Genomic DNA, 46,225 nt, shown 5'->3' on the forward strand with positions numbered 1-46,225 from the left:
GATGAAAATAATAAAGAAGATCTTGATGAATTAAAACTGCTGGTCAGTTCTGCCGGAGTTAATTCAGTTGCAACCGTAACTGGTCCACGTAAATCACCCCATGCACGTTATTTTGTTGGTACTGGTAAAGCACAAGAAATCGCAGATACAGTGCGTACAATGGAAGCTGATATTGTCATCTTCAATCATGCTTTGACGCCAGCACAATTACGTAACATGGAAAAGATTTGCGAGTGTTTAGTGCTTGATAGAACTGCACTTATTCTTGATATCTTTGCGCAAAGAGCAAGAACTTATGAAGGTAAGTTACAAGTTGAACTTGCCCAATTGCATTATATGTCGAGTCGCCTTATTCGTGGCTGGTCACATCTTGATAAACAAAAAGGTGGGGTCGGGATGCGTGGTCCTGGTGAAACCCAGCTTGAGAGTGATAGACGTTTATTAGGTGCGCGTATTACCACTATTAAATCTCGTTTAGAGAAAGTGGCGAAACAACGAGAGCAAGGTCGTCGTTCTCGTTTACGTAATGAAGTGCCTACGGTATCACTGGTTGGTTATACCAATGCCGGTAAGTCTACATTATTTAATCAAATTACCGCTGCGAAGGTGTATGCTGCCGATCAACTGTTCGCGACCCTAGACCCTACATTACGAAAAATTACTGTAGATGATGTGGGTACCTGTATTTTAGCCGATACAGTAGGTTTTATTCGTCACTTACCACATGATCTTGTTGCTGCTTTCAAAGCGACATTACAAGAAACGCGTGAAGCAACCTTATTACTACATGTCATTGATTGCTCGGACGAGAACTATTTAGCTAACGTTGATGCTGTTGAAGATGTGTTAAATGAAATTGATGCGGGTGAAGTGCCTACGTTAATGGTGATGAATAAAATAGATGCCTTAGAAAAAGCAGAGCCTAGAATTGATTATGATGATTTAGGGCAACCAATCAGAGTTTGGTTATCTGCTCAAAAAGACATCGGTGTCGATCTTTTATTTAATGCATTAACTAGTCTATTATCTGGAAAAATCCGTTCTTTACAATTATCAATACCGCCTGCACAAGGTAAATTGCGTGCATTATTCTACCAATTAGAATGTATTGAAAATGAAGCGTATGCAGAAAATGGTAATAGTGTTATTAATATTCGTCTAAATAATACTGATTGGCAGCGTCTGATAAAACAAGAAGGCGATTATATAGAAGAGTTTGTAGTGGATGATAACTATCAAACTGTCGCAGAATTAGATAAAGAAGAATGGACCTAATATGTCATAAACTCTTTATTATTAGAGTGAACATTGTTACATTGCAGTAACAGTTTGAGTAGATGGTAAATTCTTTTAAATGATTCATTATTAAACAGATTTTATTAATTCAATTTATGAGTAAATCAGGAGCTAACATGGCTTGGAATGAACCGGGTAAAGATGATAAAAAAGATCAAGACCCGTGGAACAAAAACGATAAAAAGAATGAACAAGGTCCACCTGACCTAGATGTTGTATTTCAAAAGATATCTGGACTTTTAGGTGGCTTGTTTGGCAAAAAATCAACGCCTGGCCCAACGGGTGGTAGCGGTAACGCTAACGGTGGGAAATTTGTTGCAATTGCTATCTTAACTATCATTGTACTTGTTTGGTTTGCAAGTGGTTGGTACACAGTAAAAGAATCTGACCGTGGTGTTGTTTTACGTTTAGGTGCTTACCATTCACAAGTTGAACCTGGTTTACACTGGAATCCTAAATTTGTAGATCAAATTATTCCAATTAATGTTGAAGCTTTCCGTACGTTACCAACTTCTGGTTTTATGTTGACCGAAGATGAAAATATTGTACAAGTTGCGATGGAAATTCAATATCGTATCGTTTCACCTGAAAAATATTTATTCAGTGTGACGAATCCTGATAACAGTTTATTACAAGCTTTAGATAGCTCTTTACGTTTTGTTATTGGTCATTCAACAATGGATGATGCGTTAACAACAGGCCGTGAAGTGGTACGCCAAGAAACGTGGGAAATGCTTGATAAAATCATTGCACCTTACGACTTAGGTGTTCAAATTCTTGATGTTAACTTACAACAAACTCGTCCACCTGAGCAGGTTAAAGATGCATTTGATGATGCAATCGCTGCACAAGAAGATGAAGAACGTTTTGTTCGTGAAGCAGAAGCTTATGAGCGTGAGAAAGAACCGATTGCTCGTGGTCAAGTGAAACGTATTGAACAACAAGCACGTTCTTACGAGGAAGGTATCGTATTACAAGCACAAGGTGCAGTTGCTAAGTTTAATCAATTGCTACCTGAATATCAGGCTAACCCTGAAGTGACTCGTCAACGTTTATACATTGAATCAATGGAAAAAGTATTAAGCAATAGCTCTAAGGTATTGATTGATAATAAAGCAGGTGGCAACTTAACCTTCTTACCACTTGATAAGTTAATGAGTAATCCGGCGAATGGTGCTTCTCGTTTACCTATTCAAACTGAAATTGAAACTCGTTCTCGCGCCGACGAACAAGCGGATTTAGATGAGAAAGCTGCTACTAGCGTTCGAGATTCACGTAGCACCCGTACTACTGGGAGAGACTAATGAAAAAATTATTAATACTGCCAGCAATCTTGTTTTTGGCTTTTATCAGCAGCGCATTCGTTGTATCTGAAGGCCAAAACGGTATCGTTATGCAATTCAGTAAAGTGAAACGTGATAGTGATAATAACCCAGTCGTTTACGGACCTGGCTTACACTTTAAAGTCCCATTTATTGATTCTATCCGTATTATGGATACACGTATTCAAACGCTAGATGATCAACCTGATCGCTTTGTAACATCAGAAAAGAAAGATTTAATTATCGATTCTTATGTTAAATGGCAAATAGATGATTTAGCGGTTTACTACCTATCAACAGGCGGTAATAAAATACAAGCTGAAGCATTATTGAAACGTAAAATTAATAATGGTTTACGTAACGAAATCGGTTCTCATACGATTAAAGATATTGTCTCGGGTAAACGTGGTGAAGTGATGGAAACAGCACTTAAACGTATGGCTCGCTCATCTGAACTAGGGATTAAAGTGATTGATGTTCGCATCAAGAAAATTAATTTACCTGATGGTGTAAGTAACAGTATTTACAAGCGTATGCGTGCAGAGCGTCAAGCTGTAGCGAGAGAGCACCGTTCAGAAGGTCAAGAGAAGTCTGAAGTCATTCGCGCTAATATCGACCGTAAAGTATCGATCATGTTAGCTCAAGCAAATAAAGAGTCTGCTGAGATACGCGGTCGTGGTGATGCAGAGTCATCTAAAATTTACTCTGAATCATTCTCTAAAGATCCTGATTTTTATGCCTTCTTACGTAGTATGCAAGCTTACCAAAAGAGTTTTGCAGACAAACAAGACGTAATGGTATTAAGTCCTGACTCTGATTTCTTTAAATATATGGGCTCTAAAGAATAAACTGACATTAATCACTCTTGGTGAAAATGACAGTAACCCATTGTAAAAAGGCCGATTTATCGGCCTTTTTTTTATTTAAAATTATTTATCTGCGTATTAACTAACAAAGATATTGATTCAACTGTTTAAACTTTGCTAAAATCCTCGCTCAATTCGCTAGAGATATGTGATTCTGATGGGAAAAAATGTAGTAATTCTTGGCACTCAATGGGGTGATGAAGGTAAAGGGAAAGTAGTTGATCTACTTACAGACAAAGCACAATGGGTTGTTCGCTATCAAGGCGGACACAATGCGGGGCACACGCTAGTAATCGATGGAGAGAAAACAGTACTTCATTTGATTCCCTCTGGTATTCTGCGTGAAAACGTACACTGTGTTATTGCAAACGGTGTGGTTTTAGCTCCTGATGCTCTATTCAAAGAAATGAATGCGCTTATTGCTCGCGGTATTCCAGCTAAAGAGCGTCTTTCAATCAGTGAAGGTTGTCCTTTAATTCTTCCTTACCATATTGCATTAGATGTTGCGCGCGAAACAGCTCTGGGTAACAAAGCAATCGGTACAACGGGTCGTGGTATTGGTCCAGCTTACGAAGATAAAGTTGCTCGTCGTGGTTTACGTGTTGATGATTTATTCGATATGGAAACATTTGCTGTAAAACTAAAAGAAGTCATGGAATACCATAACTTCCAACTAGTTAACTACTACAAAGTAGACGCAGTAAGTTACGAAGATGTATTAGCTGAAATAACAGAAATGGCGCCGCTATTAATTAGCATGGTGATTGATGTTACTGATGAATTAGATAAAGCCCGTTTACGTGGTGAAAATATCTTATTTGAAGGTGCACAAGGCACATTGCTAGATATCGATCACGGTACATATCCATACGTGACGTCTTCAAATACAACTGCAGGTGGCGTTGCTACTGGTAGTGGTTTTGGTCCAACGCACCTTGATTACGTATTAGGTATCGTTAAAGCTTACACAACGCGTGTTGGTTCTGGTCCTTTCCCAACAGAATTGTACGATGGTATTGACCATTTAGATCCTGCTGGTCATCACATGGGTACAGTTGGCCATGAATTTGGTGCAACGACAGGACGTTTACGTCGTACAGGTTGGTTTGATGCTGTTGCAATTAAACGTGCAGTTCAATTAAACAGTATTACTGGTTTTTGTTTAACTAAGCTTGATGTATTAGACGGCTTAAAAGAAATAAAAATCTGTATTGGCTACACTATGCCTGATGGTAAAGTAGTTGATGTTCCGCCTATGGCTGCTGCAGGCTACGCTAAAGCTGTACCTGTTTATGAAACAATGCCTGGTTGGTCTGAAGTTTCGTATGGCGTAACAAGTTACGATGCATTACCTGAAAATGCTAAAGCGTACATAAAACGCTTAGAAGAAATTACAGGCATCCCTATGGACCTTATTTCTACTGGTCCTGATCGTAACGAAACAATTATTCAAGTTAATCCATTTAACTAATTGATTTAATCAATACAATGGTTGTTTCAAAAGCCCGTTATATTGCAAAATATAACGGGCTTTTTGTTTATGTTAGGCTTCATTTTATTACACTGGATAATCTTAATATTAGATAGCTGTACAAGCTCCATTTAGAATCGGTCAATCGACCAATACAACTCCAATAGGTGCTGTGTTAAAACAATCTTCCGATAACCAAACATTACGTTGATAACTTTTCTGAGTACACATCGTTAAGGTTAATGATTTATCTCCTGCGGATTTATTTTCTACCTGTTATTTTTTTGCGATGCAGTGATTGTGTTGTTTATTTTTAGTGATGATTGTTTATCGATAAATGCTCAATAAGTTTAATCTAAAAAATTAATAGACATTGGTTTGAGATTAAGGACTTGAAATTCTAAATAAAAATACGAGTATAAGTTAAGGCGGCTTTGAGGAAGGACTGAAATTAGGCTGTTATGCGAGAATCGTATTGAGAATTGTATTGAGAGTTCAGGTGGATTGAGATAGAAGGAAACAAAGGAAAGGGCGACTTTCTCTTTGTATCTTCTATTTTTATTGCTTAGCTTGTTCTGTTAGCTGCAATATGAGCAAGACTAATCATTGCTTCTTTGTAATCACTTTCAGGTAAGATTGAAATAGCATTAATGGCTTTATCTGCTTCTTCCATTGCACGTTTTTTAGTATATTCAAGAGCTTTAGTTTCATTCAAAGCTTGCATGATTAAATCAAAATTTTGCATGCCATTGGCTTTTTCAATCGCTTCTCTAATTAAGGCTTTCTGAGCCACTGTGCCATGCTGCATTGCATAAAGTAATGGTAAGGTAGGCTTACCCTCTGCTAAGTCATCACCGGTGTTTTTACCCATTTCTTTCGCATCAGATGCATAATCCATTACATCATCTGTTAATTGGAATGCCGTTCCTAAATATTTACCGTAATTAAGCAAAGCGGTTTCAACTTCTGCACTTTGTTTACCTAATACTGCAACCAGTTGTGTTGCCGCTTCAAATAATTTTGCTGTCTTAAAGTAAATAACATCCATATAGATCTTTTCAGTCGTATCTGGGTTATTACAATTCATTAGCTGTAAGACTTCACCTTCAGCGATGACATTCGTTGCACTCGCTAATACTTTCATTACTTTTAAGTTTTCAAGTTCAGTCATCATTTCAAAAGAGCGGCTATATAAAAAGTCGCCAACTAATACACTTGCCGCATTACCAAATAAAGCGTTGGCCGTTTTTTCACCACGACGAAGGTCTGATTCATCAACAACATCATCATGTAATAAGGTGGCAGTGTGAATGAACTCGATAATGGCTGCTAGTTTAGTGATCTCTGGGTTATAAACATTTACTGCTTGTGCAGCTAACACGGTTAGTAATGGGCGAATTCGTTTACCGCCACTGTTGATAATATAAAAGCCAAGCTGATTAATTAACGCAACATCAGAGCTTAATTGCTCAGTAATCAATTGATTAACTTGAGTCATGTTCGTTGAAGAAAGCTGCTGAATTTGTTTAATATCCATGCCTAAAAAGTCCCATTGGATGTCTTGAAAATAATGTGTGTATTATTGCCGTTTATTGAACATATCTCAACACCCTAACTGCATTAACAAACGCTTAATCATCATTTAATCAATAAGTGTTAAATTAAGTTTTATTTAGTTGATTTTTAGTATGTTATTTTGTTCATTTTTATTGTTTTTTTTGCTCTTTTTTACTTTTACTGTGAATTCTAAAATAAAACTACGGTTTAACAGTGTTAATAGTTTATGTTGAATAAAATTTAAAAAATGATTAACAATAAAATAAGAGAGGTGATTTTTGATTATGGCTAGCTTTTCTTAGGCTTGAATGGTTGTTAGTAAGCCATTTAATAGATAACCTCAGTTATGGATAAGAAAAACGATACAACACGGATATTTCTGCGTGTTTGTGGGGGAATTATCTCTCAATAACCCGTTATTGCTTCAATAATTTTCCTTAAACTCCACAAAACTAACGGCCTGTATAGCTGGGGGATATAACTTTTTGATGTTAAATGTAATTCCGCTTTCGTCAATCAGTAAACTAGCGAGGTTATTCATTACTTTAACTGTGCTGTATTAATAACTGTTAACCATTATTATAAATATTTTTTTACAACTAAATACAGATTTTTTTGTTTTGTTTTCGGTTATTAAATACACTAAAAAATGTTATTTATAAGCTTTGATATCACGATTTCTATGGCATTGATTTACAGTGCTTTTTATTGAAGCTTTAGGATTAAAAGATAAAGCAGTAAACTAATTGCAATTTTTTAACCAAAACTCGTTGCCAAAGTAAGAATGTCTCTGTAGAATCCGCGTCCATTGTGATTAATTAGTGCGCTCTCGATGTTATGTTTGAAATAAAACAACACGAGATGCCTGAACGGAGTAAGAAACATGTACGCTGTTATCCAGAGTGGTGGCAAGCAACACCGTGTTGCTGTTGAACAAACTCTTCGTTTGGAAAAACTTGATGTTGAAGCTGGTGCAACTGTAGAATTTGATAAAGTTCTATTAGTAGCAAGTGCTGAAGATGTTAAAGTTGGTGTTCCATACGTTGAAGGTAGTAAAGTTACTGCAGAAGTAGTAGCTCACGGTCGTGGCAAGAAAGTTAAAATTGTTAAGTTCCGTCGTCGTAAACATTCTCGTAAGCAAGCTGGTCACCGCCAGTGGTTTACAGAAATTAAAATTACTGCGATTAACGCTTAATTAGGAGTTATTAAAAATGGCACATAAAAAAGCTGGTGGTAGTACTAATAACGGTCGTGACTCAGAAAGTAAACGCTTAGGTGTTAAACGTTTTGGTGGCGAATCTGTTTTAGCTGGTAACATTTTAGTTCGTCAACGTGGTACTAAATTCCACGCTGGTCTAAATGTTGGCTTAGGTAAAGACCACACACTATTCGCTAAAGCGACTGGTACTGTTAAATTCGAAAAGAAAGGCATGCCTTTACGCTCATTCGTGAGCATTGTTGCTGAATAGTTTTTTCGAAGCAAATTTTAAAAAGCCTCGCAAATGCGAGGTTTTTTTTTGTCTATCTATTTCTATTGAAAATAAAAAATGTGATCTATGATCAATAGAAATGGGTATAATCATCGCTACTGAGTAGCGAATATGTTTTTTGGAGGTTGTAATGAAGTTTGTTGATGAAGCAAAAATTAAAGTTGACGCTGGTGACGGTGGCAACGGAGTCGTCGGCTTTCGTACTGAAAAATATATTCCTCGTGGTGGTCCGAATGGTGGCGACGGCGGTGATGGTGGTGATGTTTACCTTGAAGCAGATGAAAATTTAAATACTCTGATCGATTTCCGTTTTGTTCGTTTTTATAATGCAGATCGTGGTGAAAATGGTCAAGTTTCAGACTGTACGGGTTCTCGTGGTAAAGATAAAATTATCAAAGTACCTGTAGGAACACGTTGTCGTGATGATGACACCGGTGAAATTGTTGGTGATTTAACTAAGAATGGCCAAAAATTACTAGTGGCTAAAGGTGGCTTCCACGGTCTAGGCAATGCACGTTTTAAAACGTCTACTAACCGAGCTCCTCGTCAAAAGACTGAAGGTACACCAGGTGAAGTACGTAACTTATTATTAGAGTTATTATTATTAGCCGATGTAGGTATGTTAGGTCTACCTAATGCGGGTAAGTCAACTTTCATTCGAAGTGTTTCTGCTGCTAAACCAAAAGTAGCTGATTATCCATTTACTACCTTGATCCCGAATCTAGGTGTGGTGAGTATGGGGCACGGTAATAGCTTTGTTATTGCTGATATTCCTGGATTGATTGAAGGTGCTTCTGATGGTGCTGGTTTAGGGACTCGATTCTTACGTCATTTAGAGCGTTGTCGTGTGTTATTACACATGATTGACTTACTACCAGCAGATGCAAGTGATCCTGCTGAGAATGCACTGGTTATCTTAGAAGAGTTAAAGAAACATAGCCCTAAATTGGCTGCTAAACCTCGTTGGTTAATCTTTAATAAAACTGATTTATTATTAGAAGATGAAGCTGAAGAAGTCATGCAACGTGTTAAAGATGCACTTGAATGGGATGGTCCAGTTTATAAAGTGGCTGCTATTTCTAAAACAGGTACACATGACGTTTGTAAAGAATTAGTTGCGTATCTTGAAGAGTTACCAACAGAATTTACACCAGAAGAAGAGCGTCAACAAGTTGAATTCCAATGGGATGATTATCATAAGGCAGCGATTGATGCTGTTGAAGGTGCTGTTCATATCGATGATGAAGATTGGGACGATGAAGACGAAATGATGGAAGTTATTTACGTTAGAGAATAATCCTTTCTAATATCTATCATTTATCTTTATTGAGAAGCCATTTAGTGAAAACTAAATGGCTTTTTTGTTATTAATTTTTGAATATTATGTTATTAATACGATCTTTTTTATGGAAGTCATTTCAGCAAATAGTGATCTATTGTATTAGCTAACCTAATTGTTGTTAAATGATTTTTAAGAACGTTATTTATCGAACCATTAGTCACGAGTAAATCGGCATATTAGGAATTAACATGTCACTAGAAAACCTAGAACTAACCAGTACGTCAGCAGTAAAAACTTCATTTTTTCAATCTTTTACTGATTGGACGCAGGATCATAATGAGTTGATATTAAGCTATATTGCTAACTTTGTTGTGGCGATATTAATCGTTGTTGTCGGTTTATATATTGCGCGAATATTATCTGAGCTTCTATCTCGTTTATTAACTAAAAAGAAGATTGATAAAACCATTGTCGACTTCCTGTCAGCGATCGCTCGTTATACCTTGATTGCAATGACTCTTGTTGCAGGAGGAGGGCATTTGGGTATTCAAACTGCTTCATTTGTCGCTATTATTGCAGCAGCGGGTCTTGCGATTGGTTTAGCGTTAAAAGGTGCTTTATCAAACTTTGCTGCTGGCATTTTATTGGTTACATTACGCCCTTTTAAAATAGGCAATTTTATTGAAGCTGCTGGAACATCGGGCACGGTTGAATCAATTCAAATATTTCACTGCATACTCAGAACGGGTGATAATAAACATATTGTTGTCCCCAATGCTGCTATTTTAAAAGGCAATATAGTGAATGTGTCACGTAAGCCGATACGCCGTATTGACCTTATTATACGAGTCAGTTATCAGTCTAATTTGAAACATGTTAAACAAGTTTTAGAAGCCGCAGTGCTAGCGAATGATAAGGTGTTAACTGAGCCTGGAATACAAATAGCGGTATCTGAATTAGCTCATTCAAGTGTTAATGTTGTGGTTCGACCTTGGGTTAAATCAGGTGATTATTGGTCTGTGCGATTCGCGCTAACTGAAAGTATTAAAAATGCGTTAGACAGTGAAAAGATTAAAATACCTTATCCTCAAATGGATGTGCATCGTAAATAAAGGTTTATAACCAGTAAACCTGAATACAATAACCTTCCAATCTCTTATGCAATCAGAGGTAATAAGTTGGCATAAGGAAGGGGAGGTTTAACGTATTAAAAATCATCTATTTTATCTGTTTGTCACACTCATTAGTAGGGCATCAATATATGATAATATTTTCGAATACGCCTAATTGAACAGATTATTTTTTAGCGTTTAATAACGGTTACTTAATAATAAAATGTGTAATATCACTTACTAGAATGGATATATTTTATTGCTTATACTGAACTTTTTTCGTTAATGTTGTTTTATTGGCTCTACTTATCAATTGTTTAGTTGTTGCAACTGGTTTAGCTTTTAGTCTTTTATGAGTATCATCAGTTGCTATTCTCTTAATGTCTTCGTTTTACCCTAAGGATTTATATGTTCGAACAAGCTGAACTTTATGTAACAGACTGGCTGCTTACATTAAATATTGGAAACTGGGTGGCTAATTTTGCCCTGATGCTCTGTATCACTCTTCTCTTGCAATTAGTTTGGCGTTATTTTGCAAGAAGAGCTGAACAGATGATCGCTAAAACGTTGAATAGTTGGGACGATATTGTTTTTTATGCAGTTAACAAACCCATTAATTGGGTCATTGTATTGATGGGAACATCGATGTCATTGAGGGTAATTGCAGAAAGTGAAGATTTTGCTATCTCTGATTATTTACCAGCGGTTCAAAAAGTGGCTATTTTATTTTTGATTGGTTGGGTATTTTGGCGCTTAGTTTATAAAGCAGAACATACTTATATTGCTGACGATGCAAAAGATACAACGACAGTGACTGCATTATCTAAATTAGCAAAACTGTCCATTATTACCATTATTACCTTATCAATTATCCAAACATTAGGTGTCAGTATCTCTGGTGTACTTGCGTTCGGTGGTATGGGGGGATTGATTGTTGGTATGGCCGCTAAAGATTTATTATCGAATCTATTTGGTGCAACCATGGTTTATATGGATAAACCTTTTAAGGTGGGCGATTGGATCCGTAGCCCTGATAAATCAATCGAAGGAACTGTAGAGGAAATTGGCTGGCGTGTAACACGTATTCGTACTTTTGATAAACGCCCTATTTATGTACCAAACAGTTTGTTTACAACGATTGTGGTAGAGAATCCATCGCGTATGACGAATCGACGTATCAAAGAAGACTTTGGCTTGCGTTATAAAGATATTCAACAAGTTCAGCATATTATAAAAGCGGTTAGGGAGATGTTACAAAATCATCCTGACATTGATCAATCACAGACTTTAATTGTTAACTTTGATTTATTTAATAATTCATCTTTAGACTTCTTTATCTATACTTTTACTAAAACGACTAACTGGATCTTATTTCATGAAGTGAAGCAGGATGTTTTATTAAAAGTAGCTGATATAGTGATTGAACATGGTGCTGAGTTCGCATTCCCTACTCGCCAATTGCACATGGATAAAGATGACCACAGAAACTTATTAGAAAGCTCTGATAGCATTAAATAACAAATAATCAGTACAAACTTAGTTTTAACCTTAGCGTTAATCTTTTAAAAAAGGCTTATCATTGATAGGCCTTTTTATTGACTAAGTGAAGGTGTTATCGATAGTTAAGTTAATTCAGTCTACTTGCCATTTCTAACCCGTTACTTTTAAACACTTATTTTAACCAACTACTTTTAACGTTATTGTACTTATTAATTCCTTAGTAAATACTTAAAATGAGTCACACTTTAAGATAAATAAGACTGTGCTTCTTTTTCTACATTATCTAGCTCATCTAACAGTTCCAACAATTCAGGCTCTAACTGATCAGGAGTTACTGCATTTTTTATCTCTTTTTCAATTAAACCCGCGATATTTTTTAATTTAGGCACGCCGCTATAACTACAGCCCCCGTGAAACTTATGGATCTTTTGTGCAAATTGCTCTGGATCTGAATGACCGTTAATAGCATTGTTGGCGATGTCACGAATATCATCAAACTCTTCCAATAGCATACTCAGCATTTCTTTCGCTAAGTCGCTCTTGCCTGCTGATTGTTGTAATGCCAGATCCCAGTCAAAAGATTTCTTTACGATGGCGGGGATTTTTTTATGAGGAAGCTTCGCTATTTCTTCTTGAGGTCCTGTCTCCATAATTTGTGCATTAGGTGCCCATTTATCAATAATGGCTTGTAATGCTAATTCATCAATCGGTTTTGCTAAACAATCATCCATACCTTTTTGCAGGAACTGCTCTTTTTCACCAGGTAATACGTGTGCTGTTACCGCAATGATAGGGCTTTCTTCATTAAGGGAATCTTTTTTGATTTGAGCACAAGCACTGACGCCATCTAAAATAGGCATTTGTATATCCATAAAGATAATATCAAATGGCGTATTTTTTGCGTGTTCTACGGCTTCTTTGCCGTTTTTACAGGTGGTTACCCGGTGAACCCTATCGGTTAACATGGCAGAGATAAGTTTTAAGTTTGCTCTATTATCATCGACAGCCATAACATTAATATCTTTGCGTTGTATCGGCATTGATATTTGTAATCTTGTCGGTGTTGTCTCATTAGAGACTAAGGCATTGGCAAAGTTTTTATGGTTAACTGGCTTGTTTAAACAATGAGTAATACCCGTTTCCATTAATTGTTCATACACACTTGGATCGCTGCAGTTAAGCAATACAATGATATTATCTGTGTATTCTTTTGCTTCTTCTATATGGGCTAGCAGTGGAGTGATATTAGTATTATTACTATGTCCAATGACAATACTGTCATAACGTTTACTCAGTGCTTTTTGCCATTGAATATCAGTTTCAGTAATCGTGGCATTAGTTTTCCATTGAGTTAGCAATTGAGAGCAAGCACGTACAGCATATTCATTTGACTCGTAAGCCAAGACGCTACGGTTAGATAACCTTTCTAACGGAAGTGAAGCGAGTGGTACGCGAGTACATCTTTCAATGGCGATCGTAAACCAGAAAGTAGACCCTGCATTAGGGGTAGAGATTAAGTCAATACTACCTTTCATTTCATTGACTAGTTTTTGCGTGATAACGAGGCCTAAACCAGTACCGCCATACTGACGAGTGATACTGCTATCTGCTTGTCCAAAGGCTTTAAATAATTGCTCTTGTTGTACTTCTGAGATGCCAATACCTGTATCTGAGATAATGAATTTAAGATTGATGCTTTTATCGGTATCCTTTTCTTGTTCAGTACGTTGTATCTTAACTTCTATATTACCTTGCTCAGTAAATTTTATCGCATTACCTACTAAGTTAGTTAATATCTGCTGTAGGCGCATCGCATCACCAATTAATTCTTGTGGCACATCTTCATCAACCATTAAACTTAATTCAATATTTTTCTCGTGTGCACTGTGCGCTAATAAATGCATTGTTTCATCAATCGATTCACGGATTTCGAAAGGAATATGTTCAAGATCTAATTTACCGGCTTCTAGCTTAGAAAAGTCGAGAATATCATTAATGATGTTTAGTAGATTACCCGCGGAACGCTCAATCGTTTGTAAATAATCCATTTGGTTATTGGTCATTTGTGTTTTTAATAACTGTCTTGCAAAACCAATTACACCATTTAATGGCGTACGTAATTCATGACTCATATTTGCTAAGAATTCAGACTTAACAGAAGCTGCTTGTTGCGCTTCTTTACGCGTAATGTCTAACTCAATGTTTTGTACTTCCATTTGATCAAGCGTTTCACGTAATTCACTGGTCGCTAAATCAATACTTTCTTGCATCTCTTCATGGTGTTTCGACATCGCTAATGCCATTTCATTAATACCATGCTGCAGTAAACCTATTTCACCCGTGTATTCACCCTCAACACGAGAGTTCAATCGACCTAAACTGATCTTTTCAACGACCGATGCCATGTCTGAAATAGGTGCTGTAATACGTTTAGCATGTTTAAAGGCCAAATATAAACTGCCTATAATACCTAACAACACCACTAATAAGGAAAAGGCGGCATCACGATAAAGTAGTAGCTCAATCTGATCTCTATTTATTTCAAGCGCAACATAACCGACCACTTTTCGGGGTTGGTCGAAGGTTAGTTGATACTCTAAAAAGTTTGTTTCATCAATAATTGGGCTATGGATGATAATACTGTCATCTAAAGTTGTGATTTGTGGCAAGTCGGGTATTGGTTGGTCTTTATCTAAACGCAACTTTTGATAGTCACGATGATAATTACTAATAACAAATAATTGATTATCAGCTGTAAAAATAGCGATACTTTTGATCATTGGGCTATTTTTTCGATGTGTTGTACCAATCAATCGGCGCAGAATTGTTCTGGTTTCATCCTGCATACCGTATTCACTGGCAATAGATAGCGCATCTGCAATATTTAATGCGCGATCAATTAAAAATTCATCGGCTTGTTGAAAACGATGAAATGAAAAGTAACCTGCTAAAATCCCACCGATAAGGACAGTCGGTAGAACAGTGTAGGCAATAACTTGTGCGCGTAGGCCGTATTTAGTCATAAGGTAAAATCTAATTTCAATGGAGTAATGAATGCTTGTATTTTTTGTGTGACAATAGCGTTCCGATAAACGTAATTGCTATCATGGCATAGCTTACTTCACCTGTGAAATATTTATGGCCCAGTTCTTCAAAACATCGCGTACAAATAAGCAAAATAACAACATAATCAAGCATTGCCAGATTGATAAGCTCGATCATCAAGGCAGAGGGATGTTATTCCATCAAAATAAGCCGATGTTCGTCGAAGGTGGTTTAGTTGGTGAAATTGTTGACGTTTCTATCGATGAAGATAAAAAACGTTATAAAAAAGCCAGTATTCTAAAAATACAGCAAAAGAGTGATCTGCGTATTGAGCCACATTGCGAACATTATCAAGAATGTGGTGGTTGCCATTTACAGCATGTTGAACAAGCGACTCAGATTGATATAAAAAAAACGGGTCTGATGACGTTGTTTGAACGTTTCGCAAAACATAAACCAACACAATTACAAGCAACATTAAAATCTGATGCCTGGGCTTATCGCCGTTGTGCTCGTTTTGGTGTGATGTACGATAAAAAAACCAAGAAAGTACAAATGGGCTTTCGTCGTTCAGGCAGTAATGAACTCATTAATCAACAAAAATGCCCTGTATTAAAGCCTGCATTATCACAATTAATTTTGCCTCTTAAAGCGTTGTTAAATCAACTGCAAGGCAAAATGGCATTAGGCCACATTGAGTTGGTTGAAGCGGATAATACGGTTGCCGTGTTATTACGCCATTTAAAACCATTGTCAGATCAAGATATTGCATTAATCATTGCCTTTTCTGAAGAACATCAATTACATTTTTATGCGCAAAGCAGCCCGACTGATATTCAATGTTTAACAGAACAACATAAGTTGACCTATTCGTTAGCAGAACAAGATTGTGAGTTTGAGTTTAATATCGATGATTTCTTACAAGTAAATGCAGATATTAATAAAAAAATGGTTAAACAAGCGATTAATTGGCTTGAATTAAAAAATACGGATCATGTCTTAGATTTGTTTTGTGGGTTAGGCAATTTCACCTTGCCGATTGCTAAAAATGTTGCACAAGTTGTTGCGGTTGAAGGCATTCAAAAAATGGTCGACCGTGGTGCACAGAATGCCCTGCATTGTCATTTAACTAATGTTGCCTTTTATCAAGCAGACTTAAGCGACTTGAATGAATTAAAAGCAGAGTGGGCACAACAACGTTACGATAAAATATTACTAGATCCTGCTAGAGCGGGGGCTGCCGAGTGTATGGCGTTTGTCGCCAATAAAAAACCAAGCCATATTGTTTATGTTTCATGTGATCCGGTGACATTAGCAAGAGATAGTGCATTACTATTAGAGCAAGGTTACACATTAGCTAAATTAGGTTTGATTGACATGTTCCCACAAACTGCACATATGGAGTCAATGGCATTATTTACTAAAAAATAATCTACGTTTAAAACGCCATTGTCACAATAATAAATAGACAATGGCTTTATAAGTTAATAATTTTAAGTATTATTAGTTTTTTGATTAAATGATTTTTAGTTGGCGATTCAAATATAAATTAATGGGAAGCCTCTATAAAATAGAATCGCTTCATGTGAATTAAATCAAAAGGGATAGCGTCTATATTTATCCTTTTTAAAGGTGATGACTCGATATTTAAACATCATGCTATAAGCGTTAATTTTTACTTCCAACTTAAATATTCAGCTACTTTTTTTGGAGAGTTAGATGGTTTCAGTTCGTGATACACATTTTTACCAAAGTGCATTAAATGACCCAGAAATGTGGGTGACAACATTTGGTTTAAGTAAACAAGATCAAGATAACTTATTCGAAAACTATAATAAAGTGAGTGGTTTATGTGACTCAGAACAACAGATTATTGCATTGCAATTAGGCTGTGAAATGGTTGAGATCTTAGTGACTTTGAACATGGACATGGACACTTTAAATGCAGCTTTAATATTTCCTTTACTCGCCCAAGATGTCTTAAGTACTGAAAAAGTTGATGAGTTATGGCCAACGCGTATTGCTAAATTAGCAAAAGGCGCAATGGAAATGGAAGGTATTAGAGCCTTACAAAGTCGTGGTAACAAACAGAACGCCGAATCTCAAGTTGATAACTTACGACACATGCTATTAGCAATGGTTGAAGACGTACGTGCAGTGGTTATTAAGTTGGCTGAACGAATATGTTACCTACGCCAAGTTAAAATCGCTGATGAAGACACTAAAGTTAAATTGGCACATGAAATCTCAACTATCTATGCACCATTAGCAAACCGCCTAGGAATAGGGCAGTTAAAATGGGAATTAGAAGACCTTTCTTTTCGTTACCTGCAAGCTGAAACCTACAAAAATATTGCTAAACAGCTTGATGAAAAACGCATTGACCGTGAAAACTACATTCAAGATTTTGTTGAAACTGTTAAATCATCACTCGCTGAAATGAATATCGAAGGGACGGCTTATGGGCGTCCTAAGCATATTTATAGTATTTATCGCAAAATGCAGAAAAAAGATCTGCAGTTTGATGAGCTATATGATGTACGCGCGGTGCGTGTTGTTGTTGAAAAATTACAAGATTGTTATGCCGCATTAGGCGCAATACATACTAAGTGGCGTCATATTCCTCGTGAATTCGATGATTATATTGCCAACCCTAAACCTAATGGTTATCAATCTATTCATACGGTTGTCTTAGGCGATAGTGGGAAACCTGTTGAAGTTCAGATACGTACTCAACAGATGCATGAAGACTCGGAAATGGGCGTTGCGGCACATTGGAAATACAAAGAAGGGAGTGCTGGTGGTAAATCAGCCAGTAACTACGAAGAAAAAATAGCATGGTTGCGTAAACTCTTAGCATGGCAAGAGGATATGACCGATGGCGATGATTTAGTTGAAGAAATTCGTAGCCAAGTATTTAATGACCGCGTTTATGTCTTTACACCTAAAGGTGAAGTCATCGATTTACCTGCAGGCTCTACACCACTTGATTTTGCTTATTATATTCATAGCCTGATTGGGCATCGTTGTATTGGTGCAAAAGTAGCAAATCATATTGTTCCTTTTACCTATCAATTGAAAACCGGCGATCAAATTGAAATTCTTACTCAGAAAGAACCAAATCCAAGCCGTGATTGGTTAAACCCACAATTGGGTTATATCAATGCGCCAAGAGCGCGACATAAAGTCGCGACTTGGTTTAGAAAGCAAGATCGTGATAAAAATATTGTAGCTGGCCGAGAGTTATTAGAAGCTGAGCTTGTTAAAGTCGATTTGAAGTTAACTGACATCACACCTGCAATCACGCGTTTTAATGTCGGCACAACCGATGATATCTATGCGGGAATTGGTAATGGCGATCTGCGCCTTAACCAGCTTGTTCACTTTTTAGATGGTTTTTATCATCAGCAAACACTAGAGCAACAAGATGCAGCTGCACTATTAGAGTTACAAAACCGTAAAATACAAATAGCGCCTAAAAATACAGGCAAAGACATTATTATCGATGGCGTAGGTAATTTAATGCATAACATTGCAAGATGTTGTCAGCCGGTGCCTGGTGAAAGTATTGTTGGGTATATTACGCAAGGACGTGGTATTTCAATTCATAGAAAAAACTGTGAACAATTAGCCGATTTAGAAGACGCACATCCAGAACGTATTATTAATGCAAACTGGGGAGACTCTCAATCATCAGGTTATACATTAACGTTGCGCTTAATTGCAGATGATCGAAATGGCTTGTTGAAAGATATTACAACCGTATTATCCAATGAAAAAGTCAACCTCTTAGGTGTTAACAGTCAAACCAATACGAAGACGTTAACGGCGACTATTGACCTGTCTTTAGAAGTTCAAAATAACAAAGAGATCAATATGCTATTGGTTAAATTAAAGCAACTAAAAGATGTGTCTGATGCTCGCCGAATTTAGTTAATCTACTGTGAGCGAGTAATAAAGGTTACATAGAAAATTTTTAAAATAAATAAAGCAAAAAGCCTAATAATACATTGAGATGTGCTTATTAGGCTTTTTGCTTTTATGACCCTGTAAATAATTCTGTGTAACTGCGCTAGTTAATCAATCCTCTTTAAGGTTGTACTTATATCTATATTTATACTTAGATGAAATCGATAGGATCAACATCAATCGACCAACGTACTTTCCTGCCTTCTGGTAATTTTTCAAAGTGCGCTAATGCGATGTTTAATGTTTTTGTTATCAAAACCCTTTGTTCACTTTGTAGCAATAATTGAAAGCGGTATTTTCCTGCTCTTCTTTCCATTGACGCTGGGATTGGCCCTAATATTAATAATCTATCACTGACTTTATTATTATCTGCGATTTGATTTAAAATTTGTTTACATAGCGTCAGGAAGTTTTCTGCTTGTGTTGCATTTAATGCTTCAGCTCTAATCAGTGCTTGAAAAGAAAAAGGCGGTAGTTGTGCCATTCTTCTTTCCTGTAATGCCGTACGTGAAAAGTCACCATAGCCGTTATTCACTAGTTCTTGTAATAAATTATGTTCAGGGTGAAAAGTTTGTAAAACTACTTGGCCTTTTTTCTCTGCACGTCCTGCTCTTCCAGCTACTTGTGTAAATAGCTGACCTAATCGCTCACTTGCTCGGAAGTCATTACTAAAAAGAGCACCATCCACATCGACTAAAGCCACCAATGTGACGTCTGGGAAATGATGCCCTTTAGCGAGCATTTGTGTGCCGAGTAATATTTTATATTTACCGCTATTAATATCATCAAGGTAATTATTGAAACTATCTTTTTTACGCGTATTGTCTCGGTCAATTCGCACTGTTGGATGATTGGGAAATAGCTGATTTAATGTTTCTTCAAGTTGCTCTGTTCCGACACCTGTAGAGTGTAAATTAGTAGAACCGCAGTCATGGCATTGTTCGGGAACCGGGTGCGTAGCCATGCAATGATGACAATGCAAATAGTTAGCACTTTTATGGTAAGTATAAAATGCATCACAACGCTCACATTTTACTAACCATCCACACTCATGACACATTAAAACGGGTGCATAACCTCGACGGTTTAAAAACAAAATGACTTGATTATTTTTTGCCAGATGTTGTTGCATTAATTCAATTAATTGTGGAGACAAACCTGACTTAAGCGGTAACCCCGTTAGGTTAATGAGATCGTTTCTAGGTGGTTTAGCATTACCTGCTCTGTGCGTTAAAAATAAATGCTGATAACGACCGGATAGTGCGTTATTAAGAGATTCAAAAGCAGGAGTCGCAGATCCTAATAAGATAGGGATGTGTTGTTCTGAAGCACGCTTTATTGCAAAATCACGCGCATGATAACGAAAACTATCCTGCTGTTTAAAAGAGGCATCGTGCTCTTCGTCTAAAATAATTAAACCGAGGTTTTTAAAGTCACTAAAGATAGCACTGCGAGTACCAATAACAATAGCTGCACTACCTTGCTGTGCATGTAACCAGGTTTCTAATTGCTGCTGTTCATTTAATGCGGAGTGTTTTAAGTAAATAGGGACATTAAAACGCGCTTTAAAACGCTTGACTGTTTGTGGCGTTAATCCAATTTCAGGCACAATAATTAATGCTTGTTGCCCTTGCTCTAATACTGCTTTAAGAATGTTTAAATAAACTTCTGTTTTACCGCTACCAGTAATACCCTCTAATAAGTAGCATTTAAATTTGTTTAACTGCTGCGTTACTGTTGTCACTGCGATTGCTTGTTCGGTGCTTAAGTTAGGCTTTTCTTGTAACTCTCGTATGTCATATGGCCACGTTAAGTTCGTCTCTGGCATTTTTTCGTAATGCTCAACCAATCTTTTTTCTAATAGGCTATTTAAGGTTGCACGCGTGACACCTTGGCTTTTTAACTGTTCATAAGCGAGCGGGGAGTTTTGTAATAATGTTGCAGCATTTAATTGTTTTTTAGCGCGAGATAATTGCTCAAGGTTTACATCTTCTTCAATTAATTTCCAATACTCTTGTGTTTTAAAGGTCGCCGCTTTCCCTTTTCGTAACAACGTTGGGATAGCTTGCTGAAATACATCACCAAAAGGGTGTTGATAATATATGGCTGCCCAATTTAATAGCTTATATAAGCCTGAACTCAATAAAGGTTGCTGGTCTAATAGTTGTGATACGGACTTTAATTTATCAATCGCATAATCAGATTCTTCTGGTGTTGCCGTGATCACACCAATTTGTTTACGCGGACCGCCACCAAAAGGGACTAATACACGACAACCAACCAGTGAGTTTGAATCTTTTGGACAAAGATGTGCCGCAAGTAAGTAGTCAAATTGTCTATGTAAAGGAATAGCTAATGCTACTCTGCAAATTATTGGTTTAGTCATAGTTGATATGTTTTAAATGATAAAGTATAGAATGAAGTTGTATTGTAACCTGTTTAGTAGTGCTGTTCTGTTTAAGACTTCTATTTTGTTCTTTTACATTGATCCTATTGATTTATATAGTGGATAAATCATAAAATTGTTGGCAGGACCAAATGCAGCTATGCCTTGCTTGACGGCCATTTATAACCTGTTTTTTATCATCGTAATTAAGTGTTAAATTTTAATTATTTTAAGTTGTACTTTTATTATTCGTTACTATACAATCCGCAACCTGTAATACAATGATAAATACGTGTGGTACTTTGTTGAATGAAATAATTCATTCAAGCTGAGCAGCGACACGGCCTAAATAGAGGTTTTCCCAATGAGAAAAGAAATTCACCCAGAATACAAATTAGTTACTGCAACTTGTTCATGTGGTAACGTTATTAAAGTTGGTTCTACGCTTGGTAAAGAAGAGCTAACTTTAGATATCTGTTCAGCTTGTCACCCATTCTACACTGGTACTCAACGTGTTGTTGATACTGGCGGTCGTATTGACAAGTTCAAAAAACGTTTCGGTGCTTTATCTTCTAAATAAGATAACTACCACGTTTTTTAAAAAGCACCTTAGGGTGCTTTTTTTGTATCTGAAATCTGAGTATCTAACGTGTTTTACCTTAAAAAGGCTCACTAACAGCAATATGTTATCTTTGCTAACTTGCGCGTATAATATGAATTAACCCTGTGATTATGATCAAAACTTGACTATCATCACACTTTACTCGTTAAAAATAACTCAAATTACTTAGTTCACCATAATGGAATTTATAAATGTCAGACAAACGCCAACAAGCCCTTGATTATCATGCATTTCCTAAACCAGGAAAAATAAGCATCGAGTTAACTACTTCCGCTGAAACAGCAGACGACTTATCATTAGCTTATAGTCCAGGTGTTGCTGAGCCAGTGAGAGAAATTGCTGCGAACCCAAATGATGTCTATAAATATACAGCTAAAGGTAATTTAGTTGCGGTTATTACAAACGGTACTGCTATTTTAGGACTAGGTAATTTAGGTCCATTAGCGTCTAAACCGGTAATGGAAGGTAAAGCATTATTATTTAAACGATTTGCTAATCTTGATGCGATAGATATTGAAGTAAAACACCGTACGCCAGAAGAATTTATTAATACGGTTGCTAATATTGCAGACACATTCGGTGGTATTAACCTTGAAGATATCAAAGCACCAGAATGTTTCATCATAGAAAAAGAATTAAAGCAGTGCTGTAGTATTCCTGTTTTTCATGATGACCAACACGGTACTGCTATTGTAACCGCAGCGGCGATGCTCAATGCGTTAGACATCCAAGGTAAAAGTATTGAAGATGTTAAAATAGTGTGTATGGGAGCGGGTGCTGCGGCCATTGCTTGTATGGAGCTATTAATTAAATGTGGGGCATTACGCGAAAAAATCTACATGCTTGATCGTAAAGGCGTCATTCATACTCGTCGTGATGATATTAATGAATATAAGCAACGTTTTGCGAACAATACTGATCAACGTACTTTGCAAGATGTTATCTGTGGTGCCGATGTGTTTGTTGGTGTATCAGGTCCGAATGTTCTAGGGGCTGAAGATGTTAAATTAATGGCACCAAACCCGGTTATCTTTGCTTGTTCAAATCCAGACCCTGAAATCAAACCTGAGTTAGCTCATTCTGTTCGAGATGATCTTATTATGGCGACTGGACGTAGTGATTACCCTAACCAAGTTAATAACGTTTTATGTTTCCCATTTATTTTCCGTGGTGCCTTAGATGTGCGAGCAACAGATATTAATGATGAAATGAAAGTGGCGGCGGTTAATGCGATTCGTGACATTGCTAAGCAAGCAGTACCACAAGCCGTATTAGACGCAAGTGGAAGTCGTGCGCTTACTTTTGGTAAAGATTACATTATTCCAAAACCAATGGACCCTCGTTTATTAAAAAGTGTTGCTGGTGCAGTTGCACGTGCTGCGGTTGAAACGGGTGTAGCTCAAATTGAGCTTCCAGATAACTATATGTTATAAGATGTTATAATATTCACCTCATAAGTTAATAGTGTTGCTTCTATTTGTTGTTTTTTTTATCTGAATAGAACAGAATAGCGCCATTAATGGGCTATTATTGGCTCAGGCTTCACAATATACAATTTATTAGTAAATGATTTATATTGATTAGACTTCAATAGTGGAATCAAATGCTAATAAGTTGTAAATTACGACATTTATTTTTTCCATCACTTTCTTGTAAGGGTAATTATATGACAGGAAAACCTTCATCTTCTCAGTTTGAAGTGAATAATATTGCAGATCCGCTATTTATTCATGCTGAGCATATCGCAAAAGACTTTTCTTTATTTCCAGATAATTCATTACCGTCAAATACAGATGGTGTAGAAGGTCTTATTGAAAGTCAGCGAGTTAAATCGAATCTAGCGACGATTAAAAAGCTAGATGTTGATGCATACATTGCGCGCACAGTAACGCCAGCTGAAAGTAATAAACGTCCTGGCTCTAAAAGTATTATTGAAGGCTTTAACGGTAAAATCGTAACACAGCAATCAAACGGTGCTTTTTACTCTGCTGAAATGGAATTAGACTTTGGTGGCTACAGCCGTCGTATTGGTATAATTGCACAAGAACGTAGTTCAAATAATGGTGCTTGGATGCCTGAGCATCACTTAGCTGCAAGCAAAGCAATCCGTAAGTTTGCGGATATGTCGTTACCTATTGTGTATTTAATTGACACACCGGGAGCGGATGCGGGCGAAGAAGCTAATAGCCAAAATCAAGCACACAGTATCTCTCAAATGATCACTGAAAGTGCCAATGTTGATGTTCCTACTATCGGTATAGTAGTGGGTGTTGGTTATTCTGGTGGTGCAATTCCTCTGGCGACAGCTAATATTTTATTATCTGTTCGTGACGGTATCTTCAATACTATTCAGCCAAAAGGTTTGCAAAGTATTGCTCGTAAATACAACTTGTCTTGGCAAGAATGTGCTCAATCAGTAGGTGTCTCACCTGAAGAGCTACTTGAAATGGGGTGTATCGACGGTATCGTTGATTATTCACCTGTTGACCAAGATGAGCGCCAACATAACCTTCAAAAAGCGATTATTTCTGGTATTTTATCTATCGAATCAAAATCAGTTGAATTTGTTCGTAAATATCCAGATATCCTAGAACATTATAACCGTAGCTTATCGCGTTACCTTGAGCCTTCAAGTAAATTAACAGCGATTGAAAATGCAAATGAAGCGCGTTTATTAGCTAAAAACCCAACATCTCATAATAATGCATTCGGTACGACTTACCGTTACATGCGTTACTTAACATTACGTTCACGTATTAAAGCGATTCAAAAGAACGAATATGGCCGTCTATCTAAATTAACCATTCCACAAGGTGATTTAAAAGCACGTGTTGAAGCTGATCGTAAACAAGTATTCTTAAACTGGTTAGAAAATCCAGATAAGTTAATTTATGACGATACGTTAAATAAAAATTGGAAAACATTTTTACAAAAACGCGAAGATAAAGGCGTTGAACGTAATGCATTAACAAAACTTATTTTAGGTGAGCCAAAAGCAAACTACGATAATGCTCGTAGCACGCTAATGATTAATCTAACTTGGTCTTTATATAATCGCTGGAAAACAAGTGCTGAAAATAACTTTCATTCTCTTATTAAACATTTAGAAAATGAGAAAGCAGTACCGTTGACAGAAGAGTGGCCTGTTCTAGCTGAACTGAATATTATTGACGTGGTTTCACATGTAGAAACACGTGAATGCTTTATTGTTCATTGTCGTCATATGCTTGTATTTAATGCGTTATACGATAATACGATGGGTAACTTAGCGTCTATTGCAAAAGAAGCGATGGCGACGAAAGAGCTTTCTCGTGAGTCAGTATCTTCGTTAGTACGCAGCTCACTAAAAGCAGCGCTAAGTAAAGTAAGTGATGACGATTACGAACAATTAAAAGTAACGTTTAATGCATGGCTACAATACTTTACTGAGCAAGCTGAGCGTGGCGAAATCCTAGCTAAAGTTGAAGAGTGGAAGAGTATCGGTGCACCACAAATGAACTCTAGTTTATTTGTAATATTGACTTACTTGTTCGAAAAATTATTGCCTGAATATTACAACAGTCGCGATAACGAAAGTTCTTACAACGGTGCTATTAACCCTGTTCGAATTGGTCGTCGTAAAGATTTCTGGAACCGTTTAACCATGGGTTACCAGGATCTATTGATTCAAGCGGTATTACGTTCAGAAAAAAGCAAAAAGAATAATTCTCATCAAGCAATCATTGCAAAATTCTTTGGAAACTTTCAAGAGTCTAAAGCAGACTTAATGACGGCTAACCTACTAGAGTTCCCTGGTTTCCGTTTATCTGTTGAAGATGCATTAGATAAAAACATCAAACCATGTGGTTTAATTACAGGTACAGGTGAATTTAAATTAGAAAATGGTGAAGTCCAACGCGTTGGTGTTGCTGTTTCTAACTTATCTTTCCAAGCCGGTGCGTTTGATATGGCCAGTGCAGAAAAATTCTGTGCGCTATTAGTTAAATGTGCAAAACAACATTTACCAGTTGTTGCTTTCATCAGTTCTGGTGGTATGCAAACGAAAGAAGGTGCTGCTGCACTATTCTCTATGTCTGTTGTTAATGACCGAATTACACGCTTTATTCGTGACAATGATTTACCGGTTGTTATGTTTGGTTATGGTGACTGTACTGGTGGTGCACAAGCGAGTTTTGTAACGCATCCTATGGCACAAACCTATTACCTATCAGGTACTAATATGCCGTTTGCTGGTCAAATGGTGGTACCTGCATATTTACCATCAACCTCTACGTTATCTAACTACTTATCACGTGTACCTGGTGCAATGGATGGTTTAGTTATCAACCCATTTTCTGATGATTTGAATGATAAGTTACGTGAAATTGATGAAAACATGCCAATGCCTGTTGTGACTGTTGAAGAAACAATTCAACGCGCACTATCTGGTTTTGTTCCTGTTTGTAATCTTGCTGATGATAACGTCTCTAAATCTGACCCTCGTCAATTAATGCACCCAGTGAAAAAAGTATTAATCCATGCTCGTGGTTGTACTGCGGTTAAACTGATCCGTATTGCGAAACAGAATGATATTAATGTGGTATTGGTTGCGTCAGACCCTGATATGACATCAGTTCCTGCTGATATGTTAGGGGAAGGCGATAAACTGGTTTGTTTAGGTGGTAATACATCTGATGAAAGTTACTTGAATGCGGGTTCTGTATTAAAAGTTGCTGAATATGAGCAAGTTGATGCATTACATCCTGGTATCGGTTTCTTATCTGAAAGCCCTCACTTTGCCGATTTATGTGTCAGCCACAAAGTTAACTTTGTTGGTCCAAGCATGAACAGCATGTTGACTATGGGTAACAAATCAAACGCAATTAAAACGGCACAAGATAACGGAGTTCCAGTTGTTCCTGGTTCTCACGGTATTTTAAGTGGTGCAGAGCAAGCGTTAGATATCGCAAACAACATGGGTTACCCTGTGTTGCTTAAAGCAGTAAATGGCGGTGGTGGTAAAGGTATCTTAGTGATTGAAAAAGCTGAAGATATGTTTGCTGGTTTTAACCAAGTTTCTGCTGAAGCGCGTAGTGCATTTGGTAATGGCGACTTGTACTTAGAGAAATACATTACGTCTCTACGTCATATCGAAGTGCAATTATTACGTGATAAATTTGGTAATACTAAAGTATTAGGTATTCGTGATTGTTCTGTTCAACGTAATAACCAAAAAGTAGTTGAAGAGTCTGCATCAACTATGTTACCAGAACGATTAGAAAAAGAAGCATTGAAACATACTGCTGCACTAGCTAACGCTGTTGATTATATGGGCGCGGGTACGGTTGAATTCATCTATGACTTAGATGCAGATGATATCTACTTCATGGAAATGAATACGCGTTTACAAGTAGAGCATCCAGTTACTGAAGCAACATCATGTATTGATATTGTTAAAGCACAATACGATATTGCATCGGGTGGCGACATTTCAGACTTGAAACCTCAGAAGAAAGGTTATGCTATTGAAGTACGTGTTACAGCTGAGAAAGCTGGCTTAGATTCTGACGGTATCATGCAGTTATTACCTTACCCTGGTAAAGTGGCTGAGTGTATTATTCCTGAGCAAGATGACGTTGAAGTTATTTCAATGATTGCAACAGGTAAAGAGGTTTCTCCGTACTACGATAGTTTAGTCGGTCAGTTTATCTGTCATGGTAAAGATCGTAACGATACTGTTAAGAAGTTATTGGCCTTCTTAGATAAAGTGAGCATTAAAGGAATTGCGACTAATATTCCACTATTGCAACGTATCTTAAAAGATGAAACATTCTTAAACGGTGTATACGATACAACCTACTTACCTAAATTCATGGCAACACTTGACCAACAAGTGATGATCGATGAAATGGAAGCGTCAGCTGCCTCTGGTCTTGAAGGTGTTGCAGAGTCTATTCAGGTTGATGGTAGTAACGAGTTAAAAGTTATTGCTCAAAGCGCTGGTATTTTCTACCGCGCTTCTTCACCTGCAGAACCTGACTTTGTGCTTGAAGGCGATATTGTTAATGTTGAACAAACATTAGGCTTAATGGAAGCAATGAAAATGTTCTCACCAATCACGTTAGGTAGCTTCAATCGTAAAGACGCAGTACTTTATGATGCGAAGACTAAATTCCGTGTTGAACGCATCATTAATACTAATGGTCAGCAAGTATCAAGCGGTGACTTGTTATACATCATAACGCCTTTATAACGTTATAATGTATACGAAAAAGCCAGTCTATTGACTGGCTTTTTTTTGTGCCTAATAAAGTATATGATGGTTGAATAGACATTTGTTTTTATATGGAAATTATCTTGTTAACGTCTTTAAAATTTATCTTCAAAAAAAGTATGCTTAGATACTGTGCTTTCTTCTTATTTTTCTATTCTATCAATGTCCTATCTGCTGAAGTATTGGTGTTACATTCTGGTTATCAAGGGGATGAGCAAACACGTCAAATTCAAAAAGGCATTGAAAAAAAGTTTAAAGATAACAATATTTCATTATATGTATCGTATTTAGACAGCAATCAAACCATGCCAGCACAAGCATTAATTCGACATGTCGATTTTCTGTCAAGAAAATTTGCAACTAAGCACTTCGATGCCATTATTACTAGTGGCGAGAATGCGCTTAAATTAGTGCAAGATTATGGTGAGCGGCTATTTATTAATACGCCTATTATCATGACAGGTATTAAGTTAAAAAATCATTCATCAGCTGATTTTTCTTATAAATTATCCGCGGTTGTAGAACCTGAAAATATTTTTGATACCGTGGGATTAGCGATCGATCTATTTCCTAAAGCAACGGATATTTATATTGTAACGGGCACATCCTCTGCGAGTAAATTAACCGAGGAAACCATCCAACAGCTTTCTAAAATAACGAAACAAAGTGTAACTATTTTAAGTGAAGAAACAGCTGTTTCCTTAAAGAAAATAATCAGTAAAGCACCTAATAGAGGCGTATTGATTTTTAGTGATTTTTCTCGAGATAAAGACGGTGTATTTATAAACCGCACTGAAATGCTTAAGTCACTAACATCGATCGCTAGAATTCCTTTGTTTGTATTACATCAACATGACTTAATTGAAGGCGTATTAGGCGGCGTTGTTACAAGTGGTATTGTTCAGGGGGAAGTTGCTGCAGATAAAGTGTTACAGCTTTTACAAGGGACTTCAATAGAAGATTTACCTGTAGAAATAAACTTAAATAATAACCCTCTTATTCAGTATGCAGAGTTATTAAGATGGGGTATTGAAGAGAATACTTTATCTAATAAATATCAAGTTATAAACCAACCAGATCCTGAAAATAAAATTAATTTTGGCTTTATGACGCTATTGATTATTTTACTGACTTTTACATTAGTCTTTGTATGGATATGGCGTAAATATCATCATTTAAGAGTGAACGCTTCTTTATTAAAAACAGAGCATGAAAGGGTTAAAAATATCTTTAATGTTTCTTATGACTTTATATTTATCTTAGACCTGGTTGGTGAAGTTAAAATGGCCAACCAAACGGCTTTAGACTTTATTGAAATGTCTGAAATAGATATCAATGGCGAGATATTATGGGAAACACCTTGGTGGCAACATGATGCGACGAGTAAAAGAAAACTAAAATCTGCGATGGGCCAAGCACGAGTGGGAAAAACGGCTCGATTTGAATGTCGATTAATTAATAAAAATAATGAAAGTTCTGCTTTTGATGTTTTCATCCAACCGGTTAAAAATGATCAAGCGATAGGTAATAGTCGTAATGAAATCACCTCAATTATTGTTGAAGCTCGTGATATCAGCAGTATTAAAGCAGTAGAAGAAGAAGTTCAAAAGGCTAACAAACGTTCAAACCTTTTATTAGATGAAAGTCCTTCAATGTTACTCATGTTAAACGTACAAGGTTTGATTCTATCTTGTAATAAGTTTGGCTGTAATTTATTAGGTTATGCTGACGGAGAGTTAATTGGCCGAAATCTTGTCACACTTTATTCTCAATTGGTTAATATTAATGAACTAAAAGATTACCTTGCTGAATGTGCCGATCGAGAAGGGATGCTGCTAACGCGAGAAATATCCTACTCAACAAAAAATGGCAGAAAAGTTTGGATTAATGAACGTGTAAGAAAAATAGAAGGTCATGATCAGTACTTCTTAGTGTGTGAAAATATCACTGAACGTTACGAGCTTTCGAAAGAGTTAAATTACCGTGCATCGCATGATTATCTTACTGGGTTAAAAAATCGTTTATTTTTTGAAAGCCAGTTAGATAAAAGTCTACAAGAAATTCAAACATCAAATAATCCCTGTAGCTTAATGTATTTGGATATGGATAAATTTAAAATTATCAATGATACCTGTGGGCATCACGCAGGAGATGAGGTTTTAAGACAAATCGCCACGATATTGACCGAAAGTGTACCCAGTAGTGCAATGGTCGCTCGATTAGGTGGAGATGAATTTGCCATTATTTTACCAATGTTAGAGCTTGAAGAAGCACATAAAGTTGCTGAAACCATCATCTCCGGTATTGCTAAGCATTATTTTTTATGGGAAGAACACCATTTTTCATTAGGTATTAGTATCGGCCTCACTGAGCTATCTACTTTCTCAAGAGATGGCGTACAAGCCCTTAATTGTGTGGATAGTGCTTGTTATACCGCTAAACAGTCAGGGCGTAATCGCATCCACGTTTATGAGGAAGATAAACAAGAAGAGTTACGTCGAGAAGAAGTCGTCTGGGTCACTAAAGTCCAAGATGCCTTACGTGATGAAACACGTTTTTGTTTATATGCCCAGTTAATTAAGCCTGTGGATGGCGATGATGATTACTTACATTATGAAATTCTAACAAGAATGATTGATGAAAATGGTGAGCTCGCACCGCCAGCTAAATTTATTCCAATTGCTGAAAGTTATAACCTAGCTGATAAGATCGATATGATCATTATTACTAAAACATTAAATTGGCTTAAAAATCATCCCGAGCATGTTTTAAAACTTAATATGTGTTCAATTAATTTATCTGGTCAGTCACTTGGCGACCCTAAATTTATTGAAGATCTCGTTCAATTATTAACACACTCTTCATTACCACTAGAAAAGCTGTGTTTTGAAATCACTGAAACAGTAGCAATAGGCAACTTTAGTAATGCATCTAAATTAATTAATTCATTGAAAAAATTAGGTTGTAAATTGGCATTAGATGACTTTGGTACAGGTCTTTCTTCCTTTGGTTATTTAAAACGTTTGAATGTAGATTATTTAAAAATCGATGGGGTTTTTGTTAAAGATATGGCGAGTGATGAACAAGACTTTGGTATTGTTAAAACCATTCATGAGTTAAGCCATTTGTTTGGTAAAAAGACTATCGCAGAATATGTAGAGAATGAAGATATCATCGAAAAATTAAAAGAAATTGGCGTTGACTACGCTCAAGGTTATCACTTAGGGAAACCGATGCCGATAGATATGATGGCATTATTGTCAACTTCATTGAACGAAGAGGATTATTAATGGATATCGCATTAATCTGTAATGAAAATATTCTAGCGCCTAAAGCAAAGAAGTTACGAGAAAAGTGGGGCTTTTTAGCCTCAAAGAGTGAACAATTTCAATTACGCTTGCTACCTGAATATTTGGCCCTTGAGCAATTAGATGACAAACAACAAGGGTTAGTCTTTGTTGACTTTGCTTCTGGTGCTGTCGCACATCGACGAAAATTTGGCGGTGGTAAAGGGCAGTCAATTGCAAAAGCAGTTGGTATTAAAGCGGGTGTTGAACTGCATGTTATAGATGCCACTGCTGGTTTAGGGCGTGATGCTTTTGTCTTAGCTTCTTTGGGCTGTAAAGTTGATATGGTTGAACGTTCATCGATTGCCGCTGCGCTATTACAAGATGGATTAGAAAGAGCTTATTTAGACAGTGAAATAGGGGAGTGGATGCAACAACGTATGCGCTTAACTCATGCAAGTGGTTATGAATATCTACAAAATAACCAAGCTGATATTGTTTATTTAGATCCGATGTTCCCACATAAAAAAAAGTCTGCATTAGTTAAAAAAGAGATGCGTGTATTCCAAGGCGTTGTGGGTGCTGATTTAGATGCCGATGACCTGTTGGATGTTGCATTAGCTGCTGCGAAATATAGGGTTGTGGTAAAGCGACCAGACTATGCACCATTTTTAAATGATAAAAAACCTAGCATGAGTATCAATATGAAAAATAATCGATTTGATGTTTATGTAAAACAAGCCATTGGGCGCTAAGCATAACCTGTTGTGATGTATGGTTGGGATATTTGTCGCTACAACCATACTTTAGTATATACTTGATTGTACAAAAAACAATCAGGTTTGTTTCATGTATATACGAAATTTACGTAAGCCTTCACCGAATAAAAATGTATTCAAATTTGCTAGTACAAAAATTAGTGATGTGATTATGTGTGAAAGTACACTGGAGTTCGATGCCTGTTTTCATCATGAATATAATGATGCAATTAAAAGTTATGGAAGCCAACCCCAAGGCTTTAAATATCAATTTAGGGGGAAAACACTTCCCTACACTCCAGATACACTAATTGAATATTTTGATGGTGTAGAAATATTTCATGAATACAAACCATACAGTAAAATTTCATCTCCTTTATTCAGAGAAAAATTTGTAGCTAGAAGAGAAGCTTCATTGGCATTGGGGTGTGATCTTATTTTAGTTACAGATAAACAAATCCGTGTGAACCCAATTTTAAATAACTTTAAGTTATTACATCGATATTCAGGCGTTTATGGTCTTAATGCTATTCAGAATGAGCTACTTGAGACAATTCAAAAATCTGGTGTTATTAAATTAAATGATGTCAGTTTTCAATTTGGTTTGACGATTGGTGAAGCTCGATCTTTTCTATATGCATTAATTCATAAAGGTTTTGTTAAAGCTGATTTAGGTCGAGAGGATCTAAGTGCTAATCCTAATTTATGGTGTCCTTCGTGAATGATTTTTATGATGAATTCGATGAACTGGAAGTACCAATAAAGCCTAGTACACCTTCCGAATACGTAAAATTAGAAGACGCAAACGTAATTAAGCGAGATATAGATACTTTCTCTGACTCCCTGAAAGAAAATGCTTTAGATAAATATAAGTTGATTAGCTTTATAGAGAAAGAGAACACTGAAGGATGGACCCAAAAAAATTTAGATCCCATCCTTGAAAGCTTATTTGGCATAGATAATCCCAAAAGACCAAACTGGCGTACTGTAGCTAGATGGCGGAAGAAGTATATTGAAAACAATGGTGATATTACTTCTCTAGTAAACGAAAATCATAAAATGGGAAATAGGAAAAAAAGAATAGAAGGGGATGATGTTTTTTTTGATAAAGCGTTAAATCGATTTCTAGATGCAAAAAGACCTAAAGTGTCTATGGCATATCAGTATTATAAAGACCTTATTATCATTGCTAATGATAGTGTTGTGAATGAAAACATCCCGACCATATCGTATAACGCGTTTAATAATAGAATAAAGTCTCTTCCTCCATATCCAATTGCCATCGCTCGACATGGAAAGTTCATGGCAGATCAATGGTTTGCTTACTGTTCATCACATAATCCACCTACGCGCGTATTAGAACGTGTAGAAATTGATCACACACCACTTGATTTGATTCTACTTGATGATGAGCTCAAAGTTCCAATAGGGAGACCTTATTTAACGCTAGTTGTTGATGTATTTAGTAGTTGTGTTTTAGGGTTTCATTTAAGTTATAAATGCCCTTCATACGTCTCCGTTGCAAAAGCAATTTCTCATGCTATTAAGCCTAAGTCTCTAGAAAATATAGGTATAGAGTTTCAGCATGATTGGCCATGTTATGGAAAGTTTGAAAATTTAGTTGTCGATAACGGGGCTGAGTTTTGGTCGAAAAACCTAGAACACGCATGCCAAGCTACGGGCATCAATATTCAATATAACCCTGTACGTAAACCCTGGCTAAAGCCTTTTGTTGAGCGTTTTTTTGGAATGATCAACCAATACTTCTTATCTGAAATTCCAGGGAAAACCTTTTCGAATATTCTTGAAAAAGAAGAATATAACCCGGCAAAAGATGCAATTATGCCATTTTCTACTTTTGTTCAGGAATTCCAACGATGGATTGTTGATGTCTACCATTATGCTCCAGATTCCAGAGAGACTAGAATTCCAATAAAACAGTGGCAAAAAGGTTTTGATGTTTATCCTCCTCTAAAAATGGAAGCTGAAGATGAAGACCGTTTTACACTGCTTATGAAAATTTCTAAAAAAAGAAAATTAACTAGAAATGGATTTAAATTTGAAGGATTAATGTATGACTCAACGGCTTTAGCTGATTATCGGAAACATTACCCTCAAACTAAAGAAACAGTAGAAAAATTTTTTAAAATAGATCCTGATGATATTTCTAGCATCGATGTTTATCTCGAAGAATTAGATGGTTACCTTACAGTGCCTTGTACAGAGCCTACTGGATATACAAAAGGTTTAAGTTTATATGTACATAAAAGATTTAAGAAAATTAATCGTGAAATCATACGAGAAAGTGTTGATGGTTTAGGTTTAGCAAAAGCTAGGATGGCAATTTATAATCGAGTCCAGCAAGAGAAAGAAGATATAATTGCATCCAAAAGAAAAACAAAACTTCAAGCTATTAAAAAACAGGCGCAACTTGCTGATGTTAGTAATACAGGTACAGGTACAATTTCTAAAAAGCTTGAAACACTTCCTGAACCACCTAATAAATTGGGTGGTTTACTTGACGATTGGGATGATGATTTAGAGGCTTTCGAATGAATGAGTTATCTGAGCTTCAACTTGAACAGTTAAGAGTATTCAGTGATTGTATCGTTATGCACCCTCAAGTTAAAACCATTTATAATGATTTTGATGATCTAAGATTAAATAGAATGTTTCAAACAGACCAACAGTGCATGTTATTAACGGGTGATACGGGTGTTGGTAAGAGTCATCTAATAAATCATTATAAAAAAAGAGTGTTGGCGACTCAAAATAATAGTAGAGAAACAATACCTGTTTTAGTCAGTCGTATCTCTAGTGGTAAAGGTTTAGATGCAACATTAATTCAAATGTTAGCTGATCTCGATTTATTTGGAAGTAGCCAAAGAAAAAAACGAGGTTATAAAACTGATCTAACTAAAAAGTTAGTAGAAAGTTTAATTAGGGCCAAAGTGGAGTTATTAATTATCAACGAGTTCCAAGAATTAATAGAGTTCAAAACCCTACAAGAAAGACAGTTAATAGCGAATGGCTTAAAGTATATTAGTGAAGAAGCAAAAATCCCAATTGTACTTGTTGGGATGCCGTGGGCAGAGAAAATTGCAGAAGAGCCTCAATGGTCTTCTCGATTAGTTAGAAAAAGAAAACTTGAATACTTTAGCCTTCAAAAAGACAGCAAATATTACCGCCAGTACCTCATGGGATTGGCTAAGTCTATGCCATTTGCCGAGCCTCCTAAACTTGAAGAACAACATACTGCAGTTGCATTGTTTTCAGCTTGTAAAGGTGAAAATCGTTCATTAAAACATTTATTGACAGAGTCGTTAAAGTTGGCGTTATCTCATAATGAAGTACTTGATAAAAAACATTTTATTACTGCTTACGACAAACTTTATCTAGCTAACAGTGAAACTCATCTTAATAATCCTTTTAAACAAAAGCTTGAAGATATACTTATATCTGAGGTGGAGAAGAGTTCAAAATATGATCCTAACGCAATAGATCCAGAATATAGGTTAGTTGGTCGTATTTTTTCTAAGTCCAAAACATTGGCTGCGTTGTTATCAAAATAATTTTTTTGAACGATTCTGTTATCTGAATTACTTTTCTATCTCGCAAAGGGGCACAAAGCGCCCTAGAAAAATTACCGATAGATACAAAAAAGGCAACCATGTAGGTCGCCTCCAAGGGCTCTTTAGAGATTTGAAGTTGGGGTTATGCTAAATACAGAAATGCACCTAACAAGCATTCCTATGCATATCTCGTTAATAAGAGTTTAAGTACAGCGCTATTAAAAATGTTTTACTCTGCATCGCTTACTTATTCAAATGCCCCATCATTATTTATTAATACGACGATACCAATCATAGATAGCCCTGCCAATTGCATAAGGATTGTCTTCTTGCACATAGTGAATACCCTCACCAATATAAGATATCTGTATATTTTTAGCGCGAGTTTCCCAATAATCAGCGGCTTCTGGTGGTTTTTGAGAGCCCGGTGTTGCGTACAAATATAACCATGGAATGTCAGTATTTTCAAGCCAAGTATTGTAGTCGCTGATCACTTTGGTAGTGACTGCGGGCTCACCTCCAATCGGTATTTCCAAAGGCCATTGGTAAACCTGTATACGGGATTTTTCAGTCGGAAATGGCTTTAGATACTCTTCGTGTGTAGCTTTGTCTAACGGACGAACAATAGCACCCGGTAGCGCAACTTCGAGAAACCAGTTATCTTCGATAATCAGTTTATGTCCTTTAATAGGATCAAGAACCATTTTAGAAAATTCAGCTTTTTTATGAGGATAATCTTCGTAGCTCTTTGCCGGAAGAAGAGGTGCCATAAGCGCTTCCATCGTCACAATCGCTTTAATCCTTGATTCATTCAAACGAGCATAATGTAAACCAAGTCCAGAGCCCCAATCGTGGACAACTAAGGTAATGTTTTGAAGGTCCATTTTTTTCATAAATGCATCAAAATATAGATAATGATCTTCAAATGTATAATTTAACTCTGGCTGATCAGATTTACCAAAGCCGATATTATCAGGTGCAATTAAACGACCTTGCGATTCTAAGTGTGGCATGATGTTACGCCATAAATAAGATGATGTTGGTTCACCGTGTAAGAATAAAATAGGGTCGCCTTCGCCAACGTCTATGTAAGCCATCTTAGATCCTAAAATATCGATAAATTGATGGGTTTACTTAGTCGTTGATGGAATTTCAGTTGTTAATTGTAAGTTCATATTATCTCCAAAACCTACCACAAACGATAGGCTAATTTATTAGGGATCAGGTTTAGGTTAATCACTATCAGTCATGATGACGCATGAGTATGTTCATATTGTCAGGTTTATACTTTCTTCTGCCATGCAAATTTTTGAAATGGTTTATCCACTGGCGTATTAGCAATATGGTTTACATAGTTACTGATAGTCTTTTGAGAAAGTCCCAAAATAATATCTAGCACTTGTTGTTGCTCGTAGCCTGCATCATAAAAAGCACTCAGCTCCTCTGTTGATACTTGTCCACGTTTGCGAACAATACTCAATGTCAAATCTAACAACGCTTGTAATTTAGGTGTTGGCATTGGTAGTTGATCTCGCAATGCCTTTGTCAATGCAGGGTCTACTTTCATCATGTTTGCAATAGCAGTATGAGCAGGTACACAGTAAGTACAGCCATGTTCGATATTAATTCCTTGCCATACGACGGTTAATTCTTCTGCATTAAATGAAGACTGAATGAAAAGGTTATTAAGTTCATTATAGGCAATAAGCAGTTCTGGAGATTCTGCAATAATGCCATGCAGGTTAGCAATCATGCGGTTCTTTTTAAGAGAAGTCGCTAATAACGGTTTACTTTTTTCTGGTGCAGTTTCTAGGGTATGAATAGTAAATGTGTTCATGGTATTAACTCCAATATTGATAAGGTATCAACTCAGTCATTCACTGTATTGATTAATTGGTTGTTATTATTCCTTAAAAAACACATCAGATAATCAGAGGTTTTTCCCATTGATTAGGGGGTTATTTGCTACAATAGAAGTCTAAGTGTAATAAAAAGTGCTAACTGGCTACTTTGAGTGGGATATTGCAAACAATAAGCCGATATGTAGTTTTGTGCTGACGAGGATTTTTATCATGGATATAGCAACAAGATTAGATCTGTTTTTCGATGTCGTTAAGCAAGGTTCTTATACCAAAGCGGCTAATCTTCGAAATATAGATAGATCATCATTATCTAAACAAATAAAAATGTTAGAAGATGAACTAGGAACTCGTTTACTTAATCGTTCAACACGTTCTTTATCATTAACAGAAGCAGGAAAAGAAGTACTTAAACAAGCAGAATTAGTGAGGCAAACCATTGCAGATACTCACCGGATTGTTGAATCTTTCCACAGTCAGCCTAAGGGCCTGCTTCGAATCACCAGCCCGACTTTATTTGGCAAACAATACGTACAAAAAGCTATCATAAAATTTATGAAAGCTTATCCAGATGTCCATGTTCAACTCATTTTAGATAATAAAAAACGCAGTATAATCGAAGATAAATATGATATTGCCTTTCGTATTGGACAGGCACAGGATTCCAACTTAATCGCACGAAAGCTAGCAGTGAATAAACCGATTTTATTAGCTTCAAAAGGTTTTCTAAAAGAATATGGGACACCACAAACACCACAAGAATTGTTCGCACTACCAGCCGTTGTATATGCAAATGACGGTTTAGTTGTGAATCGAATTACCATTGGTGCTGACTCGAAATTAACGCTTGGCGTAATATGGGAGCTTCAAGGGAAATATCGAGTTAATGAGCCGGAACTTATTCTTGATGCCATTAAATCGGGTATTGGCTATGGAATGCTGGGCGCTTATATGCTCGATAAAAATATCAAAGAATATGGACTGGTGCCACTGCTGACCAATTACACCTTGCCTGAAACATTAGGCGATATTCATGCACTATACCCGCATCGTAACCCAACCCCATTAGTGAATAAATTCATAGATACGATAAAAGAGGTGATTGGTGAGACGCCAATTTGGGAAAGTTATATTGACAATTTTTCTGATTATTACAAAAAGAACTAAATTAGGCTGGACTTGTTATTTGATGTCCATTAATCACTTTACACATACTAAGTTTTTGTGGCTGAGTAATATTAGCCACAAGTTTGTAGGTTTCTAAATTGCTTTGGGGGCGGAAGCATTTTGCTTCCGGATAGCATTATATTGATGATCATGTATCTGTTGACTCTGAAATTGTTAATGCATCTTCAATCTCTACACCTAAATACTCAATAGTACTTTCTAATTTTGAGTGGCCTAAAAGTAGCTGTATTGCTCGAAGATTTTTTGTTTTAGTATAGATTAAAGATGCTTTAGTTCTTCTAAGTGAATGGGTATTGTATTGAGTAATATCTAAGCCAAGTTTATCAACCCATTGTTTAACTATATTTGAATAGTAATGGTAACTAATATGGTAATTTTCCTTTCTGGGACTAGGAAATAAATAGTCGACAGGTTTTAAATCTTTACTATGGATCCAAATATTTAAACATTGCTGTGTTTTGGAGGTGATTTCAAATTGGACTTCTCGGTGTGTTTTCTTTTGTTCTATTATCGCCCTAGATTGAATTAGTGAGCCTGTGCAAATATCACGTACCTTGAGCTTAATTAAGTCACTTGACCGAAGCTTGCTATCAATTGCCAAATTAAATAAAACTAACTGTTCAAGCTTATTTTCTAATTCTAACCGTATACGAATTCGCCAAATTTCCTCTAATTTAAATGCTTTTTTCTGACCGACTCGCTTTCCTTTATTCCATGCTTTCATAATCTACTCCTATTGAATGGTGTAGTAGGAGCGTTATGTAATTCTGTTTCGAAAGCAAAGTATGGGGCACATAGCGACTTAAAAATTCATCTCTAAATGAGTAGTTAAACCTATGAACTACCATAAATAGCGCTCTTTTTAATTGCGTAGAATATCGGTTTTTTCTAGCCAAGTTCGAGTATTAAATTTCGAATCTGATCAGCCAGCTCAGGTGATTTAATTAAAGCACCATGACAAGGCAGTAAAATTTTAGGCGGTGAAATTTCAATAAGTTGCATTACCGCGCTGGCAAAGACTTTTCGATCTTTAATACCAAAATTAGGAAATACTTTAACCATTTTTACAATGTCACATATTGGGCCTTCAGTATGTTTTTGGCCCGAAAAGGCATCCACAACATGCCAAATATAGCCAATCTGCGCTGACTCTATAAGCCAAACCTCACCATTTTTCAAACCACTGGGTTCTTCTAGGGTAAGTCCTTCTGGTAGTGCATTGGCTAGCGATGATAATTCTTTGAACGTTAGCCCTGTCCTGTCAGTCAAGCGTGCATGAGCACTCTCAGATGCCACTAAATGAGCTTTTGGGGTAGGCTTTTGAGTATTCTATCAAACCAGCATTATGGTAGGTATAGAGGCGAGTAGATATTGGACTTCGCCTAATTCGATTAGGCTATCTTTAGCCTCTTCACTGAGGCCTGACACTGGACTATATAAACAAACGCCACCTGTTCTCAGTTTAATAGCCGTGCATCTAAGGCTATTTTTGGTGGCGGTATATAATGTAGCAGAGCCATCGACTGCTTCAAACTTGGATAATTTAGCTGCCATCGGTACTTCCTTTGTCGTGGTCAAATTATAGTGTCAAATTATAGCGGTCAAATAAATCTGCTCATGGTTCCGTAGTCTACCCAATATAACGCTTAAGCATTTTTTCTATTTGACCACTAGCCCTATAATTAGTGTTTATTTAATAACTTTTTTATACCAATCGACAATACCTTCACCAATTTCGTGTGGATGTGACTCTTGTAGATAATGCTTTCCTTCACCTAAATCTACTGCAGTAATATTTTTCCACGTTTCAGCGATATGCTCACCTAATTCTCGATTAATGATTAGTCCTGGCTCTGCATAAAATAACAACTTAGGCACATCTGAATTTTTGTGGTATTCATTATATGAATTAACAATGTCAGTGGTAAATTTTGGGACGCCATCAAAAGAAATTTGACCAGGCCACATAAGCAGTGGTTTACGGCTCTTTTCTTCCAAATAAGGCGCTCGGTAATGGTCCATTTCTTCTTGAGTTAATTCTCTGCCCGCCATCATGGGTAGCATAGCCTCAATAAAGAAGTTGTTTTTAACAATCATTTCATGCCCTTCTGCAGGGTCACGAAATTTTTTAAATAATGTTTCTGTCTCTTTAGTCGTATTTTTCCAATAAGAAACTTGAGACATAGCTTCAAAAAAAACAATCCCTTTTATATTTTCTCTATGCTGATTGGCATAGTTAAAACCTAAAGCAGAACCCCAATCTTGAATGACTATAATGATATTTTTTAAGGCTAACTTTTCAATAAACGCATCTAAATAGGTAATATGGTCTTCAAATGTATAATCTATATCGGGCTTGTCAGACTTACCCATTCCAATAAGATCAGGAACAACCACACGACCTAAGGCACTTACATACGGAATGATGTTTCGCCATAAATAACTTGATGTAGGGTTTCCGTGTATGAGTAAAAAAGTATCTTTAGAATTTTTGTCTCCTTCATCTACATAATGCATTTTAGAATCTAATACTACTTGAAATTTAGATTCAAAAGGAAACGCTGCTGATATTGGTTTGTTGTTTGACATATTTATTCCTTTTTAAATGTTTAAATTGAATTTTTGCGATTTAAAACTCTTGCTGCTTTTCTAATTTGCTTCAGTTTTTCCCGTTTTGTTTTATCCCACTTTTCTGTACCCGCGCTATATCCGTAAGCACAAATTTTAGTTGCGTTTTCAAATAGAAATTCTTCCTGCTCTTTAGGGTATATATTTCCTATTTCTCTAAGTGTCCAACCCACTCCTTTTTCAACATAATAAGCGTGGTCAGAAATTAAAGGTGCTACCAAATCTATAAGTACTTGAAAAGGTAAATAGTGTTTTCTATGAGCGCTGTAATAAAGTAAACCCACTATGCTTTGTCTTCTATGCCATGGGTTTGTAGACGTATTCCATTTTTTTATACGTTGGCAAAATTAATGCTGCATCATATTCTACTAATTGAGCATATATTTTTGAAATGCCATCGCTTGTTTCCCATCGATTAATTTTGTCTTGCCATAATTTAATCGTTGGCCAAGCGGCCAGCATTTCATCTTTGTTTTTAATATGCTCCTCCAAGAAATACAAACAAAACATTTCAGCTCTATACACTTTGGTGTTCGTCCAGATATAACTCCATATCGCTAGTTGTTCATAAAAAGACATGTGTTTAAAAGAAAAACCTCTTTCAAAAGCTTTTCTTTGTAAAGGAACGGTTTCACCTGCTTTAGAAGTGATTGTTTCTATTTCTTGAAGGTAGTTTTGCATATTATTTAAAACTCTACTATCCATGGCTTCTTTCGCTAATGCCGATTTAAAGAAATGACCAACCGTTCCTTATAAATTAATTGCTTGCGGTTAATGCCGAGCTAATCACTTCATTACCATGATAAAGTTCAAATATCTGGTTACTGACTTCGTCACGATTAATGCAATACTCAATTGATTTGGCGACATCTTCTCTGCTAATGAATAAATCATTCGTAGAAGTCGAACGCGTGGTTGTTATGAGCCCGTTGCCTTTATCATTAGTCAGGCTTCCCGGTCTAAGAATGGTGTAATTTAGACCACTGGATAATAGGTACTGATCCGCAAAATACTTTGCCACCAAATAGGGTTTTATTTCTGATTCAAATTCGTCAGGGTCTTGTGCGCCTAAACCACTTACCATTACAAAATGTTGTATACCTTCCTTTAAAGAATAATCAACTGCTTTTTTTGCTGCCCATAAATCTATTAAAAGTGTTTTATCGTCGCCTGTATTACCGCCAGAACCTGCACTAAATACTACTTTATCGCAGCCCTTAAAAGCGTGTTCAAAATCAGTTTCAAGATCGCCAATAACAGCCTCTACACCTATATTTTCTAACTTCTCAGCTTGTTGTTTGCTACGAACCATTGCGACAACTGGGCGATCCTGATTGTGAAGCAACTCAACCACTATTTTACCAATCTGGCCATTAGCGCCAATAACGAGTGTTTTTTTCATTTTTTATACCTTTTAAAGCAACTGTTTCACGTTGACCTGCCAAACAAAATACAAAAAAGGCAGGATCAACTCACATTAGATTAGAAGTCTTGAATAGTTGGTCTGATAATAATTTCGTTAATATCGACATCATCTGGTTGTTCAATCGCATAGGCGACAGCTTTGGCAATAGATAACGCTGGAATGGCGTCTTTATAAATATCTTTAACAAATTGAGAGGTAGCTTCATCCGAACTACCGAATTTTAATTCAGAATCAATTAAGCCGGGTGATAATAGCGTTGTACGTATATTGCCACCCACTTCCGCTCTCAATCCTTCTGTTATCGCTTTAACCGCAAATTTTGTACCGCTATAGACAGCCGAACCCGGTGAAACTTTATGTGCAGCAACGGAAGCGAGATTAATAAAGTGACCACTATTTTGTTTGGTAAACACGGGAAGTGCAGCGGCGATACCGTAAAGTACTCCTTTGATATTAATGTCGACCATGCGATCCCATTCATCAACCTTAACCTCAGCCATCGGAGCAATTGACATCAAGCCGGCATTATTGACCATGACATCTAAGCGTCCAAAAGTCTCAATCGCCTTGTCGACAAGCATTTTAACCTGATCGGATTTGGTGACATCCATCGTGACATATTCAGCTTCGCCACCCTCAGCACGAATATCATTTACGATAGCTGCTAGTTTTTCACTACGACGCGCACCCAATACGACTTTAGCACCTTTTTGAGCCAGAAAACGCGCAGTTGCTTCACCTAAACCACTGCTTGCACCCGTTATAACAATCACTTTATTTTCTATATTTGTATTCATTGGATATAGCCTATTTATTATTCATTTCTAAGTGAACAAGCGCTTTTTCTGCAATTTCAACACCGTATTCTTGAACAAAGTGTCCTGCTTCTGCAATTTTTAAGGGCTCAGGGCAGCCTTTAATAAAGCTTCTTAAGTACTCCATTGGGCCTTCGCCTAAAGCTGTATCTTTCATGCCTATCGCCATGAAACTTTGACCGTTCCAGTCTTTTGACCAAAACTCTCTTGCGCGTTTTCCGTGCTCAACACCATCCATCGTTGGCTCGACAGGCACCATGGCGGGAAAGCGTCTTACGCCTGCTTTATAGCTGTTGTCTGGAAATGGCGCATCGTAAGCTATAACATCCATCACAGATACGGCTGGCCCTGCGTCACAGGCAAATAAACCACCGACTGGTATTTCAGGGGCATTTGCGCAGAAATCTCGCCACTGATAAAACCCTTCAGGGGCGGTTTCACCCACCGATATTGCCGTGTTCATAACAATCAAATTTTTGAATCGATCTTGCATATCCATTGGGATTGTTAACCCTAGAATTCCGCCCCAGTCTTGACAGACCAACGTAATATTTTTCAGATCAAGGCGTTCAATTAATCGCATTAAACTATCACGGTGAAAATCAAAGGTATAAACCGATTCATCAACGGGTTTATCTGAACGACCAAAGCCAAACAAATCAGGCGCAACAACACGATGACCAGCGCCCGTAAATATAGGAAGCATTTTTCTATATAAGTAGCTCCATGAAGGCTCACCGTGTAAACATAAAAAAGTGTTTTCAGATGAGGAATCACCCTCGTCGATGTAGGCCATGCGTAAAGACTCAAAACCAGCTAAATCATCAATGTAGTTAGGTTGGTAAGGAAAGGCCGGTAATACAGAGAATCTTTCTTCTGGTGTTCTTAATGCTTTAATCGTCATAATATTTCTCCTGAAAAGTAGTTTATTTAAGTTAATGTTATCAATGCTAAAATTATTAATTTATAAGTTACTGAGTTTTGCCTAAAAATAGGGATTTAAAGGGCTGCTCGGATGCTCGCATACTGCCAATGATGTAAACAAAGGCGGTAATAAGATCCATGACAGAAATATAGACAAAGATCTTTGGTGCCAAGCCTAATGAAGCGGCATATGTAACAATGATAAAGCCGACCATTCTTACCAATCCGTTCCAAACAATAAGAGGGGCACGGGTTTTAATGTCTGAAGTAGCCCAAAGTAACGCAGCGCCCATAAGCATAAAAGATACGCCCAATACCACCGTGATAATTAACGTGTCTGCTTGAGGTGCCATCAGCGCTGAAATAATCATACCTAGTGCGATTGGAAAGTTGAATAGCGACGTAATTTGTACGAATTTTTTAAACATTTTTAGTTCACTTATTTTATTATTATGAAGCGATCGCTTCAGAACTGAGTTAATTGTGAATCGATCACTTTGTAATGTCAATAGGGTGGATTGACATTTTGAAGTGAATGCTTCAAAATAGAATTAATTAATATTATTTTTAAGGGTCACAGAGTGAAAGCAGGACGAAAAAGAGCGTTTGATAAAGAAGTCGTTTTAGATAAAGCGATGCGGTTATTTTGGGCCAATGGGTACTCGGGTACTTCTGTTGCTAATCTTTCTTCTGAACTTGGCATTAATACGTCGAGTTTGTACGGAACGTTTGGCAATAAAGAACAGTTATTCAAAGACTCACTGGTTCATTATGTTAAGCAATACGTTGCAGCTAATTACAAACACCTAGTAGATCCATCAAAAGCAACATTAAAAGAGCGATTACAAACTTGTTTCTATGGGCTTATTGAGCTGTTCACTAATAATGAGACTCCCCGTGGATGCTTACTCGTAAAAAGTGTTAATGAATCAGACAGTGTTGCGTTTCCAGAAGACGTGGTTGTTTATATAGAAAAATCAGGAACAGAAACTCAGCAAATACTGACGGATTTATTCGCGTCTGGCATTACGAAGACTGATATGCCCAAAGGTCAAACAGCTGAAAAACTTGCTACGTATCTATTGTCAATTAGTTATGGCATTGCCGTTCAAGCAAAGGCTGGTAAATCGGAAGAAGAGTTAAAGTCAGTCCTTGATCATAGTTTGAATTCTATTTTTGCTTAAAGCTAGTTAAGTATCATGACTAACTACTGTAGGATATAAATTTTTAGTCTTAGTAAGTCGCTAAGGGGGCGAAAGCGACTTAGAAAAAAATAAGCATTTACTCATCTAAATAGAAGAAAATGCTTCAATTAATTTTTCTCGGAATCCACCAAAGCCTTTTAAATAAGCGGGAGGGTATGAGGCTTCATTTCCAACTTGTGTATTATTACTTGGATCTTTAAACGACAAATCTTTAAGTGGTATATCGCTTGAAGTTGGTCGGTGATCTAATGCTGTTGATATTTTGTGGTTACCCGTTGCAATATCAAAATGTTTTGTGGCCTCATTACTTCTAACTAACCTGAGTTCTGGATAAGCAATAGCATTTATTAGACTGTCATCATCTCTAATTCACTTTTAGATACCTTAATACA

The 46,225-nt window shown here is 36.7% G+C and carries 36 protein-coding genes (1 of these 36 only partly in view); 21 read left to right on the forward strand and 15 right to left on the reverse strand.

Annotation, left to right across the window (positions count from 1 at the left end; translation table 11 throughout):
- From hflX to Q0794_RS05915, 4 genes are all read left to right on the forward strand, one after another.
- Positions 1 to 1,275, forward strand: partial view of a ribosome rescue GTPase HflX gene (gene hflX / locus Q0794_RS05900; RefSeq protein ID WP_298940829.1) — the 3' portion only. It extends 57 nt beyond the left edge of the window; the window shows 1,275 of its 1,332 coding nt (coding positions 58–1,332); the start codon falls outside the window, past its left edge; its stop codon occupies positions 1,273 to 1,275.
- 137 nt (positions 1,276 to 1,412) lie between these two features.
- On the forward strand, positions 1,413 to 2,600 hold the full coding sequence (gene hflK / locus Q0794_RS05905; RefSeq protein WP_298940830.1) for an FtsH protease activity modulator HflK: 1,188 nt from the start codon (positions 1,413 to 1,415) through the stop codon (positions 2,598 to 2,600).
- Entirely contained in the window at positions 2,600 to 3,466 is an 867-nt protein-coding gene (hflC, locus tag Q0794_RS05910) for a protease modulator HflC (RefSeq protein WP_298940831.1), read from the forward strand. The genes hflK and hflC overlap by 1 nt, the downstream gene beginning before the upstream one ends.
- 175 nt (positions 3,467 to 3,641) lie before the next feature.
- A complete protein-coding gene (locus tag Q0794_RS05915; protein ID WP_298940832.1) occupies positions 3,642 to 4,955 on the forward strand; it encodes an adenylosuccinate synthase in 1,314 nt (437 codons plus the stop codon).
- A gap of 565 nt (positions 4,956 to 5,520) precedes the next feature.
- Here the strand turns inward: Q0794_RS05915 and ispB are convergent.
- Entirely contained in the window at positions 5,521 to 6,492 is a 972-nt protein-coding gene (gene ispB / locus Q0794_RS05920) for an octaprenyl diphosphate synthase (protein ID WP_298940833.1), read from the reverse strand.
- Between the two features lie 903 nt (positions 6,493 to 7,395).
- Between ispB and rplU the strand changes: the two genes are divergently transcribed.
- The 5 genes from rplU to Q0794_RS05945 all read left to right on the forward strand — a co-directional run bounded on the left by rplU (position 7,396) and on the right by Q0794_RS05945 (position 11,914).
- Complete coding sequence (rplU, locus tag Q0794_RS05925; protein ID WP_025563511.1) at positions 7,396 to 7,707, forward strand: 50S ribosomal protein L21; 312 nt, start codon at positions 7,396 to 7,398, stop codon at positions 7,705 to 7,707.
- 16 nt (positions 7,708 to 7,723) lie between these two features.
- Positions 7,724 to 7,981 carry a 50S ribosomal protein L27 gene (gene rpmA / locus Q0794_RS05930; protein WP_025563510.1) on the forward strand — a complete coding sequence of 86 codons (258 nt, stop codon included), beginning with the start codon at positions 7,724 to 7,726 and terminating at the stop codon, positions 7,979 to 7,981.
- Positions 7,982 to 8,132: 151 nt separating this feature from the next.
- Positions 8,133 to 9,299 carry an Obg family GTPase CgtA gene (gene cgtA / locus Q0794_RS05935; RefSeq protein ID WP_298940834.1) on the forward strand — a complete coding sequence of 389 codons (1,167 nt, stop codon included), beginning with the start codon at positions 8,133 to 8,135 and terminating at the stop codon, positions 9,297 to 9,299.
- A 233-nt stretch (positions 9,300 to 9,532) separates the two neighbouring features.
- Positions 9,533 to 10,396 carry a mechanosensitive ion channel domain-containing protein gene (locus Q0794_RS05940; protein ID WP_298940835.1) on the forward strand — a complete coding sequence of 288 codons (864 nt, stop codon included), beginning with the start codon at positions 9,533 to 9,535 and terminating at the stop codon, positions 10,394 to 10,396.
- A 408-nt stretch (positions 10,397 to 10,804) separates the two neighbouring features.
- Positions 10,805 to 11,914: a mechanosensitive ion channel family protein gene (locus tag Q0794_RS05945; RefSeq protein ID WP_298940836.1), complete on the forward strand. Its 1,110-nt coding sequence runs from the start codon at positions 10,805 to 10,807 to the stop codon at positions 11,912 to 11,914.
- A gap of 227 nt (positions 11,915 to 12,141) precedes the next feature.
- Here Q0794_RS05945 and barA read toward each other — a convergent pair whose 3' ends face one another.
- Positions 12,142 to 14,919 (reverse strand): two-component sensor histidine kinase BarA, encoded by a 2,778-nt coding sequence (gene barA, locus Q0794_RS05950; RefSeq protein ID WP_298940837.1) that lies wholly within the window; start codon positions 14,917 to 14,919, stop codon positions 12,142 to 12,144.
- 115 nt (positions 14,920 to 15,034) lie between these two features.
- On the opposite strand from barA, the gene rlmD reads away from it, so the two are divergent.
- Both rlmD and relA read left to right on the forward strand, forming a co-directional pair.
- The gene (rlmD, locus tag Q0794_RS05955) at positions 15,035 to 16,372 is read left to right on the forward strand and encodes a 23S rRNA (uracil(1939)-C(5))-methyltransferase RlmD (RefSeq protein WP_298940838.1); all 1,338 of its coding nucleotides are present in this window, start codon (positions 15,035 to 15,037) and stop codon (positions 16,370 to 16,372) included.
- 288 nt (positions 16,373 to 16,660) lie between these two features.
- Entirely contained in the window at positions 16,661 to 18,874 is a 2,214-nt protein-coding gene (gene relA / locus Q0794_RS05960; RefSeq protein WP_298940839.1) for a GTP diphosphokinase, read from the forward strand.
- 187 nt (positions 18,875 to 19,061) lie between these two features.
- Here the strand turns inward: relA and priA are convergent, their stop codons facing one another.
- Positions 19,062 to 21,296 carry a primosomal protein N' gene (gene priA, locus Q0794_RS05965; RefSeq protein WP_298940840.1) on the reverse strand — a complete coding sequence of 745 codons (2,235 nt, stop codon included), beginning with the start codon at positions 21,294 to 21,296 and terminating at the stop codon, positions 19,062 to 19,064.
- 364 nt (positions 21,297 to 21,660) lie between these two features.
- On the opposite strand from priA, the gene rpmE reads away from it, so the two are divergent.
- The 8 genes from rpmE (at position 21,661) to Q0794_RS06005 (ending at position 35,788) form a co-directional block, all read left to right on the forward strand.
- The gene (gene rpmE / locus Q0794_RS05970; protein ID WP_025563502.1) at positions 21,661 to 21,876 is read left to right on the forward strand and encodes a 50S ribosomal protein L31; all 216 of its coding nucleotides are present in this window, start codon (positions 21,661 to 21,663) and stop codon (positions 21,874 to 21,876) included.
- A 233-nt stretch (positions 21,877 to 22,109) separates the two neighbouring features.
- Positions 22,110 to 23,351, forward strand: a complete 1,242-nt coding sequence (locus Q0794_RS05975; protein WP_298940841.1) for a malic enzyme-like NAD(P)-binding protein — start codon at positions 22,110 to 22,112, stop codon at positions 23,349 to 23,351.
- Between the two features lie 233 nt (positions 23,352 to 23,584).
- Positions 23,585 to 28,150 carry a biotin carboxylase N-terminal domain-containing protein gene (locus Q0794_RS05980; protein WP_298940842.1) on the forward strand — a complete coding sequence of 1,522 codons (4,566 nt, stop codon included), beginning with the start codon at positions 23,585 to 23,587 and terminating at the stop codon, positions 28,148 to 28,150.
- A 104-nt stretch (positions 28,151 to 28,254) separates the two neighbouring features.
- Complete coding sequence (locus Q0794_RS05985; protein ID WP_298940844.1) at positions 28,255 to 31,461, forward strand: ABC transporter substrate binding protein; 3,207 nt, start codon at positions 28,255 to 28,257, stop codon at positions 31,459 to 31,461.
- Entirely contained in the window at positions 31,461 to 32,213 is a 753-nt protein-coding gene (locus tag Q0794_RS05990; RefSeq protein WP_298940846.1) for a class I SAM-dependent methyltransferase, read from the forward strand. Before Q0794_RS05985 ends, Q0794_RS05990 begins: the two co-directional genes overlap by 1 nt.
- Positions 32,214 to 32,307: 94 nt before the next feature.
- On the forward strand, positions 32,308 to 32,937 hold the full coding sequence (locus tag Q0794_RS05995) for a TnsA endonuclease N-terminal domain-containing protein (RefSeq protein ID WP_298940847.1): 630 nt from the start codon (positions 32,308 to 32,310) through the stop codon (positions 32,935 to 32,937).
- Positions 32,934 to 34,772, forward strand: coding sequence for a Mu transposase C-terminal domain-containing protein (locus tag Q0794_RS06000; RefSeq protein WP_298940848.1), 1,839 nt, complete (start codon positions 32,934 to 32,936; stop codon positions 34,770 to 34,772). Before Q0794_RS05995 ends, Q0794_RS06000 begins: the two co-directional genes overlap by 4 nt.
- Positions 34,769 to 35,788 (forward strand): TniB family NTP-binding protein, encoded by a 1,020-nt coding sequence (locus Q0794_RS06005; protein WP_298940849.1) that lies wholly within the window; start codon positions 34,769 to 34,771, stop codon positions 35,786 to 35,788. The genes Q0794_RS06000 and Q0794_RS06005 overlap by 4 nt, the downstream gene beginning before the upstream one ends.
- A gap of 266 nt (positions 35,789 to 36,054) precedes the next feature.
- On the opposite strand, the gene Q0794_RS06010 is transcribed toward Q0794_RS06005, so the two are convergent.
- On the reverse strand, positions 36,055 to 36,906 hold the full coding sequence (locus tag Q0794_RS06010) for a haloalkane dehalogenase (RefSeq protein WP_366522517.1): 852 nt from the start codon (positions 36,904 to 36,906) through the stop codon (positions 36,055 to 36,057).
- A gap of 164 nt (positions 36,907 to 37,070) precedes the next feature.
- On the reverse strand, positions 37,071 to 37,625 hold the full coding sequence (locus tag Q0794_RS06015; protein ID WP_166368095.1) for a carboxymuconolactone decarboxylase family protein: 555 nt from the start codon (positions 37,623 to 37,625) through the stop codon (positions 37,071 to 37,073).
- A gap of 235 nt (positions 37,626 to 37,860) precedes the next feature.
- Here Q0794_RS06015 and Q0794_RS06020 point away from each other — a divergent pair, with 235 nt between their 5' ends.
- Complete coding sequence (locus tag Q0794_RS06020) at positions 37,861 to 38,814, forward strand: LysR family transcriptional regulator (RefSeq protein WP_298940850.1); 954 nt, start codon at positions 37,861 to 37,863, stop codon at positions 38,812 to 38,814.
- A 148-nt stretch (positions 38,815 to 38,962) separates the two neighbouring features.
- On the opposite strand, the gene Q0794_RS06025 is transcribed toward Q0794_RS06020, so the two are convergent.
- From Q0794_RS06025 to Q0794_RS06070, 10 genes are all read right to left on the reverse strand, one after another.
- Positions 38,963 to 39,559, reverse strand: a complete 597-nt coding sequence (locus tag Q0794_RS06025) for a tyrosine-type recombinase/integrase (RefSeq protein ID WP_166368099.1) — start codon at positions 39,557 to 39,559, stop codon at positions 38,963 to 38,965.
- Positions 39,560 to 39,723: 164 nt separating this feature from the next.
- Positions 39,724 to 40,131, reverse strand: coding sequence for a hypothetical protein (locus tag Q0794_RS06030; RefSeq protein ID WP_298940851.1), 408 nt, complete (start codon positions 40,129 to 40,131; stop codon positions 39,724 to 39,726).
- Between the two features lie 36 nt (positions 40,132 to 40,167).
- Positions 40,168 to 40,389 (reverse strand): hypothetical protein, encoded by a 222-nt coding sequence (locus Q0794_RS06035; RefSeq protein WP_298940852.1) that lies wholly within the window; start codon positions 40,387 to 40,389, stop codon positions 40,168 to 40,170.
- 135 nt (positions 40,390 to 40,524) lie between these two features.
- The gene (locus tag Q0794_RS06040) at positions 40,525 to 41,424 is read right to left on the reverse strand and encodes a haloalkane dehalogenase (RefSeq protein ID WP_166368103.1); all 900 of its coding nucleotides are present in this window, start codon (positions 41,422 to 41,424) and stop codon (positions 40,525 to 40,527) included.
- A gap of 20 nt (positions 41,425 to 41,444) precedes the next feature.
- Positions 41,445 to 41,747 (reverse strand): DNA alkylation repair protein, encoded by a 303-nt coding sequence (locus Q0794_RS06045; RefSeq protein ID WP_298940853.1) that lies wholly within the window; start codon positions 41,745 to 41,747, stop codon positions 41,445 to 41,447.
- Between the two features lie 13 nt (positions 41,748 to 41,760).
- Positions 41,761 to 42,168, reverse strand: coding sequence for a hypothetical protein (locus tag Q0794_RS06050; RefSeq protein ID WP_298940854.1), 408 nt, complete (start codon positions 42,166 to 42,168; stop codon positions 41,761 to 41,763).
- A 52-nt stretch (positions 42,169 to 42,220) separates the two neighbouring features.
- Entirely contained in the window at positions 42,221 to 42,865 is a 645-nt protein-coding gene (locus tag Q0794_RS06055; RefSeq protein WP_298940855.1) for an SDR family oxidoreductase, read from the reverse strand.
- A gap of 80 nt (positions 42,866 to 42,945) precedes the next feature.
- A complete protein-coding gene (locus tag Q0794_RS06060) occupies positions 42,946 to 43,686 on the reverse strand; it encodes an SDR family oxidoreductase (RefSeq protein ID WP_298940856.1) in 741 nt (246 codons plus the stop codon).
- A 10-nt stretch (positions 43,687 to 43,696) separates the two neighbouring features.
- On the reverse strand, positions 43,697 to 44,608 hold the full coding sequence (locus tag Q0794_RS06065) for a haloalkane dehalogenase (protein WP_110924242.1): 912 nt from the start codon (positions 44,606 to 44,608) through the stop codon (positions 43,697 to 43,699).
- Positions 44,609 to 44,675: 67 nt separating this feature from the next.
- Positions 44,676 to 45,056, reverse strand: a complete 381-nt coding sequence (locus Q0794_RS06070) for a hypothetical protein (RefSeq protein ID WP_298940857.1) — start codon at positions 45,054 to 45,056, stop codon at positions 44,676 to 44,678.
- Positions 45,057 to 45,209: 153 nt separating this feature from the next.
- Here Q0794_RS06070 and Q0794_RS06075 point away from each other — a divergent pair, with 153 nt between their 5' ends.
- Positions 45,210 to 45,812 (forward strand): TetR/AcrR family transcriptional regulator, encoded by a 603-nt coding sequence (locus tag Q0794_RS06075; RefSeq protein WP_298940858.1) that lies wholly within the window; start codon positions 45,210 to 45,212, stop codon positions 45,810 to 45,812.
- Positions 45,813 to 46,225 lie beyond the last annotated feature (413 nt).

It is taken from the genome of uncultured Psychromonas sp. (assembly GCF_947489755.1).
Taxonomy (GTDB): domain Bacteria; phylum Pseudomonadota; class Gammaproteobacteria; order Enterobacterales; family Psychromonadaceae; genus Psychromonas.

Coding starts and splice junctions, on each gene's coding strand:
- hflK (WP_298940830.1), top strand. CDS start 1,413: ATGGCTTGGAATGAACCGGGTAAAGATGATAAAAAAGATCAAGACCCG.
- hflC (WP_298940831.1), top strand. CDS start 2,600: ATGAAAAAATTATTAATACTGCCAGCAATCTTGTTTTTGGCTTTTATC.
- Q0794_RS05915 (WP_298940832.1), top strand. CDS start 3,642: ATGGGAAAAAATGTAGTAATTCTTGGCACTCAATGGGGTGATGAAGGT.
- ispB (WP_298940833.1), bottom strand. CDS start 6,492: ATGGATATTAAACAAATTCAGCAGCTTTCTTCAACGAACATGACTCAA.
- rplU (WP_025563511.1), top strand. CDS start 7,396: ATGTACGCTGTTATCCAGAGTGGTGGCAAGCAACACCGTGTTGCTGTT.
- rpmA (WP_025563510.1), top strand. CDS start 7,724: ATGGCACATAAAAAAGCTGGTGGTAGTACTAATAACGGTCGTGACTCA.
- cgtA (WP_298940834.1), top strand. CDS start 8,133: ATGAAGTTTGTTGATGAAGCAAAAATTAAAGTTGACGCTGGTGACGGT.
- Q0794_RS05940 (WP_298940835.1), top strand. CDS start 9,533: ATGTCACTAGAAAACCTAGAACTAACCAGTACGTCAGCAGTAAAAACT.
- Q0794_RS05945 (WP_298940836.1), top strand. CDS start 10,805: ATGTTCGAACAAGCTGAACTTTATGTAACAGACTGGCTGCTTACATTA.
- barA (WP_298940837.1), bottom strand. CDS start 14,919: ATGACTAAATACGGCCTACGCGCACAAGTTATTGCCTACACTGTTCTA.
- rlmD (WP_298940838.1), top strand. CDS start 15,035: ATGGCCCAGTTCTTCAAAACATCGCGTACAAATAAGCAAAATAACAAC.
- relA (WP_298940839.1), top strand. CDS start 16,661: ATGGTTTCAGTTCGTGATACACATTTTTACCAAAGTGCATTAAATGAC.
- priA (WP_298940840.1), bottom strand. CDS start 21,296: ATGACTAAACCAATAATTTGCAGAGTAGCATTAGCTATTCCTTTACAT.
- rpmE (WP_025563502.1), top strand. CDS start 21,661: ATGAGAAAAGAAATTCACCCAGAATACAAATTAGTTACTGCAACTTGT.
- Q0794_RS05975 (WP_298940841.1), top strand. CDS start 22,110: ATGTCAGACAAACGCCAACAAGCCCTTGATTATCATGCATTTCCTAAA.
- Q0794_RS05980 (WP_298940842.1), top strand. CDS start 23,585: ATGACAGGAAAACCTTCATCTTCTCAGTTTGAAGTGAATAATATTGCA.
- Q0794_RS05990 (WP_298940846.1), top strand. CDS start 31,461: ATGGATATCGCATTAATCTGTAATGAAAATATTCTAGCGCCTAAAGCA.
- Q0794_RS05995 (WP_298940847.1), top strand. CDS start 32,308: ATGTATATACGAAATTTACGTAAGCCTTCACCGAATAAAAATGTATTC.
- Q0794_RS06005 (WP_298940849.1), top strand. CDS start 34,769: ATGAATGAGTTATCTGAGCTTCAACTTGAACAGTTAAGAGTATTCAGT.
- Q0794_RS06015 (WP_166368095.1), bottom strand. CDS start 37,625: ATGAACACATTTACTATTCATACCCTAGAAACTGCACCAGAAAAAAGT.
- Q0794_RS06020 (WP_298940850.1), top strand. CDS start 37,861: ATGGATATAGCAACAAGATTAGATCTGTTTTTCGATGTCGTTAAGCAA.
- Q0794_RS06025 (WP_166368099.1), bottom strand. CDS start 39,559: ATGAAAGCATGGAATAAAGGAAAGCGAGTCGGTCAGAAAAAAGCATTT.
- Q0794_RS06035 (WP_298940852.1), bottom strand. CDS start 40,389: ATGGCAGCTAAATTATCCAAGTTTGAAGCAGTCGATGGCTCTGCTACA.
- Q0794_RS06040 (WP_166368103.1), bottom strand. CDS start 41,424: ATGTCAAACAACAAACCAATATCAGCAGCGTTTCCTTTTGAATCTAAA.
- Q0794_RS06050 (WP_298940854.1), bottom strand. CDS start 42,168: ATGGATAGTAGAGTTTTAAATAATATGCAAAACTACCTTCAAGAAATA.
- Q0794_RS06055 (WP_298940855.1), bottom strand. CDS start 42,865: ATGAAAAAAACACTCGTTATTGGCGCTAATGGCCAGATTGGTAAAATA.
- Q0794_RS06060 (WP_298940856.1), bottom strand. CDS start 43,686: ATGAATACAAATATAGAAAATAAAGTGATTGTTATAACGGGTGCAAGC.
- Q0794_RS06065 (WP_110924242.1), bottom strand. CDS start 44,608: ATGACGATTAAAGCATTAAGAACACCAGAAGAAAGATTCTCTGTATTA.
- Q0794_RS06070 (WP_298940857.1), bottom strand. CDS start 45,056: ATGTTTAAAAAATTCGTACAAATTACGTCGCTATTCAACTTTCCAATC.